Raw genomic sequence first — 52,399 nt, 5'->3', positions numbered from 1 at the left:
GGGCTGACCGCCGAGCGCTTCGTCGCCAGCCCGTTCGGCACCGGCCAGCGCCTGTACCGCACCGGCGACCTGGCCCGCCAGCGCGCCGACGGGGTGATCGAGTACAGGGGGCGCATCGACCACCAGGTGAAGATTCGCGGTTTGCGGATCGAGCTGGGCGAGATCGAAGCACGCCTGCTGGAGCAGGACGAAGTCCGCGAAGCGGCGGTGCTGGCGGTCGGCAGCGGTGCTGACACGCAGCTGGCCGCCTATGTGGTGGCGCACCAGCCAGATTCGCCGCAGTTGGGCGAGCAGCTCAAGGCGCGTCTGCGCAGTCTGCTGCCTGACTACATGGTGCCCACGTACCTGGTGCTGCTGACCAGCCTGCCGCTGAGCCCCAACGGCAAGCTCGACCGCAAGGCCTTGCCGACACCCGACAGCAGCCCGCGCCAACAGGCCTATGTGGCGCCGCAGACCCCCTTGCAGGAACAGTTGGCGCAGGTCTGGCAGACCCTGCTCAAGCTCGAACGGGTCGGCCTGTACGACAACTTCTTCGACCTCGGCGGCCATTCGCTGCTGGCGACCCAGATGTTGATGCAGATCCGCCAGCAGCTGGGGCTCGACGTGCCACTCAAGGTCCTGTTCCAGAGTGACAGCCTCGAGCAGTTCGCCGAGCAGGTGAAGCAGTTGCAAACAGACGTCCAGCCCGTCGAAGACGAGTTGGCTAAATCCTTGGAGGCCCTCAAACGTCTATCAGCACAAGAGCTTGAAAGTCTGATTTCCTAGTTTGGGGGTTGCGCGTGCAAAAGTTGATCGAGTCGGTGGAAGGGCTGTCCTTGACCGAGAGGAAAGCCCTCGCCGTGATGCTTGGGAAGAAAGGGATCAATCTGTTCGGCATAGCGCCGATCTTCAAGCGTGATGCCTCCCAGCCACTGCTTTTGTCCTATGCGCAGGAACGTCTGTGGTTTCTCTGGCAGTTGGACCCGCAGGGCAGCGCCTACACCATGTCGTCGGTGCTGCGTCTGCAAGGTGCGCTGGATGGTGATGCCTTGCAGGCTGCCTTCGACGAACTGGTCGCTCGTCACGAATCGCTGCGCACCCGGTTCACCGAGGTCGACGGGCAGGCCGTGCAGTTGGTCGATGCCCACGCCCGCATCCTGGTCGAGCAGCAGACGGTGGTTGACCCGGCAGGTGTGGCCGAACTGGTCGAGGCTCACGGCCAGCAGCCCTTCGACCTGCGCCAGGGGCCACTGCTGCGGGTGAAATTGCTGCGCGTGGATGACCAGCAGCATGTGTTGTCGCTGGTCCAACACCATATCGTTTCCGATGGCTGGTCGATGCGCATCATGATCGACGAGCTGATCACGCTGTACCGCGCCCGGGTGACGGGTACTCCGGCGGTACTAGCGCCTCTGCCGGTGCAGTACGCCGACTACGCCCTGTGGCAGCGTAGCTGGATGGATGCCGGCGAACGCGACCGCCAGCAGGCCTATTGGCAGCGACAACTCGGCGGTCAGCAGCCGGTGCTGGAGCTGCCCACCGACTTCCCACGGCCCCAGGCCCTAAGCTATCGTGGCGACCGCGTGGATTTCCGGCTGTCCATGGCGCTGACCCAGGGCCTCAAGGCGCTGGCCCGGCGCGAAGGCGTCACCCTTTATACCTTGCTGCTGGCTGCCTTCCAGGCCCTGCTGTACCGCTATAGTGGCCAGCAGGACGTGCGGGTCGGGGTGCCGGTGGCCGGGCGCAACCGGCCCGAGGTCGAGCGCCTGATCGGCTTTTTCGTCAATACCCAGGTGCTGCGTGCGCAGGTCGATGGCAGCCGGCCGTTCACCGAGCTGCTGGCCCAGGTGCGCCAAGCGACCCAGCAGGCCCAGCAATACCAGGACCTGCCGTTCGAACAACTGGTCGAACTGCTGCAGCCGCAACGCAGCATGAGCCACAGCCCGCTGTTCCAGGTCATGCACAACCACCGCGGCGAGGACCTCGACCCGGCATCGGTCACCCGCTTGCCTGGCCTTGAGGTGAGCAACTTCGAGGCCCGCCAGCAGACCGCCCAGTTCGACCTGACCCTGGAAACCGTCGAAACGCCTGAGGGCCTAGGTGCCTCGCTGGTGTTTGCCAGCGACCTGTTCACCCGCACCACGGTAGAGCGCCTGGGCCGCCATTGGCAGAACCTGCTGCACGGACTGCTGGCCGACGCCTCGGCGCGGGTCGATGCCTTGCCGCTGTTCGATGCCCACGACCTGCAACGGTTGATCGATGGCAACAACGCTACCGCCCTGGCCGTGCCGCCACTGACGGTACACCAACTGTTCGCGGCGCAGGCGGTGCGTACCCCGGATGCACCGGCGCTGGCGTTCGACGATAACCTGCTGAGCTATGCAGCACTCAACCGGCGCGCCAACCAGTTGGCCCACCGCCTGATCGCGCTGGGTGTGGGGCCCGAGGTGAGGGTAGGCCTGTCGGTTGAGCGCGGTTTGGACCTGGTGGTGGGCCTGCTGGCGATTCTCAAGGCAGGGGGGGCTTACATTCCACTGGACCCGACCTACCCGCAGGCGCGCCTGGACTACATGATCGACGCCAGCGGCATGGGCCTATTACTGACCCACCAGGCCCTGGCCCCCCGCTTCGAGGGCCGTGGCCCGCAGTTGCTGTGCCTGGACCGACTGCCCGAGGCAACGCTGGCACAGGATGACCCGCCACTGCTCCCGCCTGCCGAATCGGCGGCCTACGTGATCTATACCTCCGGCTCTACCGGCAACCCCAAGGGCGTGGTGGTCAGTCACCAGGCCTTGGCCAACTTCGTCGCCAGCATGGCGCAGCAACCTGGCCTGGAGGCGGGTGACCGGATGCTGTCACTGACGACCTTCTCGTTCGATATCTTTGGCCTGGAGCTGTACCTGCCGTTGACCCGTGGCGCCCAGGTGGTGCTGGCCGGCCAGGACATCGCCCAAGACCCGGCCGCTGCATTGGCGCTTGCCCGGCGCTGGTCGGTGACGGCCCTGCAGGCCACGCCCTCGACCTGGCGCATGTTGCTCGACCATGGCGACACTCAGGCGCTTCAGGGCTGCAAGTGCCTGTGTGGGGGGGAAGCCCTGTCGCCAGCGTTGGCTGCGCGCATGCTCGAAGCCATCGGCCCGGTATGGAACCTCTATGGACCGACCGAGACCACCATCTGGTCGGCCCGCTACCGGCTGGACGCCGAGCACCCACGGCCGCTGCTCGGTCAGCCGATCGGTAACACCCAGCTGTACGTGGTCGGTGCCGACTTCAGCCCGGTACCCGCGGGTGTGGCGGGTGAGTTGATGATCGGTGGCCAGGGCCTGGCCCGTGGTTATCTGCATCGCGCCTCGCTCACGGCCGAGCGCTTCCTGCCCAACCCGTTCTCCAACCAGGGCGAGCGGTTGTACCGTACTGGGGACATGGCGCGGGTGAGTGCTGCCGGTGAGTACGAGTACATCGGTCGTGCCGACCACCAAGTGAAAATTCGCGGTTTTCGCATCGAACTGGGCGAGATCGAATCGGCCTTGCTGGCCTGCGAGGCGGTGCGCGAGGCAGCGGTGCTCGCCCAGCCTGGTATCGGCGGCGATCAGTTGGTGGGTTATGTCGTGGTGCACGATACCGCATTGGTCGACGCCGACAGCATCACCCAAAACACCGTTCGCGAGCAGCTCAAAGGCCAGCTCAAGGCGCAGTTGCCGGCGTACATGGTGCCGGCGCAAGTGATGTTCGTGGCGGCCATGCCGCTGACCCCAAACGGTAAACTGGACCGCAAGGCGCTGCCTGAACCGGACGCCAGCCAATCGCAACAGGACTATGTGGCGCCGCGTACCGCGCTGGAGCAGCAGTTGGCTGTGATCTGGCAAACCTTGCTCAAGCTCGAGCGGGTCGGCCTGCACGACAACTTTTTCGATCTTGGCGGGCACTCGCTGCTGGTCACGCAGCTGGTGTCGCGCATCCGTGACGAACTGGGCCGCGAGGCAAGCCTGCGCCAGGTCTTCGAAACCAGCACCTTGCAAGCCCAGGCCGCCATGCTCGACGCCTTGCAGACCAGGGGCGGCCCCGCAATCACCCGTGCACCGCGCGAAGGCGCGTTGCCGTTGTCGTATGCCCAGGAGCGTCTGTGGTTCCTCTGGCAGATGCAGCCTTACAGTGCCGCCTACCACTTACCGCGTGCCCTGCGTCTGCGCGGTACATTGAACATCCCGGCCTTGCGTGCCAGTTTCGACACGCTGGTCGCCCGCCACGAGCCGCTGCGGACCACCTTCGCCCATGACGCCGACGGCGTGCATCAGGTGGTGCATGCCACGCTGCCCGTGCAGCTTCAGGTCCATGCCCGCGCCCAGGTCGATGATAGTGTGCAAATCAGCCGCTTCATCGACGAGCAGGTGCGCCAGCCGTTCGACCTGGTCAGTGGGCCGTTGCTGCGCGTGGCGCTGTTGCCGCTGGGCGCGCAGGACCACCTGCTGGTGCTGACCCAGCACCACATCGTGTCCGATGGCTGGTCGATGCAGGTGATGGTCGATGAATTGGTGCGCAGCTACGCCGCCGAGGTCCAAGGCCGTGATCCAGGCTTTGCCGCCTTGCCGATCCAGTACGTCGACTACGCCCTATGGCAGCGCCACCGCATGGAGGGTGGCGAGCGCGAGCGGCAGTTGCAGTACTGGCGTTCACAACTGGGTGAGCGCCAACCCGTGCTGCAACTGCCGGGCGACCGTGCTCGCCCGGCGCAGCCGAGCCTGCGTGGCGGCCAGCGTGAACTGCGACTGGAGGCACCGTTGTGCGAAGGCCTGCGCCAGCTTGCCCAGCGCCATCAGGCGACGGTGTTCATGGTCTTGCTCGCCGGGTTCCAGGCGCTGCTGCACCGCTACAGCGGCCAGGACGATATCCGCGTCGGTGTGCCGGTGGCCAACCGTAACCGCCAGGAAACCGAAGGCCTGCTCGGCGTGTTCATCAACACCTTGGTCATGCGTGCCCATGTCGAAGGCCGCCTGCCTCTCGGGCAACTGATCGAGCAGGTACGCCAGACCACCTTGCAGGCCCAGGACCACCAGGACCTGCCGTTCGAGCAACTGGTCGAAGCCCTGCAGCCTGAGCGCAGCCTGAGCCATACCCCGTTGTTCCAGGTGCTGTTCAACCATCGCGCCCAGGCCACCCAGGCGCAGGTCCCGGTGGTCGATGGCTTGAACATCGAACCCTTGGCCGCCGACGTTCAGGAGGCCAAGTTCGACCTCAACCTTGAAACTGTCGAAACCCCTGAAGGCGTGATCGCCACCCTGGTATATGCTGCCGACCAGTTCGACAGTGACACCGCCGAGCGCCTGTTGGACGATTGGCACCGCCTGTTGCAGGCGATGGTGGCCGACGCTGCCCAGCCGGTCGGCGCGGTGCAGCTGGGCAGCGAGGCGTCGCGTCGCTCGCTGGCCACCCTGTGCCAGGGCGAGGTGCGCGCAGACAGCCAGGCGCTTCAGGTCGTGCAGCGGTTCGAAGCGCAGGCACGGGCCAATCCGTCCAGGGTCGCGCTGGTGTGGGGCGCGCAGCGCCTGAGCTACGGCGAACTCGACCAGCGCGCCGGCGACCTGGCCGTGTACCTGCAAGCCAACGGTGTCGGCCCGGAAACCGTGGTGGCGATTGCCGCCGAGCGCTCGGCGCACTTCGTGGTCGGCCTGCTGGCGGCATTCAAGGCCGGTGCCGCATTCCTGCCGCTGGACATGCGGGCACAACCTGCGCGTACCGGGCAAATGCTTGAGGACAGCCAGGCGTGTCTGTTGCTGGGCCCTGCCGCATGGTTGGCTGAACACGCCACCTTGCCCGCCCTGCGCAGCCTTGCCTTCGAACAGATAGCCCAGTTGCCCCAGGGCAGTTCACCGAGAGCCGTGCCGCGTGATGCCGACATGGCTGCCTACGTGATCTTCACTTCAGGCTCCACCGGTCGCCCCAAAGGTGTGCTGGTCAGTCAGGGGGCGCTGGCCGACTACCTGGTTTCGGCGCTGGCGGTGCTGCCACTGGAAGAGGTGGAGCACATGGCGCTGGCCTCCACCCTGGCCGCCGACCTGGGCTACACCACCTTGTTCGCGGCCCTGTGCAGCGGCCGCAGCCTGCACCTGCTCGACGAGCAACTGGCCATGGACCCGCAGGGCATGGCGCACTACATGAGTCGCGAAGCGATCGACTTGATCAAGCTGGTGCCTTCGCACCTGCAATCGTTGCTCAAGGTGGCAGAGCCGGGCACGGTGCTGCCGCGTCGCTGCCTGGTGCTGGGAGGCGAAGCCAGCAGTGTCGAGTTGATTGCCCAGGTTCGGCAACTGGCGCCAGCGTGCCGGGTGGTCAACCACTACGGCCCTAGCGAAACCACCATCGGTGTGCTTGCCATGGAACTGCCGGCCGCTGCGCACCAGCAGCCCGTGCCGTTGGGGCGCCCGCTGTTCAACGTGCGCCTGCAACTGCTGGATGCTGAGCTCAATGCAGTGGCCGAAGGGGTGCATGGCGAGTTGTACGTAGGCGGGCCAAGCCTGGCCCGCGGTTACCTGGGGCGACCCGGGCTGACCGCCGAACGCTTCGTCCCCGACCCGCAGGCTCGCCAGGGCGAGCGGCTTTACCGCACCGGCGACCGAGTGCGTGTCTACCACGGCGCTATCCATACCCTTGGCCGTACCGACGATCAGCTGAAGATCCGCGGTTACCGGGTCGAACCCGCTGAAGTCGCCGCCTGCCTGCGCGGGATGGCGCAGTTGCTCGATGCCGCCGTGGTCGCCCGCGACACCCAGCAGGGCCAGCAACTGGTGGCCTACGTGGTGGCGTCGGCAGAGGCCGGCGGGCTGCGCGAGCACGTGCAGGCTTACCTGCGTCGGTACCTGCCCGAACACATGATCCCGGCCCATGTGGTCAACCTTGCGGCCTTGCCGCTGACCGCCAACGGCAAGCTCGACCGCCAGGCCCTGCCAGCCCCGGATCTGGACGCCGCCCACGAGGCGTACCTGGCGCCACAGACCCCGCTGCAGGAACAGGTCGCGCAGATCTGGCAAGACGTGCTCAAGGTCGAGCGGGTAGGGCTGGGCGACAACTTCTTCGAACTGGGCGGCCATTCGCTTTTGGTCATGGGCGTGCTGTCGCGCCTGCAACTGGAGCTGGGCATCAGCGCCGCACCGCAGTTGATGTTCCAGTTCCCGGTACTCAATGAATTCGTCGATCACCTGGAGCCGCCCGCTGGCGTACTGGATGCGGACCGTTTGAATCGACTGGAAAGTTTGCTGGATGAGGTGGATGAAGCATGATGGACAATAACGCAGCTGCACTGAAGATCGCCGAGCGCTTCATCCTGCTACCGCTGGAAAAACGCCGGATCTACTTGCAGAAAATGGCTCAGGAGGGCATTTCCCCGGCCAACCTGCCCATCCCCCGCACCCGTGGCCACTTCGAGCATGTACCGCTGTCGTTCGCCCAGCAGCGCCAGTGGTTCATCTGGCAGCTGGAACCGCACAGCAGCGCCTACGCCATTGCGCGCGCGCTACGCCTGCATGGCACCCTGGACCTTGCAGCGCTCGAAGGTGCCTTCGCCCACCTGATCGCCCGTCACGAGCCGCTGCGCAGCACGTTCCACGAACACGATGGCCAGGCGATACAGGTGATCGCCGAGCCGAGCGCGCCGAACATCGTCGCCGAGCCGCTGGCGTGCTCGGCCGACCCCGCGCAGCGCGACCAACAGATTCGCGCCGCGGTGCAAGCGGAAACCCTGCGGCCGTTCGACCTCGGCACCGGCCCCTTGCTGCGAGTCAAGCTGCTGCGCCTGGCCGCTGACGATCATGTGCTGGTACTGACCCAGCACCACATCGTCTCCGATGGTTGGTCGATGCAGATCATGGTAGACGAGCTGGTCCGGGTGTACGCCGCGCTCAGCAGTGGTGGCAGCATCGACTTGCCGGCGCTGCCGATCCAGTATGCCGACTACGCCATCTGGCAGCGTCACTGGATGGAAGCCGGTGAGCAGGAGCGCCAGTTGAGCTACTGGCGCGACCAGCTTGGTACGACCCAACCGGTGTTGGAGCTGCCGACCGACTACCCGCGCCCGGCAGTGCAGAGCCTGCAGGGCGCACGCTTGCAGGTACCCTTCAGCCGTGTACTCAGCGACCAGCTCAAGGCCCTGGCGCAGGCGCAGGGCGCCAGCCTGTTCATGGTGCTGCTGGCTTCGTTCCATACCCTGTTGTACCGCTACAGCGGCCAGCAGGACATCCGTATCGGCGTGCCGTTGGCCAACCGTAACCGGGTGGAAACCGAGCACCTGATCGGCTTTTTCGTCAACACCCAGGTCATCAAGGCCGAACTGCAGGGCGAGATGAGCTTCCTCGACCTGCTCGCACAGGTACGCGCCACCACCCTGCAGGCCCAGCAGCACCAGGAGTTGCCATTCGAGCAGTTGGTCGAAGCCCTGCAGCCTGAGCGCAGCCTCAGCTACAACCCGCTGTTCCAGGTGATGTACAACCACCAGAGCGCAGGCAACGGCGCCGGCCAGTCACTGGGCCGGCTACCGGGCCTGAGCGTGGAGGGCCTGGAGTGGGAGATTCGCAGTGCCCACCTGGACCTTACGCTGGACACCGTGGAAGGTCCCGAGGGGCTGTCGGCCAAGCTGATCTACGCCACCGACCTGTTCAGCCCGGCGACCGCCCAGCGCCTGGTGGATCATTGGCTCAACCTGCTGCATGGCATCGCTGCCAACCCTGGTCAAAACTTGGGAGCCTTGCCGCTGCTCAGCGACGACGAACAGCGCACCCTCCTGCTGGATGGCCAGCCACCCAGCGACGTCCAGGCGCCGCTGGTGCACCAGCGCATCGCCGAACACGCGCGGCTGAGCCCGGATGCGCCTGCCGTGGTGTTTGGCGGGCGGACCCTTTCGTTCGCCCAGCTCGATCAACAGGCCAACCGCCTGGCACATGCGCTGATCGCCCGGGGCGTCGGTCCTGAAACCCGGGTGGCGGTAGCCTTGCCGCGCAGTGAACAGATGATCGTGGCGCTGCTGGCGGTGTTCAAGGCCGGTGCCGCCTACGTGCCACTGGATACCCAGTACCCCCGCGAGCGCCTGGCCTATCTGATGGGCGACGCCGGCATTGGCCTGCTGCTCACCGATAGCCGCCTGCAAGCGCGACTGCCGGTGCCCGAGCAGGCCGCCGTGCTGCTGCTCGACTGCCTCGACCTGAGCGCCATGCCATCCCTGGCACCCGAGGTCGACGTCGACCCGCGCAACCTCGCCTATGTGATCTACACCTCCGGTTCCACCGGCCAGCCCAAAGGCGTGGCGGTCAGCCACGGCCCACTGGCCATGCACTGTCGCGCCATCGGTGAGCGCTACGAGATGGGTGCCGACGATTGCGAGCTGCTGTTCATGTCGTTCGCCTTCGACGGTGCCCAGGAGCGCTGGCTGACCGCCCTGACCCACGGCGCGCGCCTGCTGGTGCGTGACGACAGCCTGTGGACCCCTGAACAGACCTACCGGCAGATGCACCAACATGGCGTGACCGTGGCAGCGTTCCCTCCGGTGTACCTGCAGCAGTTGGCCGAACATGCCGAGCGCGAAGGCAACCCGCCGGCGGTGCGGGTCTACTGCTTTGGTGGCGATGCAGTACCGCAGGCGAGTTTCGAACTGGTCAAGCGGGTGCTGCGCCCGCGGTACATCATCAATGGTTACGGCCCCACCGAAACCGTGGTCACGCCGCTGATCTGGAAGGCTGCCGCCGACGATGTGTGTGCGGCGGCGTATGCGCCGATCGGTACGCGCATTGGCCACCGGCGCACCTGCATTCTCAACCTTGAACTGAACCTGCTGCCGCCCGGTGCCAAGGGCGAACTGTACCTGGGCGGGGAAGGGCTGGCCCGTGGTTACCTGGACCGGCCTTCGCTGACCGCCGAGCGCTTCGTACCCGACCCGTTCGATGGGCAGGGCGGGCGCCTGTATCGTACTGGCGACCTGGTCTGCCAGCGCCAGGATGGCGTGTTCGACTACCTCGGCCGGATCGACAACCAGGTCAAGATCCGTGGTTTCCGCATCGAGTTGGGTGAAGTCGAGGCGCGTCTGCAAGGCTTGGCCGAAGTTGCCGACGCCGTGGTCGCGGCCCAGGACGGCAATACCGGCAAGCAGTTGGTCGGCTATGCGATCGTCCAGCCTGGCACCGCTCGCGAAGGATTGGCCGAGCGCCTGCGCAGCCAGCTCAAGGCGCTGCTGCCCGACTACATGGTGCCGGCCCACATACTGTTCCTTGATCACTTCCCGGTCACGCCCAACGGCAAGCTCGACCGCAAGGCCTTGCCCAAGCCGGACGCCAGCATGTTGCAACACAGCTATGTGGCGCCGCGCTCCGAGCTTGAGCGGCGCATCGCCGAGATCTGGCAGTCGGTGCTCAAGCTTGAACGGGTCGGCTTGAGCGACAACTTCTTCGAGCTGGGCGGCGACTCGATCATCTCCATCCAGGTGGTGAGCCGGGCGCGGCAAATCGGCATTCGCTTCACGCCCAAGGACCTGTTCCTGCACCAGACCGTGGAAGGCCTGGCGACGGTGGCTCTGGTCGATGACGGCAGTGCCCGGGTCGACCAAGGGCCAGTGACCGGCCCGCTCACGCTACTGCCGGTACAGCAGGCGTTCTTCGCCGAGCCGATGGCCGAACGTCACCACTGGAACCAGGCCGTGCTGCTGCAACCTCGCCAGCCGCTTGACGCTGTAGCGTTGGGCCGGGCGTTGGACGCGCTGCTCGACCACCATGATGCCCTGCGCCTGCGTTTTGTCGAGCGGGACGGGGTGTGGAGTGCCAGCCATGGCGAGACGGGCCCGCGCCCGCAACTGCTGTGGCAGGTCAGCCCGGAGTCGCTGGAAGCGCTCGACGCCGTGGCCAACCAGGCCCAGGCCAGCCTCGACCTGGCCAGCAGCGAGCTGGTGCGAGCAGTGCTGGCGACGTTGCCCGATGGCAGTCAGCGACTGCTGTTGGCCGTGCATCACCTGGTGGTCGATGGGGTGTCCTGGCGTATCCTGTTCGAGGATTTGCAAAGCGCCTATCAGCAGCTCGTCCAAGGCCAGGCGGTGCGCCTGCCGGCCAAGACCAGTGCATACCAGGCCTGGGCCGCCCAGCTTCAAGCGCATGCCCGCAGCCCACGGTTGCTGCAGGAGCTCGAAGGCTGGCAACAGCGCCTGCAGGGCGCCCCTGAAGGCCTGCCGTGCCGCAACCCGGCGGCCAGTCAGGAAAAACGCCACGCGGTGAGCGTGCATACCGTGCTCGACAAGCCGCTCACCCGCCAACTGCTGCAACGTGCCCCGGCGGCCTACCGGACCCAGGTCAACGACTTGCTGCTGACCGCCCTGGCTCAGGTGCTGTGCGACTGGAGCGGGGACGCCTCGGCGTTGATCCAGCTCGAGGGCCATGGTCGTGAGGGACTGGCCGACGATATCGACCTGACCCGCACCGTGGGCTGGTTCACCAGTGTGTTCCCGGTGCACTTGACCCCGGCCGCCGACATGGGCAGCTCGATCAAACGCATCAAGGAGCAACTGCGCGCCGCGCCCGACAAGGGGCTGGGCTTTGGCGTCCTGCGTTACCTTGCCGACGCTGAGGTGCGTCAGGCCATCGAGGCGCTGCCGGTGCCGCGGGTGACGTTCAACTACCTCGGCCAGTTCGACGGCAGTTTCGATGCCGAGCAGGGCGCACTGTTCACTCCAGCGCCTGAGTCGGCGGGCGAAGAGCAAAGTCCATCGGCGCCGCTGGGCAATTGGCTGACCGTCAATGGTCGTGTCTATGACGGTGAGTTGAGCCTTAACTGGTGTTTCAGCGGTGAGCGCTTCGAACGGCAGGACATGCAGGCGCTGGCCGATGCCTATGGCGCGGCCTTGCGGCGGGTGGTCGAGCACTGCTGCCAGGCCGGTAGCCAGGGCGTGACGCCATCGGACTTCCCGTTGGCCCGCCTGAGCCAGGCGCAGCTGGACAGCCTGGGCCTGGAGGCCGGGCAGATCGAGGACATCTACCCGCTGTCGCCGATGCAACAGGGCATGCTGTTCCACAGCCTTTATGAACAAGGCGACGGGCACTACATCAATCAACTGTGCCTGGAAGTGCGCGGGCTCGATCCGCAGCGTTTCGTCCAGGCCTGGCAGGCGATGCTCGATCGTCACGACATTCTGCGCACGGGCTTTGTCTGGGGTGGGCTGTTCGAGCAGCCGGTACAGGTGGTGCGCAAGCACCTGCAACTGCCATTCGCCGAGCACGACTGGCGCCAGGAGGCCGACCAGCCAGCGCGCCTGGCCGCATTGCTGGCCAGCGAGCGTGAACGCGGTTTTGACGTCGCCCAGGCACCTTTGCTGCGCCTGGTGCTGGTACGCACCGGCGAGGACAGCTACCAGGTGATCTACACCAACCACCACGTGCTGATGGACGGCTGGAGCAACTCGCAATTGCTGGGCGAGGTGCTGCAGGACTATTCCGGCCAGCCCGCGCAGCATCAGCCGGGGCGTTTCCGCGATTACATCGCCTGGCTGCAGCAGCGTGACGCGGAGCGTGGCAAGGCGTTCTGGGAGGGGCGACTGCGCCACCTAGGCGAGCCAACCCGGCTGGTGCCGGCCATGGCCGGGGGCAAGTTGCCTGGGCTGAGTGGCCAGGGTCACTGCGCCCGCCTGCTGGACTTGGCGAGCACCCAGCAACTGGCCGACTTTGCCCGCCAGCAGCGGGTGACCCTCAACACCCTGGTGCAAGCTGCCTGGTTGCTGCTGTTGCAGCGCTACACTGGCCTCGACACCGTGGTCTTCGGGGCCACCGTGGCGGGCCGCCCGGCAGAGCTCAAGGGCGTCGAACACCAGATCGGCCTGTTCATCAACACCCTGCCGGTGATTGCCCCGATTCGCCCGGACATGCCCCTGAGCGCCTGGCTGCAGGCGCTGCAGGACGACAACCTGGCCCTGCGTGAGCATGAGCACACCGCGCTGTTCGACGTGCAGCGCTGGGCCGGCCTGGAAGGACAGTCGCTGTTCGACAACCTGTTGGTGTTCGAGAACTACCCGGTGGCGCAAGCCTTGCAGGAAGGGGCGCCGCAAAGCCTGGTATTCGGCGAGGTGGACGTTCATGAACAGACCAACTACCCACTGACCCTGGCAGTGAACCTGGGCCACACCCTGTCGCTCAACATCAACTACGACCGCGCCTGTGTCGGTGAAGCCAGCGTCGAGCGCTTGCTTGGTCAAATGGCGCGCCTGCTCTCGCAGATGACTGGCAACCCCGGGCGGGCCGTGGGCGAATTCCAGGTGCTGGACGCCGATGAGCACGAGCGTGTCATCCGTCAGTGGAACGCCACTGAGGTGCGTTACCCCGAGGAATTCGCCGTGCACCGGCTGTTCGAGCGTCAAGCCCAGGTGCAGCCCGAGGCGATCGCCGTGGTCAGTGGAGCGCACAGCCTGAGCTACCACGCACTCAACCAATGTGCCAACCGGCTGGCCTTGGACCTTACCGCCAGCGGCGTTGGCCCTGACGTGCTGGTCGGCGTGGCTGCCGAACGCAGCCTGGAAATGGTCATCGCCCTGCTGGCCATCCTCAAGGCCGGCGGCGCCTACGTGCCGCTCGACCCCGAGTACCCGCAGCACCGCCTGGCCTACATGATCGAGGACAGCGGCATTGAGCTGCTGCTGACCCAGGCTCATCTGCTCGCCACCCTGCCGGTTGGCGATGCGTTGCGCGTGCTGACGCTGGAAGGGTGTGCCGAGCTGCACGAAGGCGTCGAGCTCGGCGACCCCCAAGTCGTGCTAAGCCCTGAGAACCTTGCCTATGTGATCTACACCTCCGGCTCCACCGGCAAGCCAAAAGGCGCCGGTAACCCCCACCGTGGCCTGGGCAACCGGCTGTACTGGATGCAGCAAGCCTACCCACTGACGGCCCAGGACTGCGTGTTGCAAAAGACCCCGTTCAGCTTCGACGTGTCGGTGTGGGAATTCTTCTGGCCGCTGATGACCGGCGCGCGCCTGGTAATGGCGGCGCCTGGCGATCATCGTGATCCCGCGCGCCTGGTAGCACTGATCGAGGCGCAGCAGGTCACCACCTTGCACTTCGTCCCCTCCATGCTCCAGGCCTTCATGCAGCATCCTGAGTTGTCCGGCTGCGCCAGCCTGCGACAGATCATGTGCAGTGGCGAAGCGTTGCAGGTCGATGCCCAGCAGCGGGTATTCGAGCGCCTGCCTCAGGTGGGGTTGTACAACCTCTATGGTCCGACCGAGGCGGCCATCGACGTCACTCACTGGACCTGCCGCGACGAAGGTGCCGACACCGTGCCCATCGGCCAGCCCATCGCCAACCTGGCCACCTATGTGCTCGACGGTGAACTGGCACCGGTGCCGGTTGGTGTGACTGGCGAGCTGTACCTGGCCGGTACTGGGCTTGCCCGTGGCTACCACCGCCGCCCGTCCCTGACCGCCGAGCGTTTCGTGGCCAGCCCGTTCGTGTCCGGTGCACGCCTTTATCGCACGGGCGACCTGTGCCGTCAGCGCGCTGATGGGGTCATCGAGTATCTGGGCCGCAGCGATCACCAGGTGAAAATGCGCGGTTTGCGCATCGAACTGGGCGAGATCGAATCGCGACTGCTGGAGCAACCGCAGGTTCGCGAGGCCGTGGTACTCGCCGTCGACCTCAATGGCAGCAAGCGTCTGGTCACCTACCTGGTGCCCAGCGACGCTAACCTGCTGAACGATGTGCAGGCACAGCTGGAGTTGCACGAGACGCTTAGCCAGGCGTTGGCGCGTGACCTGCCGGACTACATGGTGCCGACCCAGACCTTGGTGCTGGCGCGCATGCCGCTCAGCCCCAATGGCAAGCTCGACCGCAAGGCTTTGCCGCGCCCGGATTCCAGCGCAGGCGCTGCTGCCCAGGTGGCGCCGCGCAACGCTCTGGAAGCCAGCCTGGTGCAGATCTGGCAGGACGTATTGGGGCTGGAGCACGTCGGTGTCACCGACAATTTCTTTGCCCTGGGCGGCGACTCGATCATCTCCATCCAGTTGGTCAGCCGCGCGCGTCAGGCGGGTCTTGCCTTCAGCGCCAAGGACCTGTTCCAGCAGCAGACCATCGAGAAACTGGCGCTGTGCTGCGACTGCCGTGACCCGCTGGCGGACACGCAAGCCCCGGCGTTGGTGCTGCATGACCTGAGCGAGGCGCAGGTGGCGGCGTTGCCGATCGAGCATGGGCGAGTCGAGGCACTCTACAGCCTGTCGCCGATGCAGAAGGGCATGCTGTTCCTAGGCCTGAACACCCCAGAAGCTGACCTGTACGTCAATCAATTGAGCATCCCTGTGCAGGGTCTGGATGCCGAGCGATTCGCCGCCGCCTGGGCCGCCGTCAGCCAGCGTCACGCGGTGCTGCGCACGGGCTTCCTGTGGCAGGACCTGGAAGCGCCGCTACAGTTCGTCATGGCCGAGCTGCCGGTACCGTTGACCCGCTACGACTGGCGCAGCGAATACGACATCGAGACGCGGGTCCAGGCGCTGGCCGAGGCCGAGCGCAAGCGTGGCTTCGCCCTCGAGTCACCGCCGTTGCAGCGCCTGGTACTGGTGCGCACTGGCGAGGACAGCCATCAGTTGATCTGGACCTATCACCACATCCTCATCGACGGCTGGAGCACTTCGCAGCTGATGGGCGAGGTGCTGGCCCACTACGCTGGGAAGTCGCTCGAGCCGGTGGTCGCCTATGGCAACTACATCGCCTGGCTGCGCGCCCAGGACGCCGACGCTGCCGAAGGCTTCTGGCGCCATCAGTTGGCGCGACTGGACGAGCCGACCTACCTGGTCAACGGCTTCCCGGTGCAACCAGCAGGGCAGGGCCATCATGCGCTGTACACCCGCCTGGATGCCCCCGCCACCGAGCGGCTCAAGGCGTTCGCCAAGGCCCAGCAGGTCACCCTCAACACCCTGGTGCAGGGCGCCTGGCTGTTGCTGCTCAGCCGCTACAGCGGGCAGCGCACCGTGGCCTTCGGTGCCACCATGGCCGGTCGTCCGGCGAGCCTGGCACACAGCGAGCGTATCCTTGGCCTGTTCATCAACACCTTGCCGGTGATCCAGGAAATTGCGCCAGGCCAGTCGGTCGGCCAGTGGCTGCGCGCGTTGCAGGACTACAACCTGGAGATGCGCGAGTTCGAATACACACCGCTGAGCGACATCCAGCGCTGGTCGGGCCGTGGGGGCCAGTCGTTGTTCGACAGCATCATCGTGTTCGAGAACCAGCCGGTGGATCGCACCCTGCGCGAAGGGAGCGGCGAATCGCTGCGTTTCGGCGACCTGCAAAGCGCGGGTGTCACCAACTTCCCGATGGACCTGATGGTCACCCTCGAAGAAGGCCTGGTGATCGAATACATGTACATGCGCGAGCACTTCAGCGAGGCGGCAGTGGCGTCGATCCGGGCCAACATGCAGGGCTTGCTGACACGGCTGGCCAGCGACGCCGATCGCTTGCTTGGCGAGATCGGCCTGCCCGAAGGCACGGACCAGCTCGCTGCGACCCGCATGCCAGCGCCGTCGGACGAGCCGGCCTTCGTGCCTGTGCACCAGCGTATCGCCCAGTTGGCCCTGAGCCAGGGACAGCAGCCGGCGTTGCGAGTTGGCGAGCAGGTACTGAACTTCACCGAGCTCGACCGCCGTGCCAATGCCCTGGCCCATGCGCTGATTGCCCGTGGCGTTGGCTCCGAGATCCGCGTAGGCGTGGCGATGCCGCGCAACGCCGGGCAGGTGATCGCCTTGCTGGCGGTGCTCAAGGCTGGCGCGGCGTATGTGCCGCTGGATGCCAGCTATCCGCGTGAGCGCCTGGAGTACCTGATCCACGACTCGGGCATCGCCTTGCTGCTGAGCGAGTCGTCTTTGCTGCCGCGTTTGCCGGTGCCCGCGACGCTGCAGGTGCTGAGCCTCGATACCCTGGCACTGGACGCACAGCCGCACACGGCGCCGCAGGTCGAACTGCACGCCCATAGCCTGGCCTATGTGATCTATACCTCCGGCTCTACCGGCAAGCCCAAAGGCGTGGCGGTCAGCCATGGCCCGCTGGCCATGCATTGCCGGGCCATCGGCGAGCTGTACGAGATGAGCCCGCAGGACTGCGAGCTGCACTTCATGTCGTTTGCCTTCGACGGTGCCCATGAGCGATGGCTGACTACCCTGACCCATGGCGGCAGCCTGTTGTTGCGCGACGACGCGCTGTGGACGCCGGAGCAGACCTACCAGGCGATGCAACGCCACGGGGTCACCGTGGCTGCGTTCCCACCGGCCTACCTGCAACAGCTGGCAGATCATGCTGAGCAGGCCGGTCACCCGCCGGCGGTGCGGGTCTACTGCTTCGGTGGCGACGCCGTGCCGCAGTCCAGTTACGACCAGGCGCGCCGCGCTTTGCAGCCGCGCTACATCATCAACGGCTATGGCCCGACCGAAACGGTGGTGACGCCACTGCTGTGGAAGGCGGCCGAAGGCCAGGCGTGCGACGCGGCCTATGCGCCGATCGGGCGCTGCGTCGGGGCGCGGGTCGGGTATGTGCTCGACCAGGACCTTAACCCATTGCCGGTCGGCGCTGCCGGTGAACTTTACCTGGGCGGCGAGGGCCTGGCCCGTGGTTACCTGGACCGTGCCGGACAAAGCGCCGAGCGTTTCGTCGCCGACCCGTTCGGTGGCCCCGGCGACCGTCTGTATCGCACCGGCGACCTGGTGCGCCAGCGCGCCGACGGCGTCTACGACTACCTGGGCCGTATCGACAACCAGGTGAAGATTCGCGGTTTCCGCATCGAGCTGGGCGAGATCGAGGCGTGCCTGCGCCAGGTGCCGACCGTGGCCGATGCCGTGGTGGTGGCCCGCGAGGGGGGAAGCGGCAAGCAACTGGTCGCCTACGTGGTGGCGGGCAGCGGTCAGGCAACGGGCCTGGGCGAGACAGTGCGGGCGCAACTGCAGCGCAGCCTGCCGGACTACATGGTGCCTGCCCAATGGGTGGTGCTCGAGCGCTTGCCACTGACCCCCAACGGCAAGGTCGACCGCAAGGCGCTGCCAGCACCTGAATCCGTGCGCCAGGGTGATGACTTCGTCGCGCCACGGACTGAACTGCAAACGGCCCTGGCCGAGATCTGGCAAGCCGTGCTGAAAGTCGAGCGAGTCGGCCTGACGGACAACTTCTATGACCTGGGCGGTGATTCGATCCTGAGTTTGCAGGTGATCGCCAAGGCGCGGCGCCTGAAAGCGCTGGGGTTGAACCTGAAGCTGCGCGACCTGGTGCAGAAGCCGACCATCGGCCAGCTGACGGGGGCAGGCGACAGTGCCTCGGCGTCGCCGCTGCTGACCCTCAACAGTGCTGTCGAGCAGGTGCCGCCGTTGTTCTGCGTGCACGCAGGATTCGGCACTGTGTTCGACTACGAGCCGCTGGCCCGGCGCCTGAATGGCAAACGCACGCTGGTCGCCATCAGCAACCGCATGCTGCTCGATGCGCAGTGGCAGGACGACTCGCTGGAGAGCATGGCGCGGGACTACGTCACTTACCTGCGTCAGGCCCAGCCCCAGGGGCCTTATCACTTGGCCGGTTGGTCGCTGGGTGGGACCCTGGCGTTGTTGATGGCGGCCGAGCTTCAAGCGCAGGGCCAGCAGGTGGCCTTCGTCGGCTTGCTCGACAGCTTCGTGCCGTCTGCCCGCCACGGCGAGCACGACGACTGGCTGGAGGACTTGCAGTCCTTCGCCGGGGTGATGCTGCCAGGTGTCACGGTACCGGCCGCGGACGGGCCAGAAAGCCCGGAGACCATTCGCCGGCTGATGGCGCAGATGGTCGTCCAGCGCGACGGCAGTGAGGCGGCCCGGTCGGCCTATGCGGCGTTGGGCAGTGACGAGCTGGCCAATGTGTTCGTGGTGGCCCGCAAGCTCAAGCAGTTGTCGGTGCAGTTGCCGCGCTGCCGCGAAGTGGGGGTAGAACCCGTCAGCTGGTGGGTGCCGGGTCGCGATGCCGAGCGTCAGGCCCTGGCGCAGCAGATCGGTCAGCCGTTGGCCGGTGACGTGCTGCCGTGCGGGCATTTCGAGATCCCCCGTGAGGCAGCCTTGCTCACGGCGCTCGAAGATGCCCTGGATACCCTGACCTTGCCCGTTACGCTCTGCTGACCCTTTCCTTTTTCCTCTCAACCGCCGGTCGTGCCTTGCGCCGACCGGCCTGGAGCATTCCCATGTCCCTGAACCCTGATATCGCTGCCTACCTGCAGCTGGTCGAAGCCGGCCGCGCCGAAGGCAAGACGTTGGCGATGCACGCTGCCAGCCCTGAACAAGCCCGCGAAGCGTTCGACCAATCGTCATTGTTGATGAGTACGGGCGGCGACGACCTTGAGCACATCGAGGCGTTGCAGATTCCCGCCCGCGACGGCACACCGCTGCACGCGCGGTTGTACAGTGCCCACGGCATCGACCGTGAGCGCCTGCAGCCTGGAGTGTTGTATTTCCATGGTGGTGGCTACGTGGTCGGCAGCCTGGACTCCCACGATGCCCTGTGCCGCATCCTGGCAGCGCTGTCCGGGTGCGTGGTGCTGTCGGTGGCCTACCGGCTGGCGCCGCAGTGGCGTTTTCCAACCGCGGTGCACGACGCATTGGATGCCTGGCACTGGTTGCTGGACCAGGGCGCCAGTATCGGCATCGACGGGGAGCGCCTGGCCATCGCCGGTGACAGTGTCGGAGGCAGCCTGGCGGCGGTGGTGGCCAATCACGCGCCGGTGGCGCCATGCCTGCAGGTGATGATCTACCCGGTCACCGATGCCAGCCGCTGGCACGCTTCGGTTCAACGCTACGCCACTGGCCACTTGCTGGAGGCCGACACGTTGGAGTGGTTCTACCAGCAGTACCAGCGCAGCGCCGACGACCGCTTCGACCCACGCTTCTCGCCGCTACTGGAAGCACCTGAGCGGCTGCGCGTGCCGGCGTTGCTGTTGCTCGCCGAATGCGACCCGCTGTTCGATGAAGGCCGCGCCTATGCCGCGCACCTGCGCGCAGCGGGAGTCGAGGTGCAGGAGCGGGTGTACGAAGGCATGACCCATGACTTCATGCGCATGGATGCATTGGTGGACGAAGCGCAGGAGGCGCTGGAGGTGATCGCCGAGGCGTTGCAGCGGCGGTTGATGCATGTCGGTTAAGGTTCAAGAGGGCTGCTTTGCAGCCCATCGCTGGCCAAGCCTGCGATGGGCCGCAGGGCGGCCCCGAAGGGTTCAAGCGTTGATCAGAACTTGGCGCGCAGTGCCAGGTTGAAGTTGCGCGGTTCGCCGTAGAAGTTCCAGTAGTTCGGGTTACCGAGGGTCTGGTAGTACTTCTTGTCGAATACGTTATCCAGGTTGTACTGGACTTCGAGGTTCTTGTTGATCTCGTAGATCGCGTGCAAGTTGGTCAGGTGGTAGGCGTCCTGCTGGATCTTGTAGGTCTCGCCGACCTCGGTCTGGGTCATCTTGCTCTGCGCATAGAAGCTGCCGCCCACACGCAGGTGGTTGAGCGCGCCTGGCAGGCGGTAGTCGGTGGCCAGCTTGAACAGGTGACGTGGCGAGGCGGTGTTGAAGTCTTCGCCCTTCTGCTCGCCGCCGATGTACTTGGACTGGGTGTAGGTGTAGCCCGCGGACAGGTTCCAGTCCGGCAGGATCTCGCCGTTGAGCTCAAGCTCGATACCCTTGTTGCGGACCTTGTCGGAGGCGCGGTAGCAGCCGTCGGGGCAAATGGTTTCAGCGACCAGTTCGGCACGGCCGGTCTGGTCAGCCTGGAAGATTGCGATGGAAGTCTGCAGGCGCTTGTCGAAGAATTCGCCCTTCAGGCCGATCTCGTAGTTGCTGCCAGTCATCGGCTTGAGCATGCTGCCGTCGGCAGCCTGATTGTCTTGCGGCTTGAAGATTTCGGTATAGCTGGCGTAAGCCGACCAGTTTTCGTTCAGCTCCTGAATCAGGCCTGCGTATGGCGTGACTTCGCCACTTTTGGAGAAGTGGCCATGGTCACTGTCTTCGCGGATGCCATTGGTGTCGGTCAAGGTGTCGAAGCTGTACCAGCTCAGGCGGCTGCCGAGAATGAACTTCGTGGTGTCGGTCAGGCTGAAGCGGCTGGCGACATAAATACCTTTCTGTTCCTGGGTACGGTTGTACTTCCACTGGTTGACGTTGAGGTTTTCCGGCTTTGGCGGGTCGAACGCACCGAGGTTGTTCATGTCGACGATGTAGCGGTAGGTGGCATCGCGTCCACCATGGTAGTCGAAGTCGTCCTTGTTCCAGTTACCGCCGACGATCAGGTCATGCTGGCGACCAAGCAGCTGGAACGGACCGGTGAAGTAGCCGTCGATGCTGGTCTGGGTGTCGTCGTAACGAAACAGGCGAGGGTTGAGGGTATACAGGTCGGTGCCACCGCCAGGGAAGGTGTAGTTGCCCAGGAAGTCCGACTTGGCCCACATCTGGTTGACGGCGATCACGCCTTTCCAGCCGTTGTCGAAGGTGTGCTGGACATCGGCGAACAGGGTGGTGTTGCGCTTGTCCAGGTGGTTCCAGTCGCCGGTCAGCGAGGTGGAGCGGGAGATTGGGTAGAACTCGCCGTTCTCCTTGGTCGGCAGGCCCGACCAGTCGTAACCGGAGTTGCGTTCTTTCTGGTAGGTGAAGCCGAAGGTGGCCACGGTCGACTCGTCCAGGTCAGCCTCCAGGATGCCGTAGAACAGCTGGTTTTCCTTCTGGGCGGTGTCCAAGTAGCTGTTGGCATTGTTGTACGAGATCACCGAGCGGCCACGCAGGGTACCGGCTTCGTTCAGTGGCGAGGACACATCGACCATGGTCTTGTAGTTGTCCCAGGAACCGACCGAGGTTTCGATCAGGGCCTGACGCTCGGCAGTCGGGCGCTTGCGGATCAGGTTGATGGAGGCCGAGGGGTTGCCCGCGCCTTCCATCAGGCCAGTGGCGCCGCGCACGATCTCCACGCGGTCGTAGATGTCGGTGTTTGGCTTGGATTGGGCATCCATCGAGTAGGCGTTGCCGATGTTGGTCGGTACGCCATCGATCTGCAGGTTGTCCACCGACTGCCCGCGAGCCTGGTAGATCGAACGCTCGCCGCCGTTCTTGACGATGGTGATGCCAGTGGCGTTCTTCATCACGTCGTCGAGGTTCAGCATGTTCTGGTCGTCCATGCGCTGGCGGGTGACGACGGTCACGGACTGCGGCGTTTCACGCAGGGACATCGGCAGCTTGGTGGCGGTGCTGGAGCGGCCGGTAGCGTAGGCGTGGGTGCCCTCGGTGGTCTCGCCCAGGGACGCGCCACTGATGTTGGTCGGTGCCAGTTCCAGGTCAGCGCTGTTGCCCTTGCGCAGCAGGATCACCTGCGGGTTGCCTTGCAGGGTGAAGGTCATGCCGGTGCCGCCCAGCAACAGGGCCAGGGCGCGGGCCGGTTCTGCGCGTTGTTTCACCGCCTGGCTGGTGAGTCCGCTGACGTCATCGGGGTTGAACAGGATCTGCATGTCGGCCTGGCGACCGAATGTTTGCAAGGCGCTGGCCAGTGACTGGGCCGGGATGTCGAAGCTGGCTTCCTGGGCCTGGACCTGGGCGGCAATGGGCAGTGCAAGGAGCAGGCCGAAGCGAGGCAGAGGCTTGAAGCGCAGGGTGCAGCGCATGACGAGGCTGGCGAGGCTGAAGGGTTTGTGGACGGGCGACATTTCAAATGCTCATGTAAGTGAACGGCAGATTTTTTGGTTGTTGATAAGAAGACGCATTCAGCGACAAATTCCGGAAAGAACCTGTCGCTGTTTTTTCTTGTCGTCTCAGGCCGGTACGGGGGATGAGCTCACTTTGCCGCTGTGCATCCTCACCAACTGGTCCGCTACATCGAAGTAGCGGTCGTCGTGAGAGATGACGATGATGGTCTTGCCCAGCCGTTTCAGGTCGGGCAGCAACTCGGTGTAAAAAATGCGGCGGAAGGTCGGGTCCTGGTCTGCCGCCCACTCGTCGAACACCAGTACCGGGCGCTCTTCTAGCCAGGCATTGATCAGGGCCAGGCGCTTGCGCTGGCCGGTCGACAGGTCGGTGGTGGTGAAGCTGCCGTCGCGCACGCTGACCTTGTGGCCGATCTCCAGGCGTTGCAGGTAGCGGTTGGCGTCGTCGGGGATGTGCAGGTCGCCTTCGACCACGTCGTCGAACAGGTAGTAGTCGGCGAAGATGGTGGTGAACAGCTGGCGGTATTCGTCGCGGTTGCTCGGGTCTATGGCCTTGCCGTTGAGGCGGATCTCGCCCTGGTGCGGGGCGTATAGGCCCAGTAGCAGTTTGATCAGGGTCGTCTTGCCGCAGCCGTTCTCGCCGACGATGAAAACGATGTCGCCTTGCTCGATGCGCAGGTTGACCGGACCCAGGCGGAACGGCTCGCTGCCTTCGACCGGCGGGAAGGCGTAGCCTACGTTGAACAGTTCCAGGCTGTGCACCGGCTCGGGCTTGCTGGCCTTGGCGTCGAGCAGCAGGTGCGGCTCGGGCGAGGAGAACTGCTCGGACAGCTGGGCGACGCGGGCGAAGGCGACCTTGGCGCGGCTGACGATGGGCAAGGTGCCGATCAGGTGTTCCAGCGGGCCTTTCATGTACAGCAGCACCAGCACGAAGCCGCTCATCACAGTCTTATCGTCGCTGGGCCACAGCGACTGCAGCACCAAAGCCATGCCGATGACCACGAAGAACAGCATCGAGCCGAAGGTCTTGGCTACCACGAAGGTGTTGATGGCTTTGATCTGGGTCTTGCAGATGAAGTCGGCGGTGGCCTGCACGCCCTGGCTGAACATGCGGTTGCGGCGAGGACGGTGGATGCGCAGTTCCTTGGCGCCTTCGGCGATGGCGCTGTAGTTCTTCTGCAGGGTGTCCTCGGCTTCACGGGCGGTGGCGAAGCCACGACCGCCGCTGGCCTGGGCGACGAACTGGGCGGCGCTGCCGATGGCGATGGCCACCACCATCAACAGGAACATTGGCCAGGACAGCATGGCCAGGTAGCCCAGGCAACCGAGCGTCACGGTCATCGAGATGGCCAGCGGGGCGAAGGCGAAGGCGAAGTCGCTGATGGTGTCGACATCGTGGGTCAGCACAGGGATCAGGCGATGGCTGCGGTAGCGCTCGATCTGCTCGATGGGGGCGGCGAGGGTTTTCTCGCCCAGCGTCTTGCGCAGCTTGGCGATGATGTTCTGGCCGACGTAGTTGGTGCCGATGTCGGCGCTGATCGAACAGGTCAGGGCCAGCAGGCACAGGCCGGCGAAGGCTGCGATGGCGGTGCTGGTGATGTTGCCGCCGCTATGCAGGGCGTTGTTGATGCTGGCGAGCAGCGCGGTGACGCTAAGGCCACCGACCATCCCCAGGACGATGGAGAGGGCAACGATGGGCCAGAAGGGTCTGAGCAGGGCGAACAGTTCGCTGAGGGCGCCGCGGGGAGGCTGAGTCATGGGGCAGGGTTCCGCTTTGGAAAATGGCTGTGGGCTCCCTGTAGGACGACTGGTGGGCAGGGGAATTTAGCGCGCCTCTGGGGGGGCGCCTTGCGCCCCTTTGTCGTTCAGAGATCGCGTACTACACGAAAGCCGATCCAATCGCCGCGTTCGTTGGGGTAGAGGTCGTTGCGATTACCGGAGCGAGAGAACACCGGGGCCTCGCCATAGTCGTTGCCGCGAATGCTCTGGAACCTGCAGTCTTTCTCTTGCCATGGGCTGCCATCGCTCGGCGCGCCAACATAGTTGTCGTGCTTGCAGTCGGCGGTCCACTCATAGATGTTGCCGTGCATGTCGTACACGCCAAAGGCGTTGGCCGGGAAGCTACCGACCGGCGCGGTGTAGCTGTAGCCGTCGGCCGGCCCGTAGGTATTGGCGTGCTTGGCGATGCTGTACTCCTTGCCTTCGTCGAAGGGGAAGGGGAACGGGCCGGTGCTGCCAGCACGGGCGGCGTACTCGCGGACCGACTCGCTGGGCAGGCGGTAGGGCTTACCGGTCTTGTTCGACAGCCAGGCGACGTAGTCCTGGGCTTCCTTGAGGTTCATGCACACGGCAGGGTGGCGGCTGGTCACCGGGTAGTTGCCGCCATAGGTGGGGCGGCCACCCTGGGTGGCGGTGCCGGCCTGACACAGGCGGCCAGGGCGTTCGTCACCGCTGGGCATCATGTAGCCGGTGGCCTGGATGAAGGCGTCCCACTCGGCGAAGGTAATGGGGAAGCGGCTGATAGCGAAGGGCTTGGTGAAGGTGACCTTGTGCAGCGGGCCTTCATCGGCCTGGCGTCCGACTTCGTCATCGGGGGTGCCCATCATGAACGAGCCGGTGGGCAGGACCACCATCTCCGGGCAGTCTTTCTCGCAGTCCTTGAAGACAGTACCGGGCTTGGGCGTGCCCGCCTGAGCCCAGGCGCTGGCGGTGAGCAGGGCGAGCAGTGCCAGCGGCGCGAGGACCGGTAGGGTGCGGCGGTGGCGTACGTGGGGTTCAGGGTTCATGAGTCGTCTCGTGCGAAGGGAATTCGGGCGTCACAGCTGGGCGCTGAGCAGTGTCATGAAACGGTCGATCTGCGCTTCGTCGTTGAGCAGGCCGGGTGCGGTGCGGATGACCGGGCCGACGTCGCGGTACACCGCATCGACGATCGCCTTCTGCCGCAGCAAGGCGGCGGCGACCTTGTCGCTGTCGCGGTCCTTGACTCGGAAAAAGGTGAAGCCTGCGCTATGTTGCGCAGCCATCGGGGTGACCAGTTCGACCTGGCGGTGTTCGCCAAGGCGCTGCTTGAGGTAGCTGTTGAGCTGGTGAATACGGCCCTGGACCTCGGCCTTGCCCAGTTGCAAGTGCAGCTTGAACGCCTCGTCCAATGCCCAGCGGTGCTCGAAGGCGTGGTAACCCCCAGGGGTGAGGCTGGTGGCGAAATCGGTGTCCTGGGAAAAGGTCGGGATCAGCGGCGTGATGTCCTTGAGTTGTTCGCTGCGCGCACAGACGATGCCGGTACCACGCGGGCCGAACATCCACTTGTGGGTGCCGGCGATGAAGTAGTCGCAGTTCATCTGCGGGAAGCTCAGGTCTTCCACGCCAAAACCATGCACGCCGTCGACCACATAGAGGATGCGATCGACCTCGGCGCGGTCGCGGTTGTGCCGGTCGACCACCGCGCCGATTTCCGCCAGGGGTAGCTTCACGCCGCTACCCGACTGTACCCAGGTCATGCCCAGCACCCGTGTGTTGGAGCGAATGGCGCGGTCGATGTTGCCGACGATCTCGTCGGTGCTGACCTTGGCCGGGTCCTTGAACAGGCGGATTCGGCGCACTTGGGTACCTTGACGCTGGGTGCGAAAGTCAAGCACCGCCTCGGCGGCGGAATGCTCGTGGACGGTGGTCAGGATCTCCTGGTCCGGGCGCACGTGCAGGCCACCGTAGATAATCGCCAGGCCTTCGGTGGTGCTGCCGGTCAGGGCGATCTGGCCGGGGCGTGCCTGCAGGTACTTGCCCGCCCACGCGCGAACCCGGGCCTCGTGCTGCCAGGGTTCCTGGCGGTCCCAGTCCATGACCAGGCCTGGGTTGCGATCGACGCTGGCGCGGTAGCGATCGATGGCGTCCTGCACCGGTTTAGGGTGCGAGGTGATCAGGAAGTTCGAAAGATGCAGGTAGTCCGGGTCCTGGTTGAACAGCTGACGCAACTGCGTCCATTGGTTACCCTGGGTCGATGGTTTTGCTGGATTGGCCAGGGCTTGGCCGAGGCCGCCGCCAAAGGGCAGGGCAACGGCGAGCAGGCTGGCCTGTTTGAGAAAAGTACGGCGGTCGCTCATGGTTGCGCTTACCGGGTAGAGGAAAGAGAAGGGCTGGCGGCCTTTTCAACCTGGGCCCAGACACGCAGGAAATTGCCGCCCCACAGCTTGGCGATATCGGCTTCGCTATAGCCACGCTGGATCAGTTCGGCGGTGACGTTGCGCACCTGGCTCACATCCTCCCAACCTCGCACGCCACCCCCTTCGTTGAAGTCCGAGGCGATGCCGACGTGGTCGATACCGATCTTGCGCACGGCGTAGTCGATGGCATCGCCCAGGTCCTTGAGGCTGGCCTTGGGTTCTTCGTCGAGAATGGCGTACAGCTGGCTGGCGTAGCTGCCGAAACGCTGCTCGGGCCAGGCGGCGATGATCGGGTCGCCGGGCATCAGGGCCATGGCCAGGTTGGGCAGCGGTGGCAGGTCGAACTTGGCGCGCAGGGCGTTGAGCTTGTCCTGGGTCTTTTGCGTGAGCGGGCGCAGGTAGCCGGAGAAGCCGACGATCTGCACCACGCCGCCGCTGTTCTTGATCAGTTGCATCTCGCGGTCGCTGAGGTTGCGTGGGATATCGACCATCGCCCGTGGCGCAGAGTGCGAGGCGACGATGGGCGCGCGGCTCAGGGCGCTGACTTGTTCCAAGGCCTGGGTGGACATCTGCGAGACATCGATGATCACCCCCAGGTCATTGAGCCGTTGCACGGCCTGCTTGCCGATGGGTGAGAGACCACCCAGGGCGTCGGGTGAGTCGTTGAAGAACGGCAGCGGGCGCGAGGAGTCGGCCCAGTCGTTGTTGCCGATGTAGCTGAAGCCGAACATGCGCATACCCCGTGCGGCCCACTTGTCCAGCAGGTTCAAGTCGTTGCCCAACGGGTAGGCGTTGAGCATGCTGATGAAGATGGCGAACTTGCCTTCGCCGTGCAGGCGGCGGAAATCGTCGGGGGTATAGGCGATACCGACCTGGTTGGGGAAGTCGCGCACCAGGCCGGAGATGATCTTGTAGCGCACCTCCTGCTGATTACGGGCCTCCTCGACAAACCCTGCGGTCGGCCGGTGCGGTGCATCGGGGCCGTTCCAGATTTCCGGCCAGCCGAAGAGGGTCAAGGCGGCGCCGGACAATCGTCCTTTGGCGGCCTTGGCCAGGTCGAACTGGCCGTCGCCATCCTTGTCCGCCTCCTGGCCATGGGTACCGAAGTCCAGCGGCAGGGTGATGTGGCTGTCGAAGGAGATCAGCCGATCCTGCAGCTCGTCGGCCTGCTTGATCACCTCGCGCGGGTAGTGCGGGGCGGGGTTCAGCCATTGGTTCCAGGCCAGGTAGCCACCGGCACCGAGCAGCAGGGCCAGGGGCACACCGATGTACAAGGTTTTCTTCCAGCGAGGTTGTGTCATTGCCATCTCGTTTCAGGTCCGCGAATGCCGGGGCTTGGGCTGTCTGGGAGGGACGAGCGTGGCGGGAGGAAATTTAGCGAGGGGCAGCGACGACCTGGCTAAATTTCGCCGGGGAGCATACGTCCTTGCTGGGACAGCGCCTGCTTCATGGCGGACACAGGTAGGGTAATGACGATTTCTCGACGAGGTTTCATGACCGGTGTGGCCCTGGCGGGCGCGGCCCTGCCGGCGGTCCACTATGCGCACCGCGAGCTGACCAGGGATGAGTTTCCGGTCACCCCGGGGGAGGCCAGCGTGGAGCTTGCCGACACCGCCGGCCAACGCCTGGGCAACCGCCTGCGCGGTATCTGGGCTATCCGCTTCGAAGGGGCCGATGCCGGGCTTGCGGGTCTGCCGGCTCAGCAGCTTGAACTGTTCATCGACGTTGCCGCGCGAGGACGTGGCGTGCGCGGTTGCCTTGACACGGCACAACGGCTGCGCAGCGAAAAGGCGCCGCGTTACCAGTTGATCGGTGACCTGGCCGAGTCCGATTCCAATCGCCTTTACTGGCGCCTGATGCCAACGGATGCGAGCCATCGAGGTTATGAAATGGCGATCACCCTGGATCAGGTGTGGGGCGAGTTCGGCAATGCCGGCAGCGAGACCCTGAGTGGGCAGATTGCCGCGCTTGACCGGTCCCTGGCGCTGCCGTTGCAGGACAACCGCTTCGTCGCCATTGGCCAGCGCTTCCCCGAAGCGCGCCAGACCATTGGCCTTGAGCCGGCCTTGCTGGACTGGCTGATTTCCCCCGAGCACCGACTGTTCCACCAGTTGTGGCATGCCTCGCGTGACAAGTGGCACAACCTCTCGGAGGAAAAGCGCAATGCCCTGCGCGGCCTGGGGTGGCAACCTGGCCCTCGTGAGCGCGAGCGTGATGCGCGCGGCAAACTCAAGGACCGCAACGGCTCGGGCGAGGACTTTTTCTTCATGCACCGGCACATGCTCGCTGCGGCCCGTGCGCTGCAGCCGCTGCCGTCGTGGTCGAGCTTTCCGTTGCCGCAGCCGGAGCTTGAACGCGACCGCCTGGGTTTTGCCCGTTACTTCGATAACCTCGACGGCTGCTCGGTGCCGCCGACCTGGCTGGCGCCGGGGGACGATGCGTTCAGCGAGTGGGTCAACGGCATCAAGCGTGCCGAGACGTTCCATGGCAACTTCGCGGTATGGGAGTCTCGGTATCGCGACCCGCGTTACTTGTCGCGGATGACCTTGGGGCAATTGGGCTCGGAGATGGAGCTGGGCCTGCACGACTGGCTGCACATGCGCTGGGCGTCGGTGCCGCGCGACCCCTCCAACGGCGCGCCGGTGCCGCTGGCCCGCGAGCTGGATGACTTTGCGCCGCGTTGGTATGCAGCGGAAAACGACTTTTTGGGCGACCCGTTCTCGTCCCATGTGCACCCGGTGTTCTGGCGGTTTCATGGTTGGATCGACGATCGCGTGGAGGACTGGTTCGCCGCCCATGAGCGTTTTCACCCGGGCGAAGTCAGCCGGATGCAGGTCAACGGCGTGCCGTGGTTTGCGCCGGGGCGCTGGGTGGAGGTGGCTGACCCCTGGCTGGGGCCGGATACCCATGGCTGCAGTACAGTGCCTGGGGTAAGGCCGGGCAGGTCGGTGGAGATGGATGTCGAGACCATGAAGCTGGCATTGCGCATCATCTTTGGCGAGGACGAAGGCAAGTTGGCCGGGTTCATGCGCCAGGTGCCGAAACGGCCGTGGTATGCGCGGCATCTTTCATTGAAGGGATTGCTGGCCTGAGTGCGCCATGGGTTGGATTGATCTCCAACCTTCGTGGCATCGAACTATTCGTGGGAGCGGCCAGGCGTCGCGAAAGGGCTGCACAGCAGCCCCGTGTGTACTCACTGGGCTGTTTTCACGTGCCAGCCGCCACCCAGTGCCTTGTACAGGGCCACGCTCGCTTGCAATCGCGCCAAGCGCAACTGCGCCTGCTGATCCTGTGCCTCGTACAGCGTGCGCTGGGTTTCCAACACCGTCAGCAGCGTTTCGGCTCCGGCACCGTAACGTTGCTGGGCGAGGTCGAAGGCCAGGCGGGCCTGTTGCACTTGCTCATCCTGCCATTGCCGTTGCCGGTCGACGCCATGGATGGCGTTGAGCGCTTTCTCGACGTCGGCGAAGCCGGCCAGGATGCTGCTGCGATAGGCCTCGAGCAACTCCTCTTGCTCTGCCTCGGCCAATTCACGCGAGGCCCGCAGTCGGCCGTTGTTGAAGATCGGCGCGACCAGGCCGGAGGTCAGCGTGTAGTACGGGCTGTCGAAGACCTGGGGCAGGGTGCGGGCCCCCGAACCGAACTCGGCGCCGAGGGTCAGCTTTGGTAGCAGGGCGGCCCGTGCGACCTGCACATTGGCGCTGGCGGCCGCCAGGCGCGCTTCGGCGGCTGCGATGTCTGGCCGGCGGGTCAGCAGGTCGCTGGGCATACCGCTGCCAATTGCCGGCCACTGCACCGTGTCGATGCGCTCGTCGCTGCCGGGCAAATGTTGCACGGGGTCGCCGAGCAGGGTGGCCAGCGTGACGCGGTTGTCCTGCTGGCGTTGCTCAAGCAGCGGCAGTTGGCGCTCCTGGGCGGCCACCAGGCTACGTTGTTGCGCCAACTCAAGGCGCGTGGCCGAGCCAGAGCGCTGCCGCACCTCGACCAGGCCCAGCACATCCCGCGCATTGCGCAGGTTCAGGCGGGCGATGCGCAGTTGCTCATCCAGTGCCAGCCCTTGCAGGTAGCTATCGGCAACGGCACTGACCAGGGTCAGTTCCACAGTCTGGCGGTCGAAGCGGCTGGCGTCCAGGCCATGCAGGCCGCTGTCGCGTGCGGCGCGCAGGCCGCCCCAGAAGTCGATCTCGTAGGTCGCGCTGAGCGTGGTGCCAAACGAGGTGCTGGTGCGTTCGCTGCTGCTGACATCGAGCTGGTCGCTGCCGTCGCCCCGCAGCAGGTGCTGTCGGCTGCCTTCAAACCCGAAGTTCAACGCCGGCAGCAGTGGCGCGCCGGCGATCACGGCGCGGGCCTGGGCCTGGCGTACACGTGCGGTGGCAGCCGCCAGGTCGTAGCTGTTGCGCCGCGCACGTTCAACCAGACGGTCCAGTTCGGGGCTGGCGAAGGCTTTCCACCACTTCGTCTGTGGCAGGGTGAGCCCGGCAGCACCGGTCTCTCCTTGCCAGTTATCCGGTGGTGCGATGCCGCTTTCGGGCGGTGGCGGTGTGCTGCAGGCGGCGAGGCAAAGGCTCAGGGTCAGCAGGCTGATGCGGCTTGGCAATGTCATGGGTTATTCGCTGGTAAGGGCTTTGACCGGATCGAGACGCGCCGCCTTGCGGGCCGGCATGAAGCCGAACACGATGCCGGTGACTACGGCGCAGGCGAAGGCGCCGAGGATGGCGGGTAGGGCGAAGGCCACGGCGACCCCGGCAAGCATCAGGCCTGCGCCGATGCCCAAGGCCAGTGCGATGCCGGTCAGGCCGCCGACCATCGACAGCATCACCGCCTCACTGAGGAACTGGCGCAGGATGTCGCGCTGGCGGGCGCCGGTGGCCATGCGAATACCGATCTCGCGGGTGCGTTCGCGCACGGTCATCAGCATGATGTTCATCACCCCGATGCCGCCGACCAGCAGGGAGATCGCGGCGATCGCCCCCAGCATCAGCGACAGGCTGTTCTGGGTGCGGGCTTCGGCCTGGATCAGTGCGGCGTCGTTGGTCAGCTCGAAGTCTTGCTTGCCTTGGTGACGCTGGCGCATCAGGTGATCGATGGCTGCTTCGGTCTCGGCCACTCGTGCCGAATCTCGGGCGGCGATGATCACGTATTCCGGGTCCTGGGTACCGAACAGGCGAATGGACGCTGCCGAGTAGGGCACGACGATGCGTTCGTCGCTGTTCTGGTCGCCGGAGCTGGCGCCTTTTCCGGCCAGCACGCCGACGATCTGGAACGGTACGTTGCCGAGCAGCAGGTACTGGCCGATCGGGTCGCTGCCAGGTTCGAGCAGCGTGTCGCGTACCTTCTGGCCGATCACCGCGACGGCGGCGCCAGTGCGTTCGTCGCTGTCGCTGAAGAAGCTGCCCTGGACCACCGGCCAATTGAGGATGTAGGGGAACTCGATATTGTTGCCGCCGACGTAGAATTTCTGGTTGTTGTTGCCGTGGCGCACCATCACGTCGTCCCCGATCACCGGCATGATCCGCGTCACCTGGGGCAGTTCGGCAATCGCCGCAACATCGTCCAGGGTCACCACGCCGGCGGGCTCACGCAGGGTGGCGTGGCGACCGTTGAGGTAGAGGATGTTCGAGCCGAAGGCGGCCATCTGTGCCATGACCTGGCGTTTGCTGCCTTCGCCCACAGCCAGCATGACCACCACCGAGGCGACGCCGATGACGATGCCGAGCAGGGTCAGGGCAGTGCGAAAGCGATTGATCCACATGACCCGCCAGGCTGCCTGCAAGGCTTCGACCAGCTCGCCCTTCCAGGCGCCACGCTCAGTGGCGCCGCGATCCAGGCGTTCGCGCAGGTCTTCGGCCTGCAGGCCTCGGTGCGGATTGACCGGTGGCTGGTCGTCGGCCGAATCGCTGATCACCAAGCCGTCGCGAATCTCGATCACCCGGTGTGCGCGTGCCGCCACCTCGCGGTCGTGGGTGATAAGGATGATCACATGCCCCTGGCTGGCCAGTTCGTCGAGCAGGGCCATGACTTCGGCGCCGCTGTGGCTGTCGAGGGCTCCAGTGGGTTCGTCGGCGAGGATGATGTGGCCGCCGTTCATCAGCGCGCGGGCGATGGAAACGCGCTGTTGCTGACCGCCGGACAACTGGTGCGGGCGGTTGCCCGTGCGGCTGGCCAGGCCCAGGCGTTCGAGCAGGGCGGCGGCGCGGGCGTGGCGCTCGCTGGCCGGTAAGCCGGCATAGATGGCTGGCATTTCGACGTTTTCCTGGGCCGAGCCCGAAGGAATCAGGTGGTAGCCCTGGAACACGAAACCGAAGGCCTCGCGTCGCAGCCAGGCCAGCTCGTCGGTGTCCAGCTCGGCCACGTCCTTGCCGGCGAAGCGATAGCAGCCGGAACTGGGGCGGTCGAGGCAGCCGAGGATGTTCATCAGGGTCGATTTGCCAGACCCTGACGCGCCGACGATGGCGACAAATTCGCCAGGGTGCACGCGCAGGCTGATACCGCGCAGGACTTCGACCTTGGGTGTGTCGAGGCCGCCGTAGACTTTGCGGATGTCGCGAAGCTCGATCAGGGGGGCGAACATTCAACCTCCGCTGGCGGCAGGGGCGCCGATGAGCAGGCGTTCGCCTTCGCGGACACCGTCGAGGATCTGTACCCGCAGCCGGTCGCTCAGGCCGGTGCGCACTTGGCGCTGCTCGACCTTGCCGTCGCGGGTGAGTACCTGGGCCATGCGCAGGCCGTCACCATCGCTGTCGTCCAGCGCCGCCAGCGGTGCGGTCAGTACCTGGCTGGCCTGGCCGGCGACGAAGAACACCTGGGTGGTCATCTCGGCCATCAGTGCCCCGTCAGGGTTGTCCACGTCCAGCAGCACGGTGTACTGCACGACTTGGCTGCCGGTCGTGCCGGAGGTGGCGCTGGTCGGGCTGCCGCCGCCCTGGCTGGACTGCTCCAGCGGCTTGGGCGGAATCGGCAGTATCTGGCGCACGGTGCTGGTCCAGCGGCGCTTGCCACCGGCCAAGGTGGTGAAGTAAGCGCTCATGCCGGGCTTGACCTTGCCGATATCGGCCTCGGAGACCTGGGCCCAGACGGTCATCGGCGACAGCTTGGCGATGCGCAGGATCAGGGGCGTCTGTTGCTGGGCATTCAGGGTCTGGCCCTCGCGGGCGTCCACGGCAACCACGGTGCCGTCCATGGGCGCGTAGATGCGCGTGTAGCCAAGTTCGGCCTGGTCGCTGCGCAGGCTGGCCTGGGCCTGAAGGATCTGCGCCTGGTACATGTCGATGCGGGCCTGGGTGACCTTGAGCTGGGCATCGGCAGCCTGCACGTCTTCCTCGCGGGTGGCACCAGCAGCGGCCAGGTCGCGCTGGCGTTTGAGCTGTTGCTGGGCCAAGCGGTACTGGGCGCGCTGCTCGGCCAACTGGGCCTTGAGGTTCTCGATCGAGTAGCGGCCGGCGTCGAGCCTGGCCTGCTGGGTTGACGGGTCGATCTCGACCAGCAACTGGCCCTGGTGAACCTGGTCGCCCGCTTCGACATGCAGGCGACGGATCTGCCCCGAGGCCTGGGCGCCGACATCGACGTAGCGACGAGGTTGCAGGGTGCCCAGGGCGGTGACGCTGCTTTCGATATCGGCGCGGGTGACGGTTACCGTGCTGGCCGGCTGGTTGTCGAATGGCAAGGTCTTCCAGGCCAGCAGGCTGCCCAGGCCAAGCAGGCCCAGGCCACCGAGGAGGATGCGGCGGCGAGTGTTGGGTAAGCGTCTCATGCGGACTTCCAGCCAGGGGTGATGGCCACACGCAGCCAGTCGAGGCGCGCAGGGAGGTCCCAGTTAGACGAAGATCAGCATGCGGGATTTACCCAGGTTGGGGGTACCGCTGTGTGTTGCTGAGAATAATTATAATTTGTAAGATTGCACGCTGATATCACATATTCCCGCGTCCCCGCACACCTGTGGCAGGGCAGGGCGACGCCAGGTGCCGCTGTGGAACATTACTATCGTGAACTGGTGAGTTTCCTTTCCGCACGCCTTGGCAGTCGCCAGGCGGCGGAGGACGTTGCCCACGATGCCTACCTGCGGGTACTGGAGCGCACCGACGCGCAGCAGATCGAGCATCCGCGCGCCTTCCTGTACCGGACCGCGCTCAACCTAGTGGTAGACCGTCATCGGCGTCAGCGTGTGCGCCAGGCCGAACCCTTGGACGTGCTGGACAGCGACGAGCGCTGGCACATTCAGGCACCGTCCCAGGAAATGCAGCTCGATCAGCGCCTGGCACTGATGCAAAGGGCCCTGGACGAATTGAGCAAGCCTTGCCGCGACAGCTTCCTGTTGCGCAAGCTCGAGGGCCTTTCACACCAGCAGATCGCCGAGCGGCTGGGCGTTTCCCGAAGCATGGTGGAAAAACATATCGTCAACGCCATGAAGCATTGCCGCTTGCGCATGCGGCAATGGGAATAGTGAAAAGCCGGTGAAACACGAATGAAAATTCTGTACGCGGCAACTTGATTTCTGGAAAGTTCCCGACAACTATCAATGAAGACCCTGCCGAATTCATGGTTTCGGCAGTTGCCTCGTCGGCGCAGTTTGGTCAGGGAGTTTCCCTTAACTAGCTAACTGCCCAGGTCCGATGATGCCCAACAAAACGATGCGCATCCTTATCGCCGACGAGCACCCCAGCCAGCGCTTGCACCTTGAGCGACTGCTCAATGGCCTGGGCTATTTCCGGATCGCGCCGGTGCAAAGCTTCGAAGAGCTGCAGCGCCTGGTGCAGTGCGCGCTGCAACCTTTCAACCTGTTGGTCGGCAATATCGAGTTGGGTAGTCACTGCGGGGTCGACCTTGAGCGCTTTTGCCGGGTCAACGCACAGATTCAGCACGCCTTGCTCTATCACTCACAGTCTGTGACGGTTCCAGACGTGCCGCCGGCCGAGCGCCAGGCGGTCAGCATCAGCCTGCCCCAGGTGCCGGACGACGAAGCGCTGGGTTCTTTCATGGCGATCATCGATGCGCCAGTGTTGGTCGGCAAGCTTGGCCTGCCTTCGAGCGTCGCCAGCCATCTGGCGTTTCCGCGCGCTCGCCAGCATTTCCCGTCGACCGTATTCAGCCGGACCCATTGAACCTGAAGGGGTACCCAAGGGTAAGCATTTGCTATCCTCTTGCCCTTTGCCGATTTGCGGACCCCTGCCATGACTGCCAACCACACCGCTCCTGCGCCCCGGTTCAGCCGCAGCGACCACCGGACCCTGGGTCTGGCGGCACTGGGCGGCGCCCTGGAGATCTACGATTTCATCATCTTCGTGTTCTTCGCGCTGACCCTGAGCCAGCTGTTCTTCCCACCGGAAATGCCGCAATGGCTGCGCTTGCTGCAAAGCTTCGGGATCTTCGTGACCGGTTACCTGGCCCGCCCGCTGGGTGGGATTCTCATGGCGCATTTTGCCGACCATCTGGGCCGCAAGCGGGTGTTCAGCCTGAGCATCCTGATGATGGCCCTGCCGTGCCTGTTGATCGGTGTGATGCCGACCTACGCCGACATCGGCTACGCCGCCCCACTTATTCTGCTGGCGCTGCGCATCCTGCAGGGGGCCGCGGTGGGAGGCGAGGTGCCCAGTGCCTGGACTTTCGTCGCCGAGCACGCCCCGCCAGGGCGACGGGGATATGCACTGGGCTTCCTGCAGGCCGGGCTGACCTTTGGCTACCTGCTGGGTGCCTTGACCGCAACCTTGCTGGCGCAGGTCTTCACCGCGCAGGAAATCCTCGATTACGCCTGGCGTTATCCGTTCCTGCTGGGTGGCGTGTTCGGTGTGATCGGCGTGTGGCTGCGTCGCTGGCTGAGTGAAACCCCGGTGTTTCTGGCCCTGCGCGAGCGCCAGGAGCAGCCAGTGGCCTTCCCGCTGCGACGGGTGCTGGCAGAGCATAGCCGTGCGCTGATCCCGGCGGCATTGCTGACCTGCGTGCTGACCTCGGCGGTGGTGGTGCTGGTGGTGATCACCCCGACCGTGATGCAGCAGCGTTTCGGCATGAGTGCCGGGCATACCTTCGCCTTGAGCAGCGTGGGCATCGTCTTTCTCAATATAGGCTGCGTGATGGCGGGGCTGTTGGTCGACCGGTTGGGTGGCTGGCGTGCGCTGATGGTCTACAGCCTGTTGCTGCCATTGGGTGTCGGCGTGCTGTACGCAAGCCTGGTGGGGCAGTGGGGCGCGGTGTGGGCCGCCTATGCGCTGGCAGGGCTTTGCTGTGGCGTGGTGGGGGTGGTGCCGTCGATCATGGTCGGATTATTCCCGGCGCAGATCCGCGTGTCGGGTATTTCCTTCACCTATAACGTCGCCTATGCCCTGTGGGCCAGTACCACGCCGCTGGCATTGATCGCGCTGATGCCGTGGAGCCCGTGGGTGTGTGTCGGCTTTTGTCTGATCATGGGCACCGTCGGATTGCTCACCGCGTTGTATTTCGGGCGTCGCGAGCCCTTGGCGTTCGCCGTCGAGCCTATGCCGGTCATGTGCGCTGACAAATGAGCCTAGAGGAGCAGGGGCATCGAGGCAGAATCCACGGTCATTCCTGATGTGTTCAGCGATGACTGCACACGCGGTCTAGGGTGGCGGGTGCACGCATTTTCCCGTTGGGAAAATGGCAAGATGCGGCCACCGGTTGCACTCATCGAGCTATTCAAACTGCTCGATCGTCGCCCAGAATTGTTCGAAGAGATAAGGACACCCTGAGTCGGCCTGCAACAGCCTACAGCCGGTGCCAACGGTTCACGCAAATCAAGGCTACAAGGCGCACAGAAGGCGACTGTACATGAATGTAGATTGCTCCCGCATCCACATTTCAGGAAACAGGCGCCATGTACGGATTTCATGTGAATTGGCTGACGCGCCGTCAGCTGCCGCCCATTCCGGCGACCATGCTCTTTTCAGGAACGCACCATGATGCCCCGGGGCCTGATGGCGACTTCGAGCAAGCCGTTACGCCCGTAATCACCTGGGGCAACAACAGCCTTGGCTGCGTGTTCGACGACAACGAGCATCACGACGCTGCCTGGCTGGTTGTCTACGGTGACGGGGAGCAACTGACCGGCGCGCATCCGTTGCCTCATTTTCGGCATGTCATGGACATTCAAGCGGCGCCAAGCGGTGTTGCCTGGGTGCTGGTCGATGAGAAAGCGCGCAAGGTCGAGATCTCGCATCTTCTGCTCGACGGACTCGATGGCAGAGTAGGCCGTGAGACCTCACTGGAAGGAATGCCGGTTGGCATTCCTTTCTGTCTGCGCAATGGGCGCGATTTTCTGATGGCGGACGAGTCAGGGGTTCGCGTTGCCGCCTTGCCCGATCCGCTGGCGATGCAGTGGATGTATCAGGATGGCGAGCTGACCCATGTTGCCACCCAACAGGTACTGGGCCTGGGCGTGCGCTGCAAACCTGCCGCGCAGGACGGAGACCGCTGGCACTTGTCCGCCCGAGGCGTGTTGTTCTATGGCGAAGAGAAACGCGCTTTGTGCGCCGACCCCGGCAATGGCGATGTATGGCTTCAGGCACACGTGGCAGAGTCACCAGAGGGGCTATGGCAGGTGCAAATGCCGGGGCAGACGAGGCGTAACAGGGGCAGCGCGTTGCGTATCAGCACGCTGGCCATTCATGTGCAGGTCTCCAATGACTTGAGGTCCGGGACCAGTGATGCTGTGTATTTTTCCGTCAACGGCAGCGCGCACCGGCAATTGCTGGCACGCAACTTCGATCGTGGCTCATTGCTTCAGGTCGATGTCGATCTGTCGAGCATGTTCGCGGGGCGTCAGCTGGTTGCCGATGAGCTCCACAGTGTCGAGCTGTACCAAGTGAGCGGCGAAGGGTACGGGCCTGCGTGGCGCATGCAATCTCTGGATCTGGTGGTCAACGATGAACTGTCCAACCGGCTACTGGTTGCCGAAAGCCCTTGGCTGCTGCCGGCGAGAGGGGCGAGTTGGAAGGGCGTCGTGAACTGGTTGGACTGGCGCTTGAAGGGCAAGGAGACACCGCTGGATTTTACCGGGCGTACGTACCCGGTCACTTGGCGACCCCTGCTGAGCGACTGGCTGTACTGGCGCAGCTACGACGTCTCGAACATCGAAGGAGTTTGCCAGTTGATCGGTGAGCAGGACGGTAGGGTGCTGGGGTTCGAGCTGGTCGGCCAGCGTCCTGTTTATCTTGAGCCCAACACGGCAAACGACTCCTACACCTGGGTGTACACGCCACAGGGGAGCATTATCGTAAAGCGCTGGGACAAGGCGGCGCCTCGGGCTCATTACATCACTCACAGCCAGCTGGGTATGGGCGCCCCCGTGGTATGCGCGGGTGAAATGACGATCGTCCGCATGGGGGCGGGCGTGGCGGTCCACGATATCCTGGGAATGATCAACGATGCGTCGGGGCACTATGTGTCGGATGGCGGTGCATGCCTCGCCCATGTGCGCGAGCGACTTGCCCAATTGGGGCTGGATACCACGCGGACGACGGTCGCGTTCCACAGCGGCAAGCAGGCGGAATGATTGCCTCCGGGCACAACGAAAAAGCCCCCGGGCCACGCGGCCAGGGGGCTTTTTCCTGCCTCGGGGGCAGGGCTTACATGTTCGGGTAGTTCGGCCCGCCAGCGCCTTCAGGCGTGACCCAAGTGATGTTCTGGGCCGGGTCCTTGATGTCGCAGGTCTTGCAGTGCACGCAGTTCTGCGCGTTGATCTGGAAGCGCTTGTTGCCGTCTTCCTGGGTGACCACTTCGTATACGCCGGCCGGGCAGTAGCGCTGCGCCGGTTCGTCGTACAGTGGCAGGTTGTTGGCGATCGGTACGTTCGGATCGGTCAGCTTCAGGTGGCAAGGTTGCTCCTCTTCATGGTTGGTGCTGGAGAGGAATACCGAGCTGAGCTTGTCGAAGCTGAGCTTGCCGTCGGGTTTCGGATAGTCGATCTTCTGCGAATCGGCGGCGAGCTTGAGGCAGGCGTAGTCCGGCTTGGTGTCGTGCAGGGTGAACGGCAGCTTGCCGCCGAACCAGTTCTGATCGACATAGTTGAACGCCGCGCCCAGGATCGGCCCGAACTTGTGCATGGCCGGGCCGAAGTTGCGGCTGGCGAACAGCTCTTCGTAGAGCCAGCTGGCTTTGAAGGCGCTGACATAACCGTTGAGCTGGTCACCGCCTTCACTGCCGGCGATCAGTGCGTCGGCAACTGCCTCGGCAGCGAGCATGCCCGACTTCATGGCGGTGTGGCTGCCCTTGATCTTGGCGAAGTTCAGGGTGCCCAGGTCGCAGCCGATCAGCGCGCCACCGTTGAACACCATCTTGGGCAGCGAGTTGAAGCCGCCTTTGCAGATGGCGCGGGCGCCGTAGCTGATGCGTTTGCCGCCTTCGAGATATTGGCTCATCACCGGGTGATGCTTCAGGCGCTGGAACTCATCGAACGGCGAGAGGTACGGGTTGGCGTAGGACAGGTCGACGATCAGGCCGACCACCACCTGGTTGTTTTCCAGGTGATAGAGGAACGAGCCGCCGGTGTTGTCCTTGCTCATCACGTCCAGCGGCCAGCCGGCGGTGTGCACCACCAGGCCCTGCTCGTGCTTGGCGGGGTCGATTTCCCAGATTTCCTTCAAGCCGATGCCGTAATGCTGCACGTCGGACTCGCTGTCCAGGTCGAAGCGCTTGATCAGCTGCTTGCCGATATGGCCGCGGCAACCTTCGGCGAACAGGGTGTACTTGGCGCGCAGTTCCATGCCTGGGGTGTACAGGCCGTCCTTGGGGTTGCCTTCGCGGTCGACGCCCAGGTCGCCAGTGATGATGCCGCGTACCACACCGTTTTCGTCGAACAGCGCTTCCTGTGCGGCGAAGCCTGGGTAGATTTCCACGCCCAGGTTCTCTGCCTGCTGGGCCAGCCAGCGGCACAGGTTGCCCAGGGAGATGATGTAGTTGCCCTGGTTGTGCATGGTTTTAGGCACGAACAGGTCAGGGACCTTGGTCGAGCTGCCGGCATCTTTGAGCACATAGATATCGTCACGCTTCACTTCGGTGTTCAGTGGCGCGCCGAGTGCTTTCCAGTCGGGGAACAGCTCGTTCAGGGCGCGGGGTTCGAAGACCGCGCCGGAGAGGATGTGGGCGCCGACTTCGGAGCCTTTCTCGACCACGCAGACGCTGATCTCGCTACCGGCTTCGGCGGCCTTCTGCTTCAGGCGGCAGGCGGCGGACAGGCCCGCCGGGCCGGCGCCGACGATGACCACGTCGAATTCCATGTATTCGCGTTCCACTGGTACTCTCCTACTCATCAAGGCTCGTGCTGTTGCTTTGTCTTATTGGGTGCGGGGGTGGTCACGGGAGGCTGTTCAGGTGTCTGTAGCCCTGTAGCCGCGTGAATGACGAACTACACCGTTTTGTCTTGGCCGCGCATTATATCTACACCACTTGGCGGGTCCAATACAAACGTTTGTTTGAATTTGCCGCAGGCCAGTAAAATCACAGGAACGCGGCTTGAGGGTGGCCGATTTGCCGTATTGACCGGATTGGGTGTTACGGTCAAGATACGAGCGGTTTTACGCTCGCCGTAGGCTGACCGTCGGGCGCAGGTGCACCCCTAAAGGCCAGGCGTAGAGCAAGGTTTTCGGGCCGAAACCCGTTTTGTAGTGGAGTCTACACGCCACGACAGAAAATGACCCGCGGGTTTTGCCGAAACAGTCTGAACAGGACTGATTGGTCACTGTGAAGTTCGCTCGAGCCGGAACGTTTTTAGAGGTGCCCTTGTACCCACGCGCAATCGCCGGGCAAGCCCCAGGCGACATTCTATTCACCGGAGAGTAACGAGGAATCCATGAAGGTTCTTGTAGCTGTCAAACGAGTGGTCGACTACAACGTCAAGGTTCGCGTCAAAGCGGACAACTCCGGCGTCGACCTTGCAAACGTCAAGATGTCCATGAACCCCTTCTGCGAAATCGCCGTGGAAGAAGCCGTGCGCCTGAAAGAAAAGGGCGTTGCGAGCGAGATCGTCGTCGTCTCCGTCGGCCCGAGCACTGCTCAGGAGCAACTGCGTACCGCCCTGGCCCTGGGTGCCGACCGTGCCATTCTGGTCGAAGCAGCTGACGAACTGAACTCCTTGGCCGTGGCCAAGGCACTGAAAGCCGTTGTCGACAAAGAGCAGCCACAGCTGGTCATTCTCGGCAAACAGGCCATCGACAGTGACAACAATCAGACCGGCCAGATGCTGGCCGCGCTGACCGGTTTCGCGCAGGGCACCTTCGCCTCCAAGGTGGAAGTGGCTTGCGACAAGCTGAACGTCACCCGCGAAATCGACGGCGGCCTGCAGACCGTCGCGTTGAACCTGCCGGCGATCGTCACCACCGACCTGCGCCTGAACGAGCCACGTTACGCGTCGCTGCCGAACATCATGAAGGCTAAGAAGAAGCCGCTGGAGACCGTTACTCCAGACGCGCTGGGCGTCTCCATCGCCTCCACCAACAAGACCCTGAAGGTCGAAGCGCCTGCTGCCCGCAGCGCGGGTATCAAGGTCAAATCGGTGGCCGAACTGGTCGAGAAGCTGAAGAACGAAGCGAAGGTAATCTAAATGACTATCCTGGTTGTCGCTGAATACGAAAACGGTGCCGTAGCCCCGGCCACCCTGAACACTGTCGCCGCAGCCGCCAAGATCGGTGGCGATATCCACGTACTGGTCGCTGGCCAGAATGTCGGTGGCGTTGCCGAGTCCGCCGCCAAGATCGCTGGCGTGGCCAAGGTGCTGGTTGCTGACAACGCAGCCTACGCCCACGTCCTGCCGGAGAACGTCGCGCCGCTGATCGTCGAGCTGGCCAAAGGCTATAGCCATGTGCTGGCCCCTGCCACCACCAACGGCAAGAACATCCTGCCGCGCGTTGCCGCGCTGCTGGACGTCGACCAGATCTCCGAGATCATCTCGGTCGAGTCCGCCGACACCTTCAAGCGTCCGATCTACGCCGGTAACGCCATTGCCACCGTGCAATCGAGCGCTGCTGTAAAAGTCATCACCGTGCGTACCACCGGCTTCGACGCCGTCGCCGCCGAAGGCGGCTCGGCTGCCGTTGAGGCGGTGGGGGCTGCTCACAATGCCGGTATCTCGGCCTTCGTCGGCGAAGAGCTGGCCAAGTCCGATCGTCCAGAGCTGACCGCTGCCAAGATCGTCGTATCCGGCGGCCGTGGCATGGGCAACGGTGACAACTTCAAGCACCTGTACGCCCTGGCCGACAAGCTTGGCGCCGCTGTCGGTGCTTCGCGCGCCGCGGTCGACGCAGGCTTCGTGCCGAACGATATGCAGGTCGGCCAGACCGGCAAGATCGTCGCGCCGCAGCTGTACATCGCCGTCGGTATCTCCGGTGCCATCCAGCACCTGGCCGGTATGAAAGACTCCAAGGTGATCGTTGCGATCAACAAGGACGAAGAAGCGCCGATCTTCCAGGTGGCCGACTACGGCCTGGTCGCTGACCTGTTCGAAGCGGTACCAGAGCTGGAAAAGCTGGTCTGATCCGGCTGCTTCACTTATAAAGAAGCCCGGCCCTCGTTGAGGGGGTCGGGCTTTTTCATGCCCGTTGCGGGCTTATCGCCGGCCGGCGCCTGCAGGAGGCGCGTGCCGGTGGTGCGGGCAAGTGGGCCCTCAAGAACAAGGCAAGGAGAGAGGATGAGGCTTCGCGGAGCGCGCGCGATACTGGCATGCATGGTTGCGATGCTGTCGCCGATGGCGATGGCGGCAGGCAAGTGCGAGCGCCTGGTGGCGACCGGCAGCCCTGATGCGCCGCCGTATTCCTGGCAGGACCCAAAGGACCCTGAACACCTGATCGGTGCCAACGTCGACCTGTTGCGCCAGGTGGCCAGCGAACTCGGCGTGAAACTCGAGGTGCTGTATGCCGGCAAGCGCGACCAGGCTCTGGAGGAGGTGCGCAGTGGCCGGATGGACCTGTTGCTCGACACGCCGATGCAGGTCGGCCAGCTGACAGCGCTCGACTACATCCACCCCCCTTTGCAGCTCAATGAGTACCTGGTCTGGACCCGCCATGATGCCAGCCTGGTGTTTGACGGCCCGGCCGACCTTGCCCAGTACCAGGGTGGTCTGTCGGAGCGGGCGCGGCTTACGCCGGCCTTCGAAGCCTTCGCCAAGGCGCAACTGAAGCTGCTGCCCGCGCAGAACCTGACCCAGGCATTCCAGAAGTTGGTGCTGGGGCAGGTGGACTATGTGCTGGCGGGTCGCTACGCGGGAATGGCCATGGCCCAGAGCCTGGGCATGAGCAATGACCTGATCGCACGCGGGCTGCCGGTGGACCGCCCGGGGCTGTATCTGGCCGTGTCTCACAACTCGGCCTGCAATGACGCGTGGCTGCGTGGGCAATTAGCGAAAAAACTGACAGAATTGCCGATCTCCGGTGCGTCCGAGGCCGTGCTACAGCGTAATGTCGAGCGCTGGAAGGTACAGATGCAGGCGCCGCTGGATGCCCCCAAACAGTAGGAAGATTGCGTGAGAACCCAACCACTGATCCTTGCCCTGGCCATGCTTGGCTTGGCCGGCTGCGCCAACGATCCGGCGCCCAATGAGCAGATGCGTCTGTCCGAGCAAGCGCTGGAGCAGGCCAAGGCCGTTGGCGCTACCGAGCAGGTGCCAGAGTTCAAGATGGCCGAAGACAAGTTGGCTCGCGCCAAGACCAACATGCTGACCGAGGATTATCGCGATGCACGCATGCGCGCCGAACAATCCGAGCTGGATGCGCGTTTGGCCGAGGCGCGGGTGCTGAACCAGAAAAGCGATGAGCAACTCGAACGCTTGCAGTCGCGCGTCAAGCGCCTGCGCAAGCAGTTGGAGGTGCAGCCATGATGCGCCTCAAGCCCGTGTCCGTCCTGATGGTGCTGGCGTTGTCTGCTGGCTTGCAAGGTTGTGCCAGCCATCGCAGCGAGGTTGCGCTGGATGAAGCCAGTTCGGCATTCCAGAAGGTCAAGGATGACTCCGACGTGCTGCGCAGTGCACCGCGTGACGTGATCCGAGCCGGTGAATCGTTGGCCCGCGCCGAACGGCTGTCCAGCTACATCGGCACCGGTGCCGATGTGCGTCACTACGCTTACCTGAGCCAGCGCTATAGCGAAATCGCCCGCGAGCACACCAAGCTTGCACTGAACCAGGAGCGCATCGCCAAGCTCGACCTGGAGCGTCAGCGCCTTCAGTTGGCCCTGCGTGAAGCCAAACTCGCCAGCGTTCAGCAGCAGGGCAAGTGGGTCGAGGCGCAGATTGCCGCAATGGCGTCCGAGCAGGCCGACCGTGGCCTGGTGATGACGTTGGGTGACGTGCTGTTCGATACCGGCCGTGCCGACCTGAAGAACTCCGCCAGCCGCACGGTGCTCAAGCTGGTCCAGTTCCTGCAGCTGAACCCGCGGCGCGTGGTGCGCATCGAAGGTTACACCGACAGCACCGGAGCGCCTGAAGACAATCTCAAGCTGTCACGCGATCGTGCCCAGGCGGTGGCCGACATGCTGGTCGATCTGGGCATCGACGAGAAGCGCCTCGAAGTGCTGGGCTACGGCGACCAGTATCCGATCGAGGCTAACGCGTCGGAGCGGGGTAGGGCGCAGAACCGCCGCGTCGAGATCGTGTTCTCCGATGACAAAGGCAAGTTGGCACCCGCCCGTTGACCCTTTGATCTGATCGCTGGCACGTCGACCCTCATGTGGGGGCGGCTTGCCGGCGATCAGGGGCACTGTCACGCCGCAGTAATGTTGGCTATTCTGCAATCTGTCCCAGTACACTTGGCAACTGTTACGGTATGCTCTGCTGCCAGATTGCAGCATAAGAACAACGAGCCCGTCCGAGCGTCGAGATATCGCCATGACCAACCTGCTGCTGTATCAGCGTATCGCCCAGCAACTGGCCGATGACATCCGTCGCGGTGTCTATCAACCGGGTGAGCGCGTGCCGTCCGTGCGCAAGATGAGCGCTCAGCTCAACGTCAGTCACGCCACGGTGCTGCAGGCTTATGCCAATCTCGAAGACCAGGGCCTGATTCGTGCCCGGCCGCAGTCGGGCTACTATGTCCACCAGACCCCCGCACTGACGGCGCAGACCCCAGACATTGCACGGGTCGAGCGTCCGGGGCTGGTTACCCGTGCCAGTATCATCCAGCAGGTGCTGACCGAGGCGCGTCGTGATGGCGTGTTCCCCTTCGGGGCAGCGGTGCCCCATGTCGACTACCTGCCGGTTCGGGCCCTGCATCAGCAGATCGCCAAGGTCACCCGCTTCCACAGTCCCCGGGCGTTCAGCTACATGTTCAGCCCAGGGTTCGAGCCGCTGCGTCGGCAGATCGCCATTCGCATGCGTGATGCCGGTGTGCTGGTCGACCCGCGCGAGATCATCGTCACCCATGGTTGCGTGGATGCGCTGCAGATGTCGCTGCGGGTACTGACGCGGCCTGGCGACCTGATCGCGGCCGAGTCGCCGACCTACTATGGTCTGTTGCAGCTGGCGGACCTGCTGGGGTTGAAGGTCATCGAAATTCCCAGCGACCCCTCGACTGGCATCAGCCTCGAGGCGCTGCAACTGGCGGCCAACCAATGGTCGATCAAGGCCTTGGTGCTGACCGCACGCTTGAGCAATCCCCTGGGCGGAACGGTGCCCGAGGAGCGGCAGAAACAGCTCCTGCGCCTGGCATCCGATTTCGACATCCAGATCGTCGAAGATGACATCTATGGCGAACTCATGTTCGAGCAGGGGCGAACCAAGGCGCTCAAGGCATTCGATAGGCTTGATCGGGTCATCTACTGTTCGAGTTTCTCCAAGACGCTGTCGCCGGGTGTGCGGGTTGGCTGGATGGTGGCGGGGCGTTATCAGGACGAGATCCAGCGCCTGCAAACCTTCACCACGCACTCGGCCTGCAGCGTGACCCAGATGGGTGTGGCGGCCTACCTCGAAAACGGCGGGTACGACAGGCACCTGCGCTATATCCGCCAGGAGTATCGCAAGAACCTCAGTGCCTACCAACTGGCGGTGCAGCAGCACTTCCCCGAAGGCACCCAGATGACCCGTCCGACAGGCGGCTTCATTCTGTGGGTGAGCTTGCCGGGGCGGGTCAATACCCAGGAGTTGCATGTGCGAGCGCTGGAGCAGGGCATCAGTATCGCGCCAGGCCTTATCTTCAGTAATACCGAGCAGTTCAACCACTGTATCCGGCTCAATTGCGGCATTCCTTGGAACAAGGAGGCCGAGCGGGCGGTGATCACGCTCGGGTTGTTGGCCCAGCAATTGTGCAGGGAGACGACGAGCGCGCTTTTGTAGGCTTGTCAGGCGCCCGCGGAACAGAGAGCATACGCACCTTTCCGGCCTGCCTGTCGAATCCATGAAACTGTTGCGCTGCTTTGCCCTGTCGTTGTGCGTTCTGCCGCTTTTTCTGCCTGTCGGTGGGGTCGAGGCTGCACAGCCGGCAAGTCAGGCGCCGGCGGTGAAGGGCAAGGTCAGTCACAAGCCGGTGGCGAACAAGTCGGCCAAGCCTGCCGTCAAGCGCGAAGCGCAGGCCAAGTCCAAGGCCAGATCGGCTCACAAACCGATCAGCAAAGCGGTTCGCCAGCCGCTGCCGGAGACCAAGCTGGACTTGAGTTTGCCTGCCGACATGGTCAAGAACCTCGAGCCGGATGTCGGCAAGGCGCCGGTCAGGCGCAAACCTTTGCTGCCAGCAATGTTCAGCGAGAAGCCCCAGGACGATGACAGCCCTTTCCAGCTCAATGGTCGGCTGATCAACAACGAAATGCAGCTTCAGTTGCGCAACGACAGCCGCCGCGATGTAGAAGGGGCGGCGATCGACTTCGAGTTTCGTCAGTAGCTTCGTGTAACTGACTGCCGGGTCATCGCAGATTTCATCCGGCCAGCAATTTCAAACGTCTGTTTGAGCGGTTACTATCCAGGGACGTTCGTCCCGTTTTGTTCCAGGGAGTCCTGATGTCGGTGAATAGCCATGAATTGCCGTGAGGGTTGCGGTGCCTGCTGCATCGCGCCATCCATCAGTTCGCCGATGCCGCGCATGCCTGAAGGCAAGCCGGCAGGCGAGCGCTGCCTGCACCTGACCACGGAAAATCTCTGCGACCTGTTCGGCAAGCCCGAGCGTCCGGCAGTTTGCGGTGGCTTCCGGGCAGAACCCGAGGTATGTGGGCAGAGTCGTGACGAAGCGATCAGGATTCTGGGCTGGCTGGAGCAGATGACGGCGGCGTGACAAGCGGGATCTTCGACAACAAGGATAAGCATGATGAGATCATTGAAGCGTATTGCACTGCTGTGTGGCGTGAGTGTTCTGTTGGCGCCGGTTGCCTGGGCTGAAGACTGGCAGGTGGCCAAGGACGAGGAGGGGATCAAGGTGTCCCTGAGCGAAGTGGCAGGCTCCAAGTACAAGGCCTATCGTGGCGTGACCCTGATCAAGGCGCCGTTGGCCAAGGTGCAGGCGCTGCAGGAAGATGTGGTAGGCGCCTGTGCCTGGGTGCATGAGTGCAAGTTGCAGAAGCTGCTCAAGCAGGAAGGTGGCGAGATCTGGACCTACACCCAGTTCAATACTCCCTGGCCGGTGACGCCGCGCGATTCGGTGCTGCATGTGACCACCGCCAAGGAGGCTGATGGCAGTGTGGTGCGCAAACTGGTGGGAGAGCCGACCTACGTGCCCGAGGAGAAGGGCTTCGTGCGGGTGGCGAAGGTCGAGGGCTTCTGGAAGCTGGTGCCCAAGGGAGACAGCACAGAAGTGACCTACCAGGTGCACACTGAGCCGGGTGGTAGTGTGCCTGCAATGGTGGCCAACAAGTTCGTGGTGGAGGCGCCGTTCAATACGCTGAAGAACTTGCGCGAGCGGGCTGAGAAGCACTGAGGCTTTGGTGCCGCCTCTGTGAGGTGGTCGCAGGATCTGCAATGAAAAAGGCTGCCCGAGGGCAGCCTTTTTGCGTTCGGCCAGGGGGCTTACTTGCGGTCTTTCAGGTCGACGATGTCGCGCTTCTCGTGGCCGGTGTACAGCTGGCGCGGACGGCCGATCTTGTACGGGCTGGAGAGCATTTCCTTCCAGTGCGAGATCCAGCCAACGGTACGTGCCAGGGCGAAGATCACGGTGAACATGCTGGTCGGAATGCCGATCGCCTTCAGGATGATACCCGAGTAGAAGTCGACGTTCGGGTACAGCGAGCGCTCGATGAAGTACGGATCGGTCAGGGCGATCTCTTCCAGGCGCATGGCCAGTTCCAGCTGCGGGTCGTTCTTGATGCCGAGTTCGCTCAGCACTTCGTCGCAGGTCTGCTTCATCACGGTGGCGCGCGGGTCGCGGTTCTTGTAGACGCGGTGACCGAAGCCCATCAGCTTGAACGGATCGTTCTTGTCCTTGGCCTTGGCGATGTACTTGTCGATGTTCGAAACATCGCCAATTTCATCGAGCATGGTCAGTACGGCTTCGTTGGCACCGCCGTGCGCCGGGCCCCACAGCGCGGCAATGCCGGCGGCGATACAGGCGAACGGGTTGGCGCCGGAAGAGCCGGCCAGACGGACGGTGGAAGTGGAAGCGTTCTGCTCATGGTCGGCGTGGAGGATGAAGATCCGGTCCATTGCCTTGGCCAGCACCGGGCTGATCGGTTTGATCTCGCACGGGGTGTTGAACATCATGTGCAGGAAGTTTTCTGCGTACGACAGGTCGTTGCGTGGGTACATCATGGGCTGGCCCATGGAGTACTTGTAAACCATCGCGGCCAGGGTCGGCATCTTGGCGACCAGGCGCACCGCGGAAATTTCGCGGTGTTGCGGGTTATTGATGTCCAGCGAGTCGTGATAGAACGCCGACAGGGCGCCAACCACGCCGCACATCACTGCCATCGGGTGAGCGTCGCGACGGAAGCCGTTGAAGAAGGACTTCAGCTGCTCGTGAACCATGGTGTGGTTCTTGACGGTGCTGACGAACTGGGCCTTCTGCTCGGCGTTGGGCAATTCGCCGTTGAGCAGCAGGTAGCAGGTTTCCAGGTAGTCGGATTTCTCGGCGAGCTGTTCGATCGGGTAGCCGCGGTGCAGCAGCACGCCCTTGTCGCCATCGATGTAGGTGATCTTCGACTCGCACGAGGCAGTCGCCATGAAACCAGGGTCGAAGGTGAAGTGACCAGTGGCCCCCAACCCGCGGACGTCGATTACATCAGGACCAACGGTGCCGGTTAAAATGGGCAGCTCGACGGGGGCAGCGCCCTCGATGACCAACTGCGCTTTTTTGTCAGCCATGTGGCCTCCTATTAATGCTTGAAATCATCAGACAGACCCCCCACGCAGGGCCCGCACCACTATAGAGGGATAAATTCGAATGTCAATTTGCCTAAAGGCTGGTTGAAAGCGGCTCTGAGGCCTGATTTTTCTCGAAATTCTCGCCCATTTACGCCTTTTGCTCGCTAAAGGCAATGCGCTATTTGGGCTACCCCGTCACGTTGTCATAAGCAGCCTAACTGTCTATACTCGGCACCCGACCGCCAAGGGCTTGCAAGCCTGATTTGCTGGGGGTCGCCGTTCCCTGGGTGGTGGGTACCTGACCAGTACACTTACCAACAACTTTGCCCTGATTCGCTAGGGGCTCTTCAGTGTGAAAAAAGCCGTGAAAAGCCAACGACCTGTAAACCTAGACCTAAGGACCATCAAGCTCCCAATCACCGCGTACACGTCCATTCTGCACCGTATCTCCGGCGTCATCCTGTTCCTGGGCCTTGCCATCATGCTTTATGCATTGGGCAAGTCGCTGGGTTCGGAGGAAGGCTTCGGCGAGGTGAAGGCGTGTCTGACCAGCCCGCTGGCCAAACTGGTGACCTGGGCCCTGCTGTCCGCCCTGCTGTATCACCTGGTGGCAGGCGTACGCCACCTGATCATGGACATGGGCATCGGTGAGACGCTGGAAGGCGGCAAGCTGGGCTCGAAAATCGTGATTGTCATCTCCGTGGTGGTGATCGTTCTGGTGGGAGTTTGGGTATGGTAACCAATGTCACGAACCTGTCGCGTTCGGGCCTCTATGACTGGATGGCGCAGCGCGTCTCGGCGGTCGTTCTCGCGGCTTACTTCCTGTTCCTGATCGGGTACATCGTTGTTCACCCAGGCATGGACTATGCCCAGTGGCACGGTCTGTTCTCCAACAACGCGATGCGGATCTTCAGTCTGCTGGCCCTCGTTGCCCTGGGCGCTCACGCCTGGGTCGGCATGTGGACCATCGCCACCGACTACCTGACGCCGATGTCGTTCGGCAAGTCGGCGACTGCGATTCGTTTCCTGTTCCAGGCGGTATGCGGCGTTGCGATGTTCGCTTACTTCGTCTGGGGTGTGCAGATTCTCTGGGGTATCTGATCCATGGCTAGCATTCCTACTATTTCCTTCGACGCCATCATCATCGGTGGCGGCGGTGCCGGCATGCGCGCAGCGCTGCAGCTGGCGCAAGGCGGTCACAAGACTGCCGTGGTCACCAAGGTGTTCCCGACCCGTTCGCACACCGTTTCCGCCCAGGGTGGCATCACCTGCGCGATCGCTTCGGCCGACCCGAACGACGACTGGCGCTGGCACATGTACGATACCGTCAAGGGCTCCGACTACATCGGTGACCAGGATGCTATCGAATACATGTGTCAGGAAGGCCCGGCTGCGGTCTTCGAGCTGGACCACATGGGTCTGCCGTTCTCGCGTACCGAAACCGGCCGTATCTACCAGCGTCCGTTCGGTGGCCAGTCCAAGGACTTCGGCAAGGGCGGCCAGGCTGCCCGTACCTGCGCCGCTTCCGACCGTACCGGTCACGCGCTGCTGCACACCCTGTACCAGGGCAACCTGAAAGCCGGTACCACCTTCCTCAACGAATACTACGCCGTTGACCTGGTGAAGAACCAAGACGGCGCGTTCGTGGGTGTGATCGCGATCTGCATCGAAACCGGCGAAACCCTGTACATCAAGTCCAAGGCCACCGTACTGGCCACTGGCGGTGCGGGCCGTATCTATGCCTCCACCACCAATGCCCTGATCAACACCGGTGACGGCGTGGGCATGGCTCTGCGTGCTGGCGTGCCGGTGCAGGACATCGAAATGTGGCAGTTCCACCCGACCGGCATCGCCGGTGCCGGTGTACTGGTCACCGAGGGTTGCCGCGGTGAGGGTGGTTACCTGATCAACGCCCACGGCGAACGCTTCATGGAGCGTTATGCGCCAAACGCCAAAGACCTGGCTGGCCGCGACGTGGTCGCCCGTTCCATGGTCAAGGAAATCATCGCCGGCAATGGCGTGGGCCCGAACAAGGACCACGTACTGCTGAAGCTGGACCACCTGGGCGAGGAGGTGCTGCACAGCCGCCTGCCAGGTATCTGCGAACTGTCCAAGACCTTCGCCCACGTCGACCCTGTGGTCGCGCCGGTACCGGTCATCCCGACCTGCCACTACATGATGGGCGGCATCGCCACCAACATCCACGGCCAGGCCATCACCATGGATGCCGAAGGCAACGACCAGATCATCCCAGGTCTGTTCGCCGTAGGTGAAGTGGCGTGCGTATCGGTTCACGGTGCCAACCGACTGGGCGGCAACTCGCTGCTCGACCTGGTGGTATTCGGCCGCGCTGCCGGTCTGCACCTGGAGAAGGCGCTGACCGAAGGCGTCGAGTACCGCGATGCCAG

32 protein-coding genes and 2 pseudogenes (1 of these 34 cut by a window edge) are annotated in these 52,399 nt (G+C 64.1%); 24 read left to right on the top strand and 10 right to left on the bottom strand.

What is annotated here, in order from left to right:
• The 6 genes and pseudogenes from H620_RS0124645 to H620_RS0124630 form a co-directional block, all read left to right on the top strand.
• A partial coding sequence (locus H620_RS0124645; RefSeq protein ID WP_027908212.1) for a phosphopantetheine-binding protein occupies positions 1–765 on the top strand: 765 nt, incomplete at its 5' end.
• Between the two features lie 14 nt (positions 766–779).
• A complete protein-coding gene (locus H620_RS0124640; protein ID WP_155950817.1) occupies positions 780–7,253 on the top strand; it encodes a non-ribosomal peptide synthetase in 6,474 nt (2,157 codons plus the stop codon).
• A 149-nt stretch (positions 7,254–7,402) separates the two neighbouring features.
• Positions 7,403–8,692: pseudogene (locus H620_RS27955) on the top strand (condensation domain-containing protein); the annotation flags it as partial.
• Between the two features lie 99 nt (positions 8,693–8,791).
• Positions 8,792–10,510 (top strand): annotated as a pseudogene (locus H620_RS27950) (amino acid adenylation domain-containing protein); the annotation flags it as partial.
• Positions 10,505–19,090, top strand: coding sequence for an amino acid adenylation domain-containing protein (locus tag H620_RS26145; RefSeq protein ID WP_483314018.1), 8,586 nt, complete (start codon positions 10,505–10,507; stop codon positions 19,088–19,090). The pseudogene H620_RS27950 and the gene H620_RS26145, both read left to right, overlap by 6 nt.
• 62 nt (positions 19,091–19,152) lie before the next feature.
• The gene (locus tag H620_RS0124630) at positions 19,153–20,106 is read left to right on the top strand and encodes an alpha/beta hydrolase (protein WP_027908210.1); all 954 of its coding nucleotides are present in this window, start codon (positions 19,153–19,155) and stop codon (positions 20,104–20,106) included.
• Between the two features lie 83 nt (positions 20,107–20,189).
• Here H620_RS0124630 and H620_RS0124625 read toward each other — a convergent pair whose 3' ends face one another.
• The 5 genes from H620_RS0124625 to pvdM all read right to left on the bottom strand — a co-directional run bounded on the left by H620_RS0124625 (position 20,190) and on the right by pvdM (position 28,089).
• Positions 20,190–22,634, bottom strand: a complete 2,445-nt coding sequence (locus tag H620_RS0124625; RefSeq protein WP_244880984.1) for a TonB-dependent siderophore receptor — start codon at positions 22,632–22,634, stop codon at positions 20,190–20,192.
• A gap of 105 nt (positions 22,635–22,739) precedes the next feature.
• Entirely contained in the window at positions 22,740–24,389 is a 1,650-nt protein-coding gene (locus tag H620_RS0124620; protein ID WP_023381381.1) for a cyclic peptide export ABC transporter, read from the bottom strand.
• 107 nt (positions 24,390–24,496) lie between these two features.
• Entirely contained in the window at positions 24,497–25,417 is a 921-nt protein-coding gene (locus H620_RS0124615) for a formylglycine-generating enzyme family protein (RefSeq protein ID WP_023381380.1), read from the bottom strand.
• A 30-nt stretch (positions 25,418–25,447) separates the two neighbouring features.
• A complete protein-coding gene (gene pvdN, locus H620_RS0124610) occupies positions 25,448–26,728 on the bottom strand; it encodes a pyoverdine-tailoring periplasmic protein PvdN (protein WP_023381379.1) in 1,281 nt (426 codons plus the stop codon).
• An 8-nt stretch (positions 26,729–26,736) separates the two neighbouring features.
• Positions 26,737–28,089: a pyoverdine-tailoring dipeptidase-like protein PvdM gene (gene pvdM, locus H620_RS0124605; protein ID WP_023381378.1), complete on the bottom strand. Its 1,353-nt coding sequence runs from the start codon at positions 28,087–28,089 to the stop codon at positions 26,737–26,739.
• A gap of 168 nt (positions 28,090–28,257) precedes the next feature.
• Here pvdM and pvdP point away from each other — a divergent pair, with 168 nt between their 5' ends.
• A complete protein-coding gene (gene pvdP, locus H620_RS0124600; RefSeq protein WP_027908208.1) occupies positions 28,258–29,880 on the top strand; it encodes a pyoverdine maturation tyrosinase PvdP in 1,623 nt (540 codons plus the stop codon).
• A 101-nt stretch (positions 29,881–29,981) separates the two neighbouring features.
• Here pvdP and H620_RS0124595 read toward each other — a convergent pair whose 3' ends face one another.
• From H620_RS0124595 to H620_RS0124585, 3 genes are read right to left on the bottom strand one after another with little or no spacing between them, the layout of a single operon-like run.
• On the bottom strand, positions 29,982–31,391 hold the full coding sequence (locus tag H620_RS0124595) for an efflux transporter outer membrane subunit (RefSeq protein WP_027908207.1): 1,410 nt from the start codon (positions 31,389–31,391) through the stop codon (positions 29,982–29,984).
• 3 nt (positions 31,392–31,394) lie between these two features.
• The gene (locus H620_RS0124590; protein ID WP_027908206.1) at positions 31,395–33,359 is read right to left on the bottom strand and encodes a MacB family efflux pump subunit; all 1,965 of its coding nucleotides are present in this window, start codon (positions 33,357–33,359) and stop codon (positions 31,395–31,397) included.
• On the bottom strand, positions 33,360–34,538 hold the full coding sequence (locus H620_RS0124585) for an efflux RND transporter periplasmic adaptor subunit (protein ID WP_023381374.1): 1,179 nt from the start codon (positions 34,536–34,538) through the stop codon (positions 33,360–33,362).
• 216 nt (positions 34,539–34,754) lie between these two features.
• Here H620_RS0124585 and H620_RS0124580 point away from each other — a divergent pair, with 216 nt between their 5' ends.
• The 5 genes from H620_RS0124580 (at position 34,755) to H620_RS0124565 (ending at position 39,287) form a co-directional block, all read left to right on the top strand.
• A complete protein-coding gene (locus tag H620_RS0124580) occupies positions 34,755–35,228 on the top strand; it encodes a sigma-70 family RNA polymerase sigma factor (RefSeq protein WP_023381373.1) in 474 nt (157 codons plus the stop codon).
• Between the two features lie 172 nt (positions 35,229–35,400).
• Positions 35,401–35,886 carry a response regulator gene (locus tag H620_RS0124575; protein WP_023381372.1) on the top strand — a complete coding sequence of 162 codons (486 nt, stop codon included), beginning with the start codon at positions 35,401–35,403 and terminating at the stop codon, positions 35,884–35,886.
• Positions 35,887–35,955: 69 nt separating this feature from the next.
• Positions 35,956–37,281, top strand: coding sequence for an MFS transporter (locus H620_RS0124570; RefSeq protein WP_023381371.1), 1,326 nt, complete (start codon positions 35,956–35,958; stop codon positions 37,279–37,281).
• A gap of 48 nt (positions 37,282–37,329) precedes the next feature.
• Entirely contained in the window at positions 37,330–37,485 is a 156-nt protein-coding gene (locus H620_RS27650; RefSeq protein WP_374372426.1) for a type II toxin-antitoxin system MqsA family antitoxin, read from the top strand.
• A gap of 125 nt (positions 37,486–37,610) precedes the next feature.
• Positions 37,611–39,287: a hypothetical protein gene (locus H620_RS0124565; RefSeq protein WP_027908205.1), complete on the top strand. Its 1,677-nt coding sequence runs from the start codon at positions 37,611–37,613 to the stop codon at positions 39,285–39,287.
• A gap of 73 nt (positions 39,288–39,360) precedes the next feature.
• On the opposite strand, the gene H620_RS0124560 is transcribed toward H620_RS0124565, so the two are convergent.
• Positions 39,361–41,043: an electron transfer flavoprotein-ubiquinone oxidoreductase gene (locus tag H620_RS0124560; protein WP_081669754.1), complete on the bottom strand. Its 1,683-nt coding sequence runs from the start codon at positions 41,041–41,043 to the stop codon at positions 39,361–39,363.
• 539 nt (positions 41,044–41,582) lie between these two features.
• On the opposite strand from H620_RS0124560, the gene H620_RS0124555 reads away from it, so the two are divergent.
• From H620_RS0124555 to H620_RS0124515, 9 genes are all read left to right on the top strand, one after another.
• Positions 41,583–42,332, top strand: a complete 750-nt coding sequence (locus tag H620_RS0124555; protein ID WP_027908204.1) for an electron transfer flavoprotein subunit beta/FixA family protein — start codon at positions 41,583–41,585, stop codon at positions 42,330–42,332.
• A complete protein-coding gene (locus tag H620_RS0124550) occupies positions 42,333–43,262 on the top strand; it encodes an electron transfer flavoprotein subunit alpha/FixB family protein (protein WP_023381367.1) in 930 nt (309 codons plus the stop codon).
• A gap of 153 nt (positions 43,263–43,415) precedes the next feature.
• On the top strand, positions 43,416–44,237 hold the full coding sequence (locus H620_RS0124545; protein WP_027908203.1) for a substrate-binding periplasmic protein: 822 nt from the start codon (positions 43,416–43,418) through the stop codon (positions 44,235–44,237).
• Between the two features lie 9 nt (positions 44,238–44,246).
• The gene (locus H620_RS0124540) at positions 44,247–44,600 is read left to right on the top strand and encodes a DUF4398 domain-containing protein (RefSeq protein WP_023381365.1); all 354 of its coding nucleotides are present in this window, start codon (positions 44,247–44,249) and stop codon (positions 44,598–44,600) included.
• Positions 44,597–45,409 (top strand): OmpA family protein, encoded by an 813-nt coding sequence (locus H620_RS0124535; RefSeq protein ID WP_023381364.1) that lies wholly within the window; start codon positions 44,597–44,599, stop codon positions 45,407–45,409. Before H620_RS0124540 ends, H620_RS0124535 begins: the two co-directional genes overlap by 4 nt.
• A gap of 193 nt (positions 45,410–45,602) precedes the next feature.
• The gene (locus H620_RS0124530) at positions 45,603–47,045 is read left to right on the top strand and encodes an aminotransferase-like domain-containing protein (RefSeq protein WP_023381363.1); all 1,443 of its coding nucleotides are present in this window, start codon (positions 45,603–45,605) and stop codon (positions 47,043–47,045) included.
• Positions 47,046–47,106: 61 nt separating this feature from the next.
• Complete coding sequence (locus tag H620_RS0124525; RefSeq protein ID WP_023381362.1) at positions 47,107–47,586, top strand: hypothetical protein; 480 nt, start codon at positions 47,107–47,109, stop codon at positions 47,584–47,586.
• Positions 47,587–47,718: 132 nt separating this feature from the next.
• Positions 47,719–47,973, top strand: coding sequence for a YkgJ family cysteine cluster protein (locus tag H620_RS0124520; RefSeq protein ID WP_023381361.1), 255 nt, complete (start codon positions 47,719–47,721; stop codon positions 47,971–47,973).
• A gap of 33 nt (positions 47,974–48,006) precedes the next feature.
• Entirely contained in the window at positions 48,007–48,612 is a 606-nt protein-coding gene (locus H620_RS0124515; protein ID WP_023381360.1) for an START domain-containing protein, read from the top strand.
• Between the two features lie 89 nt (positions 48,613–48,701).
• Here H620_RS0124515 and gltA read toward each other — a convergent pair whose 3' ends face one another.
• Positions 48,702–49,991, bottom strand: coding sequence for a citrate synthase (gene gltA, locus H620_RS0124510; RefSeq protein WP_023381359.1), 1,290 nt, complete (start codon positions 49,989–49,991; stop codon positions 48,702–48,704).
• 352 nt (positions 49,992–50,343) lie between these two features.
• Here gltA and sdhC point away from each other — a divergent pair, with 352 nt between their 5' ends.
• The 3 genes in view from sdhC to sdhA are tightly spaced (at most 3 nt apart) and all read left to right on the top strand, a layout consistent with a single transcriptional unit that may run on beyond the window.
• The gene (gene sdhC, locus H620_RS0124505) at positions 50,344–50,730 is read left to right on the top strand and encodes a succinate dehydrogenase, cytochrome b556 subunit (protein ID WP_077068487.1); all 387 of its coding nucleotides are present in this window, start codon (positions 50,344–50,346) and stop codon (positions 50,728–50,730) included.
• Positions 50,724–51,092: a succinate dehydrogenase, hydrophobic membrane anchor protein gene (gene sdhD, locus H620_RS0124500; RefSeq protein WP_023381357.1), complete on the top strand. Its 369-nt coding sequence runs from the start codon at positions 50,724–50,726 to the stop codon at positions 51,090–51,092. Before sdhC ends, sdhD begins: the two co-directional genes overlap by 7 nt.
• 3 nt (positions 51,093–51,095) lie before the next feature.
• Positions 51,096–52,399, top strand: the 5' portion of a protein-coding gene (gene sdhA / locus H620_RS0124495; RefSeq protein WP_023381356.1) for a succinate dehydrogenase flavoprotein subunit. It continues 469 nt past the right edge of the window; only the first 1,304 of its 1,773 coding nucleotides appear in the window; the start codon lies at positions 51,096–51,098; its stop codon lies off the right edge, out of view.

The sequence above is a fragment of the Pseudomonas taiwanensis DSM 21245 genome, from assembly GCF_000425785.1.
In the GTDB taxonomy this organism is placed as follows: Bacteria; Pseudomonadota; Gammaproteobacteria; order Pseudomonadales; family Pseudomonadaceae; genus Aquipseudomonas; species Aquipseudomonas taiwanensis.
Note: the sequence above shows the minus strand (reverse complement) of the source record. Positions and strands in the feature narration are given on the sequence as shown.

Coding starts and splice junctions, on each gene's coding strand:
- H620_RS0124630 (WP_027908210.1), top strand. CDS start 19,153: ATGTCCCTGAACCCTGATATCGCTGCCTACCTGCAGCTGGTCGAAGCC.
- H620_RS0124625 (WP_244880984.1), bottom strand. CDS start 22,634: ATGTCGCCCGTCCACAAACCCTTCAGCCTCGCCAGCCTCGTCATGCGC.
- H620_RS0124620 (WP_023381381.1), bottom strand. CDS start 24,389: ATGACTCAGCCTCCCCGCGGCGCCCTCAGCGAACTGTTCGCCCTGCTC.
- H620_RS0124615 (WP_023381380.1), bottom strand. CDS start 25,417: ATGAACCCTGAACCCCACGTACGCCACCGCCGCACCCTACCGGTCCTC.
- pvdN (WP_023381379.1), bottom strand. CDS start 26,728: ATGAGCGACCGCCGTACTTTTCTCAAACAGGCCAGCCTGCTCGCCGTT.
- pvdM (WP_023381378.1), bottom strand. CDS start 28,089: ATGACACAACCTCGCTGGAAGAAAACCTTGTACATCGGTGTGCCCCTG.
- pvdP (WP_027908208.1), top strand. CDS start 28,258: ATGACGATTTCTCGACGAGGTTTCATGACCGGTGTGGCCCTGGCGGGC.
- H620_RS0124595 (WP_027908207.1), bottom strand. CDS start 31,391: ATGACATTGCCAAGCCGCATCAGCCTGCTGACCCTGAGCCTTTGCCTC.
- H620_RS0124590 (WP_027908206.1), bottom strand. CDS start 33,359: ATGTTCGCCCCCCTGATCGAGCTTCGCGACATCCGCAAAGTCTACGGC.
- H620_RS0124585 (WP_023381374.1), bottom strand. CDS start 34,538: ATGAGACGCTTACCCAACACTCGCCGCCGCATCCTCCTCGGTGGCCTG.
- H620_RS0124575 (WP_023381372.1), top strand. CDS start 35,401: ATGCCCAACAAAACGATGCGCATCCTTATCGCCGACGAGCACCCCAGC.
- H620_RS0124570 (WP_023381371.1), top strand. CDS start 35,956: ATGACTGCCAACCACACCGCTCCTGCGCCCCGGTTCAGCCGCAGCGAC.
- H620_RS0124565 (WP_027908205.1), top strand. CDS start 37,611: ATGTACGGATTTCATGTGAATTGGCTGACGCGCCGTCAGCTGCCGCCC.
- H620_RS0124560 (WP_081669754.1), bottom strand. CDS start 41,043: ATGAGTAGGAGAGTACCAGTGGAACGCGAATACATGGAATTCGACGTG.
- H620_RS0124555 (WP_027908204.1), top strand. CDS start 41,583: ATGAAGGTTCTTGTAGCTGTCAAACGAGTGGTCGACTACAACGTCAAG.
- H620_RS0124550 (WP_023381367.1), top strand. CDS start 42,333: ATGACTATCCTGGTTGTCGCTGAATACGAAAACGGTGCCGTAGCCCCG.
- H620_RS0124545 (WP_027908203.1), top strand. CDS start 43,416: ATGAGGCTTCGCGGAGCGCGCGCGATACTGGCATGCATGGTTGCGATG.
- H620_RS0124535 (WP_023381364.1), top strand. CDS start 44,597: ATGATGCGCCTCAAGCCCGTGTCCGTCCTGATGGTGCTGGCGTTGTCT.
- H620_RS0124530 (WP_023381363.1), top strand. CDS start 45,603: ATGACCAACCTGCTGCTGTATCAGCGTATCGCCCAGCAACTGGCCGAT.
- H620_RS0124525 (WP_023381362.1), top strand. CDS start 47,107: ATGAAACTGTTGCGCTGCTTTGCCCTGTCGTTGTGCGTTCTGCCGCTT.
- H620_RS0124520 (WP_023381361.1), top strand. CDS start 47,719: ATGAATTGCCGTGAGGGTTGCGGTGCCTGCTGCATCGCGCCATCCATC.
- H620_RS0124515 (WP_023381360.1), top strand. CDS start 48,007: ATGAGATCATTGAAGCGTATTGCACTGCTGTGTGGCGTGAGTGTTCTG.
- gltA (WP_023381359.1), bottom strand. CDS start 49,991: ATGGCTGACAAAAAAGCGCAGTTGGTCATCGAGGGCGCTGCCCCCGTC.
- sdhD (WP_023381357.1), top strand. CDS start 50,724: ATGGTAACCAATGTCACGAACCTGTCGCGTTCGGGCCTCTATGACTGG.